Here is a 57,671-nt window from a genome sequence, read left to right as displayed (position 1 = left end):
CTGGCTGGAGTCACAACGACATCAGTTTTTACGCCACCTGTCTCATGAGCTGAAAACGCCTCTGGCGAGCATGCGCGAAGGTACCGAGCTGTTAGCCGATCAGGTCGTTGGGCCGTTAACGCCAGAGCAAAAAGAGGTGGTCGGTATTCTCGATGACAGTAGCCGCAACCTGCAAAAACTGATTGAGCAACTGCTCGATTACAACCGCAAGCTGGCGGATGACGAGGTTGAGCTTGAACGAGTGGAAATCGCGCCGCTGGTGGAAAGTGTCGTTTCTGCACATAGCCTGCCCGCTCGCGCCAAAATGATACATACTGATGTTGCGCTTGCGGTGAACGCCTGCCTGGCAGAACCGATGCTATTGATGAGCGTGCTGGACAATCTTTATTCCAATGCGGTGCACTATGGCGCTGAATCCGGTAACATTTGGATCCGCAGCAGTTTGCATGGCTCAATGGTATACATTGATGTAATGAATACCGGCACACCGATTCCAGAAGCAGAACAGACCATGATCTTCGAGCCTTTTTTCCAGGGTAGCCATCAGCGAAAAGGGGCGGTAAAAGGAAGCGGGTTGGGGCTGAGCATTGCCAGAGATTGCATCCGCCGTATGCGGGGCAAACTGTATCTGGTTGATGAGCATGCGCAAAACGTTTGTTTTCGCATAGAACTGCCGCTATCTGCAGCGAAAAATCACTAAAATAAACCTAAGTCTGGTGAGTATGCCATACGTTGTTGTCCGAATGCTTAAACGACATTTTTTCCGTCGCGTCATCCTCGCAAGCCTGCCGTGTCTGGCGCTGGTAGGCTGCGTCCCGAACGCGGTGAATCATATTATCGGCGACCCCTCGCAGGAGAAAATTCCGCCTCATCAACTGGCGGACTACCTTGCTACCGACTGTAGCGATATCTGGTCGCTGTCTGGTCAGCCCACAGAGACCAATCCGCTGTACTGGCTGCGGGCGATGGATTGCGCCAATCGCCTGATGCCGGTACAGGCGCGTAGTGAAGCCAGCACGATGATGCCTGATACCTGGCAGGGGGCTTTCAGGCGCGGGATCCTGCTTGATAACGCCAACATTACGCCGCCTGAAAGGCGGGAGACGGTTACGCGCCTCGACGCATTAAGCCCGCAAATTCCGCCACAGGTACGCCCGCTGTATCAGGTCTGGCGCAGCAGTCAGACGTTGCAGTTGCAACTGGCCGAAGAGCGTATGCGCTACAGCAAGCTTCAGCAGGCGTCAGACAGCGATCTTGATACGCTACGTCAGCAGCAGCAACATTTGCAGTCTCAGCTCGATCTCACGACCCGCAAGCTGGAGAATCTGACCGATATTGAACGCCAGCTTTCCACGCGCAAACCTGCCGGTAGTTACAACCCTGATGCGCCGCACGGGAACGATAAACTCACCCCACCTGATAACGAGGAAGGCGCAGCGCCGTCTGCCGATGAGGTCACGCCATGATAAGCCGTAAGCCCGCGCATCTGCTGCTGGTGGATGACGATCCCGGCCTGTTGAAATTACTTGGAATGCGCCTGACCAGCGAAGGCTACAGCGTCGTAACCGCAGAAAGCGGGCAGGAAGGGCTACGAGTGCTGAACCGTGAAAAAGTGGATCTGGTTATTAGCGATCTGCGCATGGATGAAATGGACGGCATGCAGCTGTTTACTGAAATCCAGAAAGTGCAGCCGGGAATGCCGGTTATTATCCTCACCGCTCACGGTTCCATCCCCGACGCCGTTGCGGCGACCCAGCAAGGGGTGTTCAGCTTTCTCACTAAGCCAGTCGATAAAGACGCGTTATACCATGCGATCGACGGGGCGTTGGAACAGTCTGCGCCTGCCGCTGATGACAGCTGGCGTGAGTCCATCGTCACCCGCAGCCCACTGATGCTGCGTCTGCTGGAACAGGCGCGCATGGTGGCACAATCGGACGTAAGCGTATTGATCAACGGCCAAAGCGGAACCGGGAAAGAAGTTTTTGCCCAGGCCATTCATAACGCCAGCCCGCGCAGCCACAAGCCTTTTATTGCCATTAACTGTGGCGCATTGCCGGAACAACTGCTGGAGTCTGAGCTGTTTGGTCATGCGCGCGGCGCCTTTACCGGCGCGGTGAGCAATCGTGAAGGGCTATTTCAGGCCGCGGAAGGCGGGACCCTGTTTCTCGATGAGATTGGCGATATGCCCGCGCCGTTGCAGGTTAAATTGCTACGTGTATTGCAGGAGCGAAAAGTCAGGCCGCTGGGCAGTAACCGCGATATCGATATTGATGTGCGGATCGTTTCTGCGACCCACCGTGATTTACCCAAAGCGATGGCTCGGGGGGAATTTCGCGAAGATTTGTACTATCGCCTCAACGTGGTGAGCCTGAAGATCCCGGCGCTGGCCGAGCGTACGGAAGATATTCCGCTGCTGGCAAACCATCTGCTGCGCCAGTCAGCTGAACGACACAAACCGTTCGTGCGCGCCTTTTCGACCGATGCCATGAAACGGTTAATGACCGCCAGTTGGCCTGGTAACGTGCGTCAGTTGGTTAACGTGATTGAGCAGTGCGTGGCGTTGACCTCTTCGCCGGTGATCAGCGACGCGCTGGTGGAGCAGGCGCTGGAAGGGGAGAACACCGCGCTGCCGACCTTTGTTGAAGCGCGTAACCAGTTTGAACTCAACTACCTGCGTAAGCTGTTGCAAATTACCAAGGGCAATGTGACCCATGCGGCGCGAATGGCGGGGCGCAACCGCACCGAATTCTACAAGTTGCTCTCTCGCCATGAGCTGGATGCAAACGATTTCAAAGAATAAATCTGCGGATTATGTTAGTTTTATTCGATCAAAAGACAGGCGACCTTTTCAAGGAATAGCATGAAAAAGATTGATGCGATTATTAAACCCTTCAAGCTGGACGACGTCCGCGAAGCGCTGGCTGAAGTCGGCATTACCGGTATGACTGTAACAGAAGTGAAAGGGTTTGGCCGTCAGAAAGGCCATACTGAGCTGTACCGTGGTGCGGAATATATGGTGGATTTTCTGCCGAAGGTAAAAATTGAAATTGTGGTCACCGACGACATCGTCGATACCTGCGTCGACACCATTATTCGTACTGCCCAGACAGGTAAAATCGGTGACGGTAAGATTTTTGTCTTCGACGTGGCACGCGTGATTCGTATTCGCACCGGTGAAGAAGACGACGCGGCAATCTAAGCCGCGCCGTGCTTGCCGGATGGCGGTGTAAACACCTTATCAGGCCTACAATATCCCGTAGGCCTGATAAGCGCAGCGCCATCCGGCATGAGTAATTACAAGACTTTATGCGGGCCGAAGCATTCGTAATGAATGTTCTCGTTTTTCACGCCCAGGCCGCTCAGCTGCTTCGCGGCAAACTGCATAAAGCCAACCGGACCGCACAGATAAAACTGCATCGCCGGATCGCTGATTGCGCCTTCCAGTTTGTTCAAATCCATCAGACCAACGCTATCAAACGCACCTTTCGCGCGATCGGCTTCGGTTGGCTCACGATACCAGGTGTGTGCGCTAAAGCGTGGCAGCGTTTTGCCCAGTTCATTCACTTCATCGGCAAAGGCATGTACATCGCCATTTTCTGCCGCGTGGAACCAGTTAACCTGCGCCGTATGATTCGCTTTTGCCAGCGTATCCAGCATCGCCAGCATCGGGGTTTGACCCACGCCTGCTGAAATCAGAGACACTGGGGTATCGGTCGCAACGTCCATAAAGAAATCGCCCGCAGGTGCAGCTAAGTGAACGACGTCGCCCACATTCGCATGGTTGTGCAGCCAGGTGGAAACCTGACCACCGTCTTCACGCTTCACGGCAATACGGTAGCCTTTGCCATCGGGTTTACGGGTCAGTGAGTACTGACGAATTTCCTGATGCGGGAAACCTTCCGGCTTCAGCCAGACGCCCAGGTATTGCCCCGGATGATATTCAGCCACTGCGCCACCGTCGACAGGTTCAAATTCAAAGCTGGTGATAAGTGCACTGCGTGGGGTTTTTGCCACGATGCGGAAAGGACGGGTACCTTCCCAGCCGCCATTTTTATTGGCATTTTCACTGTAGATCTGCGCTTCACGGTTGATGAAAACGTTCGCCAGCACGCCGTATGCTTTGCCCCAAGCATCCAGAACTTCCTGGCCTGGGCTGAACATTTCGTCCAGCGTTGCCAGCAAATGGCCACCTACGATGTTGTACTGCTCCGGTTTAATCTGGAAGCTGGTATGCTTCTGCGCGATTTTCTCGACGGCAGGCAACAGCGCCGCCAGGTTCTCGATATTGCTGGCATACGCGGCAATAGCGTTAAACAGCGCTTCCCGCTGATCGCCATTACGCTGGTTACTCATGTTGAAGATTTCTTTCAGCTCTGGGTTATGCGTAAACATGCGATCGTAGAAATGGGCGGTCAGCTTCGGGCCTGTTTCAACCAGCAGGGGAATGGTGGCTTTCACTGTAGCGATGGTTTGTGCGTCAAGCATACGGTCTTCCTTTATCTGAAATTTTAATGATGTATGTCAAATGCATCTTATAAAAAATACCCCTGCATTGTAAATGGTTCTTTGTCACTTTGCGTTGTAAAGGTTACATCGTGAAAAATCTGCATCACAAACCTGAAAAGAAATCCGTTGAAATTCAGCAGACCTTTGTTCTCCAAAGTCTTGCGTGCCGTGAAGGTAATCGTTTGCGTAAAATCCTTTGTCAAGACCTGTTATCGAAGAATGATTCGGTTATACTGTTCGCCGTCGTCCAACGGGACTGCCTTTTTAGGCCGAAATTCTATTGTTAGCTGAGTCAGGAGATGCGGATGTTAAAGCGTGAAATGAACATTGCCGATTATGATGCCGAACTGTGGCAGGCTATGGAGCAGGAAAAAGTACGTCAGGAAGAGCACATCGAACTGATCGCCTCCGAAAACTACACCAGCCCGCGTGTTATGCAGGCGCAGGGTTCTCAGCTGACCAACAAATACGCTGAAGGTTATCCGGGCAAGCGCTACTACGGCGGTTGCGAGTACGTTGATATCGTTGAGCAATTGGCTATCGATCGTGCAAAAGAGCTGTTTGGCGCTGACTACGCTAACGTACAGCCGCACTCCGGCTCCCAGGCTAACTTCGCTGTTTACACCGCTCTGCTGCAACCGGGTGATACCGTTCTGGGTATGAACCTGGCGCAAGGCGGCCACCTGACTCACGGTTCCCCGGTTAACTTCTCTGGCAAGCTGTACAACATCATTCCTTACGGTATTGATGAGTCCGGTAAAATTGACTACGAAGATATGGCTAAGCAGGCCAAAGAGCACAAGCCGAAGATGATCATCGGCGGCTTCTCGGCTTACTCCGGCGTTGTTGATTGGGCAAAAATGCGTGAAATCGCCGACAGCATTGGCGCATACCTGTTCGTTGACATGGCGCACGTTGCGGGCCTTATCGCCGCAGGCGTTTACCCGAACCCGGTTCCACACGCACACGTAGTGACCACCACCACCCACAAAACCCTGGCGGGTCCGCGCGGCGGCCTGATCCTGGCTAAAGGCGGTGACGAAGAGCTGTACAAAAAGCTGAACTCCGCGGTGTTCCCAAGCGCGCAGGGCGGCCCGCTGATGCACGTGATCGCGGCGAAAGCCGTGGCGCTGAAAGAAGCGATGGAGCCTGAGTTTAAGGTTTACCAGCAGCAGGTTGCCAAAAACGCCAAAGCGATGGTGGAAGTGTTCCTGAACCGTGGCTACAAAGTGGTTTCTGGCGGTACTGAAAACCACCTGTTCCTGCTGGATCTGGTTGATAAAAACCTGACCGGTAAAGAAGCTGACGCCGCACTGGGCCGCGCTAACATCACTGTTAACAAAAACAGCGTGCCGAACGATCCGAAGAGCCCGTTTGTGACTTCCGGTATCCGTATCGGTTCTCCGGCTGTAACTCGCCGTGGCTTTAAAGAAGCGGAAGTGAAAGAGCTGGCTGGCTGGATGTGTGACGTTCTGGACAACATCAATGACGAAGCCGTTATCGAGCGCGTCAAAGGTAAAGTTCTGGATATCTGCGCACGCTTCCCGGTTTACGCGTAATTCTGCTTAACGCAAAACGAAAGGCCGCTGATGCGGCCTTTTTTAATGCCTGATAGCGCTGCGCTTATCAGGCTGCTATCACAACGACTTCAGCGCTACGCCTTCATCGCACAGCGCTTCCTCGCTTACTACTCGTCCTGAATGAATTAACTTACGCAGTGCGCGCACTTCGCGTCCGTTGTTGAGCGCTACTGCGCCAATTAGCTTCCCATCACGCAGGTGGAACCAGATAGCCTTGCCGTCATCCGGATTGCCACGACATAGCCATGTTTGCCCTTGCATATCGCCAACAAATTGCAGATTGTCATTAAATTGGTCGGTCCAGAACCAGCCTGGCGTCTTCTCCGGCAACGGCAGGTTGAGCATTGCGGCAGCGGCAATCTGTGCCTGGTTATTGGCATTTTCCCAGCTTTCTACTCGTTCTAACGAACCGTCAGGCTGGCGCGTTATCGCCACATCACCGGCGGCGAAAATCGCGGGATCGGAGGTGATGCAGGCGGAGTCAACGATAATACCGTTAGCCGTCTCCAGCCCCGCTTCGCGAGCCTGCGCATCATTCGCCACGATGCCGATGCCATAAACCAGCGCATCGGCCTGTAGCGTCTCGCCGTTTTGCAGGGTAAGCGAGAGAAACTCTCCCGCTTCAGCGTGCTCAATGGCGCTGTTGAGCAGCACCCGCACCCCTGCCTGTCGGTGGCGGTTTAGCAGATAGTCGCGCACCGGAGCAGGGGCGTTGCGACCCATTACCGTTGAGGCCAGCTCCACTAACGTCACCCTACAGCCGCGTTGGATCGCGCTGGCCGCTAATTCCAGGCCAATGGTGCCCGCACCGACAATCACAATCGACTTGCCCGGCAGCAAGGCACCGCGCAGACGCTCGGCATCTGTGGCGTGACGCAGGGTAAAGCAACGTTCGCCCAGTTTATCCAGTAGCGACAGCGGTCTGGCGGCGGCCCCGGTCGCCAACAGCAACTGCGACCAGCGGTAGGACTGACCATCGGCGAGCATCAGCGTGCGCGAAGTGCGGTCAATCTGACGCAGCGTGACGCCAAGATGCAGCTGTACGTTGTTCTCCAGCCACCAGTCAGCGTTCAGGATCGGCTGTCGCTGTGGATTTTCGTCCAGCAGCATTGCTTTGGAGAGCGGAGGGCGTTCATAGGGCAGATACGGCTCATCGGAAAACAGATGCAATTCGCCGTTAAATCCTTGCTGACGCAGTGCGACGGCGGCCATTGCCGCAGCCTGACCACCGCCGACGATAGCGATAACTTTATGGCTCATAACGCCTCCTCAGAGATCCAGTCCGGCGGCAACGTGACGAATACCGCGAATGCCCAAACCGGCATCGGCATTGATCATCACGCCACTCAATGTGCGATTGTTGCGCTTTGACGCCAGCATCACATACGGGCCGGTAAAATCCGCTGGCTCAGGAAAAAACTGCAACGGCAAAATGGCGGCGATTTTTTCCGGCGTCAGCGACTGCATAATCGACGTATCGCCCTGGCCCAGCGCCTGTGGGCCGCGCAGATCGGTTGCCATACCGCACGGACCGACGCCGTTGACGCGCACCTTTGGCGCCAGCTCGTAGGCTAACTGGCGAATCAACCCGGTGGCGGCATGTTTAGAGGCGGTATACAACGGACCGCCGCCGCCGGGATACCACGCCGCGTTGGAAAGGGTAAAGATGATGTTGCCTTCGCTGGCGATAAGTGCAGGGGCGCAGGCTTTTGCACCCAGCAAATAGCCCAGCACGTTGACGTTAAACAGCTCATGAAAGCCGCTCTCCAGCGCGTCCGCTGGCGTATTGACCAGCGAGGCGTTGTGATCCCATATCCCGGCGTTGCCGATCAAACAATCCAGGGTGCCGTAGCGCGCCAGAATTTGATCCACCGCGCGCTGATAGTCGGCGTAGCAGGTGACGTTGCCTTCTACTGCCAGCACATGTTCGCCAAAACGTTGGCGCAGGCTGGCGACTTTGGCTGGCGAAAGTTCCAGCGTGGCGACCCGCGCGCCTTCCTCAATGAAACGCTCGACCAGCGCCAGGCCAAGACCGGAGCCGCCGCCGGTGATAAAGACCACGTTATCGCGTAAATCGCTCATCTCGCGTCCTCTGGAATATCAACGAACACATCACTACCTTCCACGTACACCGCGTAGGTGGTCAGCGGATCGGTGGCAGGTAAACACAACGCCTTACCGGTTTTCAGGCAGAAACTGGCGGCATGCAGCGGGCATTCCACCGTCGCGTCGTCTTCCAGATAACCTTCCGACATCGAGGCATTACCGTGGCTACAGCGATCGTTAATGGCATAAAACTCGCCGCCAACGTTGAACAGCGCGATGACGGGCGAGGTGTCGAGCCGGAGCGCTTCACCCTCCGGCAAATCCCCTACGGGGCAGGCATAAATACGACTCATCAGAACAATACACTCAGGTTATGGGAGGTGATCACCGCTTGATCCAGCACGATCTCACGCTCCAGTAAGCGCCACTCATCGCCCGGTAAACGGCGCACTTTGTCCATGCGCATGCCGACGTAAAAGGTTTCATCGCGCTCTTTTTGCGCGCGATACAGCAGATAGTTAAGGCGCACGGCGAATACATCCGGCACTTCGGTTTCACTGACCTGGCAGTTGCTGATCAGGTGTCGGGTACGCGACGGCGGCTCCTCTGCCCAGGCCATTCCGGTTTCCAGTCGCGCAATACGGCGTTCAAGCTGATCTTTATTGTCGTTAAAAATCCAGGTGGTTGGCGGCTGCACGCCTTTGCGACGATCGCGCGTCTGGGCATTGACCGTTGTGCGCATGGTATAGCGAATGTCGTCATCCAGCTGTGCCAGCCAGTCGCGAAACTGCCAGTCATCCAGCAGGCTGGCTTCATGGTAGAGAAACTGCGTAATGCGGTGATGCAGTTCCAGGGAAACTAAAGCACTCATTTCATCACCTCCTGCTGGTAAGCGGCGGTTTTTTCCTGCACTTCCTGCCAGCTTTCGCTGCTGAGTAAATCAGCCCAGCGCTGATACATGCCGCGGGCGGCGGTTTCTGAGAAGATGTAGTTGGTGATCCCCGGAATGCCGTCTTCACGACGTTTCTCCTGACCTAACCCCATTTCCAGGCACAGTTTGCTATTACGCGCCCGATGGCCCTTCAGAAGTTTTTGAATTTCACACCAGTTTTCCGAGTCGTCCTGTTCAAGGAATCCGGCGGGGCCAAAAGCGCGCGTAGCGCTGTTTTCAAATGCGGCTTTCACTTCATCAGAGGCGGCTTTATCGGTAATACAGAACGCCCACACTTCAACCTGATCAGGACCGCGCGGATGCCAGACGCGCAACGTAGCGGTACCATTGAGCCAGGAAAGCGTTGGAAAAATGTTGTTGTGACCGGCCAGACGCAGGGCACGAACCTTACCCAGACGCTGTTCAGCTTCCGCGTAGGTGTCGCGGTAGTAGCTGGAGACTTCGCCGTCGACCCACACGTTGGCATCCGGCTTTTCGGTAAAGAAGAAGCCGCTGCCGTGCCCGTCCTGGCCGAACTGTAGTGCATCTTTGGCGGTTTCCCACACCGGGCGAGCGGTTTGTCCGTCACCGAGGCGTTTATCGCTACCGTCGTCTTTTGCCCCCAACACCTGCACAGCGGAGGCATGACTGAACAATGCGTGATACTGATCGCTGGCAAACTGTTCGGCGGGGAATTTCCAGTTACAGTCGATGGTCCACTTCTGTACGCCGCCGACGATTTCTGTGCCGCCTTCGCGGCGGTCAAGCACGCCGTCGAGATACCACGCGATGTCACCGAGATAATCGCGCAGCGTGGGCGCGGTGGTGTCCCAGTTGCCGAAAATCAGCCCTTTATAGCTCTCTACGCCAGGAACTTCGTTCAGTCCCCAGTGCGATTTGCATAGCCCTTGCGGGTAAGCGCGAGGCTCCAGCGGGACGTCGATCAGCTCGCCATTGATACCGTACGACCAGCCGTGATACGGGCAGGTAAAGGCGCGAGTGTTCCCACAGTCGGCGTAGCTGACGCGCATCGCCCGGTGGCGGCACTGGTTGAGAAACGCTTTGATGCTGCCGTCTTTCTGGCGAACCACCACGACCGCATCCTCGCCCATGTAGGTGTTAAAAAAATCACCGGCTTTGGGGATTTGGCTTTCGTGGGCGAGAAATAGCCAGCAGCGCCCGAAGATGCGCTCCAGCTCCAGTTGGTAAATTTCTGGGTCAGTATAAATCCGTGGGGTTACACGACCGTTTTGCGTGTCGATCAGTTGGTAGATATCTAAATTTGAGGGTGTGGTCATATTTTTTAATCCTGAAAGATAAGATGTATTGACCTTCTATTTTTGTGCCATAAGGATGTTGCTGGTTAGTTATCAATCTGTGAAATAGTAAATTTCTACCAGTTGAGACATTTTTTCGATAACAAGGAGAAGGGCATGGAACTGAGGCACTTACGCTATTTTGTGGCGGTGGCGCAGGCGCTGAATTTCACCCGGGCGGCAGAAAAGCTGCATACCTCTCAGCCGTCGTTAAGCAGCCAGATCCGCGATCTGGAAACCTGCGTGGGCGTTCCGTTACTGGTGCGGGACAAGCGAAAAGTTGCGCTGACGGCGGCCGGGGAGTGCTTTTTACAGGATGCGCTGGCGATCCTTGAGCAGGCGGAAAATGCCAAAGTTCGCGCCCGTAAAACGGGGCAGGAAGATAATCATTTCGCTATTGGTTTTGTCCCTTCCGCTGAGGTGAATTTGCTACCGAAGGTGCTGCCCTTATTTCGTTTAAAACAACCGGATACACACATTGAGCTGGTAAGCCTGATAACCACCGAACAGGAAGAAAGGATCCTCAACGGAGAACTGGACGTGGGCTTAATGCGTCACCCGGTGTACAGCCCGGAGCTGGATTATCTGGAGCTGATTCATGAGCCGCTGGTCGTGGTGTTACCGGTGAATCATCCGTTAGCCAATGAGCAAGCTATCTCCGCAGAACAGCTGCATGGCGTAAATTTTGTCAGTACCGATCCCGCTTATTCCGGGGCGCTAGCGATGATTGTCAAAAACTGGTTTCAGCAGCAGGAAAGCCAGCCCAATATTGTGCAGGTAGCGACCAATATACTGGTGACCATGAATCTGGTCGGCATGGGGCTGGGGGTGACTTTGATACCCGGTTATATGAATAATTTTAATACCGGGCAGGTGGTTTTTCGGCCAATCGTCGGTGAAGCGCCAACGCTGGCATTGTTGATGGCATGGAAGAAGGGCGAGCTAAAGCCCGCCCTGCAGCAATTCATCGAACTGGCACAACGCCAGAGGATAGAGTAAAGCGCTATTTCACGAGAACGGTAATCGTGGCTGTACCGCTAAATTTACCTGGGGCTGGCGTTCCACCGAGGAGATTGATCGGCCATGCCTCCAGGCTGATGACCCCCCAGCCGGAAGGATGGATACCGATTAACCCATTTGTGAACGGGATATTGATGTGGGTGTCGTCGATACGAGCCATTCTCACGCCGATGTCCGGGGTATTATCGGCCTCCCGGCGGCGGGCGACTAACGTGTACTGATCAAGCAGATCATCGCCATCAATCCTCATTTCCATCTTATTGTTGATGCTTGATGTATCGCCACAGTCGTAGACAATATCAAAATTGACTGGTGTATAGCCGTCCGGCATCTCATTACGGGTAGTGAAACGGCTGGTGTTGATATAACCGAGATCGACCTGAATGACGTCGCCCTGGTTGATTTTACAGTCCTGAGGCACGGTAATGCTCCCCTGGATGCGCAGTTCGGCGATATCTCCCAGGCTGTTCATTGACGGAGGGGAGGTCGTCGTGCTCCATCCGGCCCGTACGGAGGCGATTAGGGTATCTGGAATCACCAGTTCACCTAAGAAGGGTTTGGTGACGTACAGCGTAAAACGGGTACGTGCGCCTATCGTCACCGGCGCGGCGCGATTCTCCGCCGGATCGTCGGTACACACGCTGCCTTTGGGGTTGTTTATTTCATACGAGCCATTTTCTCTCAATGGGTCACGGTTTGTCGGTAAGACGGCTGTGGCGCCGGGAATATCGTCAACTTCGGTTTTAATATCCAGATTATCATTCAGATGGTAAAAGCCGCTGAGTTGACCGATTCCGGGTAGCGCGCTGGTGACCGTATAGAACAGCGCCACTCTGCTACCCGCGCCACAGTCACAATCAATTTGATAGGCACCGCCCGAGAGCGGTGTCGGCAGCTCCAGCGAGGTTCCGGCGACGTTCTGGGCTTGTGTCCAGTCGCTGGAGACATCGGCGTTAAAGCGACCTGCTGCGGCGCAGGACCCGTTCGCCGCGTAGAGCGGGGCGATAGATAGCACCAGCAACGCGGCGGCAATCCCATTTTTCATCCACGAATTCTTTATTGACATAGTGCGTTCCCATTATGTATTGCGGCGCTGCGAGCGGCATCTTCCTGCAGGCTGAAGGTAAACTGGCACTGTTGATCAGGCTGATTGCCCCAGCGCACGGACCACCTCTGCGGCTGATTGTTCACGCCGGTGATATACAGCACGCCGCCTTCATCGACGATGCTTTGCTGCGTCTGGCTGCTGGCTACTGCGCCGAAGGGCAGCGCATTCCCTCGCGCATCGGTGAGTTTCAACAGCACGCGGTAGCCTGTCTGGGCAATAAAGTGCGCCGTTACGGCGGCACCGCGATTAGGCACCACGGTACGCACGGTTTCGGTCACATCGACATTATCCGGCATCATAGTGGTATCGAGAGAGATGGCGTTTTCCTGATACGCGGTCAGATAGGGGATAATGGCATAGCCAAAATAGTCGGTGGCGATGCCCGGATAGTTTTTCACCCGGATACCTGCCGCGCCGTTGGCGTCAATCAGCGCAAAGGCATTACCCAGCGGCTGCGACAGCGTCACGCCGTGGGGATGGGCGACAATACCGCCGGAGAGGCCGTAGCTCATCTGCTGGCTATCGCTGCTGTAGTCGTAGCCCGCATTCATGGTGCCATAGGCAGAGCGATAGCTGCCGTACAGGCTGCTGCTATCACCGCCGCCGCCTTCGCTTTGCCGCTGTTTGAGGCTATAGCTCAGTCGACGGTCTTCCAGCAGCGAGCCGTTGATACCCACTTCGTGCTGTGTGGCGCGATCGCGTTGATCGGTGGTGCGCCAGGTTGCCCGCGCATGCGACAGCCAGCGATCCAGTGGTACGCTCAGGCTGAGCGACAGCGTCCGATCGTTGTCGCTGTCCTGCGAATCGGTGAACTGGCCGCTGAGGTTATAGCTCACGCCCCATAGATTGCCGTTCAGGCCGATGGACAGGTTTTTATCCTGCCCCCCGCGATCCCAGTACTTCTGCTGCGAGCCGGAGGCGTAGAAGCTGATACCAGAAAACAGCGACTGGCTGACGGTGAACTGAGCTTCATCGCGCAGGCGGTCGTCGGCGCTGATGTCCTTCTGGTTGGCGTCGGAGAAGTTGAAATAACCGCTGCTGGTGTAGCGATAGTAGCTTACTGACACGCTGGTGCCGCTTTCCGGTAGATCTTTGATGTACTGGGTACGCCAGCTGTAGCCGTGATAGTTTTCATCGTTATCAAGCTGGGTATTCGCACGGCTGACATCCATCGATACCGCCCCAAGTTCGCCGAGCGTAGAGCCGAGACCCAGCGCCAGCGCCCGATAGTCCTGCGAGGCATTCAGGCCACCGTACAGGGTCAACACGTTGTTCAGGCCATAGCTGGCGGTGCTTTCAAGGAACTCCGGCTCGTTGCTGTCCTGCGAGCTGGCGGCGCGAAAGCGCCCGGCGGTGGCGCTGTATTTGAGATATCCCGGCCTCTGCATCTGCGGTAGCGCGGAGAACGGCTGGACGAAGTGCCGCACGCTACCGTCGGCCTCTTCGATAGTGACGTCTAAATCGCCGCTGAAGGAAGAGGGGTAGAGGTCGTTGATTTCAAAAGCGCCGGCCGGGACATTGCTTTGATACAGGGTGTAGCCGTTTTGCCGTACCGTGACGATAGCGCTGGAGTTGGCGATACCGCGAATGGTCGGCGCAAAGCCGCGCTGGCTGTTGGGCAGCATGGTTTCATCGGAGTACAGCCGCACGCCGGTAAACTGATAGCTGGTGAATACCGTGCCTTCCGTTGCACTCTCGCCCATTACCAACTGCGATTTCAGACTTTTGATATCCCGCTGCAACCAGCTATTAATGCTCTCCCAGCGTGTGTCGTTATCGTTGTGCGTCCAGGTGGAATAATTGCGCAGCCGCCAGGGGCCGATATTGGCGCCGTTTTGCATATTCAGATACTGGCGCTGGGTGTTATCGCTGTCGTATTGGTTCTGCGAGCCGCTAAAGGCGTAGTTGGTAAACAGCACCGGCATACCGTCGTCCCAGCGGGAGGGGTCAATATAGCCGCGGGCGTCGCGGTACAATGCAATCTGCGGCACGCTGAGATTCAGCCGGCTATAGTTGAAGTCGAACTGAGAGACGCTGCCGGGGATGGCCTGCGTCAGATCGGCAATTATCGTACGGTTGTCCTGCTCCGCAAGCTGCGGATAGTTGTCGATCTTAAAGCCTAACTCACGTAGCTGCCCAAGGGTGAACTGAGGAATCAGCTGGTGGTCTTTACCGGCGATGAACGGCAGCGTACGTTGTACCGTTTTCTTTTTATTAATATAAATATCAACAATATATTCACCAGGGAGCTGGGCGTTATTCTGAGAAAATACGTTGAGATCCACTGCCCGCTGGCCACTTTTCTCCGTTTCCAGCAGCGCCGGGTCAAAATAGAGATCGCTGGCCCAGGCCTGGCATGCGCTCAGGCATCCGCTGACAATCGCGCAATGTATCCAGAAAGAGAGCCGTTTCGTGGTTAATAAATGCGGTGTTAATTGCACCATTTCGCTTGTCATTCCTTGAGAGCTATTATCGTATGGTCAACATGGGGTACGGCTATTGCAGCGTTCGGGTTTCCGTTTTGGTGGCCCCGCCGTAGTCGTTAATGGCTGCCCACTGCACCGTTTTCCCTGCAGAAGCGGGAACCTCGATCTGTTTATGCTCGCCGGGAGCGATATAGTCGATTTTACTGGTGAGATCGGTTTTCCCGAGCGCAATACCGGCAAAGACGACGTGATAAGCCGATGGGTTATAGATGTCTAACTTATTATTGCTATATTTATATTGGAGAGATTTATAGGCATCGTAAGGTTTACCCGTTAAATTGGCTGGCCGATAGAACAGTTTGATACGCGTTTTAAATACCAGGGTCAGCATATTATTATCGCTGTCGGCAGACTGGCTTTTTGCCGGGATCGCGCGGACGTTAATAAAGAAAAGTGATTCTTTGTTATTAATGATGTTTTCAGATGATTTAATTATTCGTAGTGATGAATCGCTGCCCGAATCCAGACGAAATAGCGGTGGCGTAATAATAAAAGGACCACGCGCCGTTCCTTGCGCATTATCGACCCACGACTGTAATAAATAGGGCAGGTTTTCGCTGCGGTTAGCTACCGGCAGGGCGGCCTCTTTTTTCCCGGCATCGTAGATGACGCGAGTTCTCTCTAGCACAATTCCACCCGCGAGGCACTGGCTGACCCAGCCGCCAAGCAGCATCGATAATACGAGAATAGTGTGTTTTTTCATCACAGTCATCCTTAACCAGACGTCAGAAAACGTCTCTTTCCGTCCTTGCTGGAAGAAAAGAGACGACGTACGGGAATTAGCGGTAGTCTATGGTGACATCCACGTTGGCGTTGGCTTCCCCAGGGGTGATCAGTGATGAATCAACGGTGGAGACGTAATAGGCTTGCAGCCCTACGGTAGTGGTGCCATTGGCGTCCGGGGTAAAACTAACTTTCGGCGTGGTGAGCTTATTCAGTGACATTTGCTTGCCGTCGCTGGCTCTGTCGATACGGATACCCACGCCTGTTGCGGCGGTATCCAGGCCGCTAACGGCGACCAGAGCGTCGTGATCGGGCGCAGTCACGGTGCTGCCTGTGCGCGTTTCCAGCCACAGCTGGAACGAGTTGTCCGTTGTACCATCAACGTGTTTCCACGTGGTGGTTGGGCAATTTTTTAACGGAATATCAACCGGAATCGCCGGGGAGCGGTCGCCAATTTCTTTAAACTGCGCGGCGGCGTAGTGACCCAGTTCCACCTTGATGACGTCGCCATTAGAAAACTCACAGGTGCTGGTTAGAATTTCACCCGTAAATTCAATGGTGCCATCTGTCGCCCATGCGCTTCCCGCAGAAAGTGCTATCAGGCTAACTGCTATAGATTTTGTAATTTTGTTCATTAAATTCCCTCTTATCCGATAAACCTATTGACAATTAAATTTATGGAAACATACAGGTTAAAATTAATTGCGGGGCGATGGTATTCGATATTCGTGCATAAGCAAGTTAAGGCGTGATGTTTTCAGATTATATTTATTAAAAATAAGAAAATTAACTGTCATTGTATTAAATAATATTAAATTAGTGAGGGGTGAAATATTATAATAACGAATGTTTTTGCTAAGTATTATACTCGTGATGATATTAAGCCCTTGATATTTAGTTGCGTGTTTTTTAGCTAATTTTTCCCTTCCTTGCATTCCTGTTTACTCATCCCATTACATCTTCTGCTGTAAAATTGTACAGGTGTAAATGATTGTGGATTCGGATAGCCAACAGTGTTGGTTAAAAGTGATGTTTGTCACAATTATCTGGTAAATGTGAACAGTAGTACTCTTCAGAATGCGGCTTGTGTCATTAGACTAGGGCTTCTAAAACGGGAGGACCCATGGCTTTGCATTCCACGCGCTGGCTGGCGCTCGGTTATTTCACCTACTTCTTTAGCTACGGTATTTTTCTGCCTTTCTGGAGCGTCTGGCTCGAAGGGCTGGGGCTGACGCCGGAAACCATCGGTTTACTGCTGGGCGCGGGGCTGATTGCCCGTTTTCTCGGCAGTTTGCTGATTGCGCCGCGCGTAAGCGATCCCTCTCGTCTGATCTCCGCTTTACGTATTCTGGCGCTGTTGACGCTGGTGTTTGCGCTGGCCTTCTGGGCGGGCACCAACGTGGCGTGGCTGATGGTGGTGATGGTCGGCTTTAACCTGTTTTTCTCGCCGCTGGTGCCATTGACCGACGCGCTGGCCAACACCTGGCAAAAACAGATAACCATGGACTACGGTCGGGTAAGACTGTGGGGATCCGTTGCCTTTGTGATTGGCTCCGCGCTGACTGGCAAGCTGGTGAGCCTGTTTGACTATCGGGTGATCCTGGTCCTGCTGTCGCTTGGCGTCGCGTCGATGCTATTGGGGATGATGATCCGCCCGAGCGTGCAGCCAGCGGGGGAAAACCGTCAGCAGGAGAGCGCGGGATGGCCCGCCTGGCGTGCGTTGATAACCCAAAGCTGGCGTTTTCTTGCCTGCGTGAGTCTGTTGCAAGGTGCGCATGCCGCTTATTACGGGTTCAGCGCCATCTACTGGCAGTCTGCCGGATATTCCGCTTCGGCGGTGGGCTATTTGTGGTCATTAGGCGTGGTGGCGGAAGTAATTATTTTTGCGCTCAGTCACAAGCTGTTCCGCCGCTTTAGCGCGCGCGATTTGCTGCTGCTTTCCGCCGTTTGCGGCGTGGCGCGTTGGGGGTTGATGGGCTGGAGCACTGAGCTACCGTGGCTGATTGTGGTGCAAATCCTCCATTGCGGAACCTTTACCGTCTGCCACCTGGCGGCAATGCGCTATATCGCGACGCGCCAGGGCAGCGAAGTGATACGTTTGCAGGCGGTGTATTCTGCGGTGGCGATGGGCGGCAGCATCGCCATCATGACCGTATTCGCAGGCTACCTGTACCAGAATCTGGGCAACGGCGTATTCTGGGTGATGGCGCTGGTGGCGCTACCGGCAATCTTTCTGCGCCCGAAGGTGGTGGCGCAGCCTGCAATGTTATGATTCGAGGATTTTGCGGATCTGCTGCTGCTGATGCGGCGTAAGTGCCAGATCCGCATGAATCAACGGCGGAGAAAACAGCGGCAGCGGCGTGGTATACGGCGTAATAATCAGCGTGACTCCGCGCGGTGTACCCTGTTTTTGAAAGTCCTGCATCGGCATATGTTTTACGTTGAGCGGCAGCAGCGTCAGTTCGCGCAGCTGTTGCTCAATATGCGTTTCAAGTTGTTCATTGTTGCCGGTCAGCAGGATAATCTGCTTCTCGTGCAAATCCTTCTCCTGCATCAGCCAGGCACCGAAAATAACGGCGACCAGCCCGATCTCTTCTTCTGAAAACTGCACATCGTACTCCGCTTCGAAGCCATGTATCGCCTCGCGGGTAGTACGAACCAGACGGGGATAAAGTCGGCTGAACTCCTCCGGCAGCGTGTTATCTATGCCAATGGCAAACACGCTGCGGTTAAGCGCCTGGGCAAGGTGAATATACAGCTGATCGTTCAGTCCTTGCTCATCGCTGAAGCGTACATTGCCATACTCGCGAAAACGCAGCACCAGCCGTGCAATAGCAAGACGCAGGCGACGATCCTGCTGGTGGTTATCGCGCACAGGGTCGGGGATACGGAGCATTGAGAACAACAACGCCATAAACAGCGATTCGCCCGGCGGCGCACTCTGCATGACGTGGCGCTGCCAGTGGCGGCCAATTTCCTCCGCGAGCGGATACTCTGCGCAGGATTGCGCCCAGCGTTGCTGGAGCGGATTAAATTCCGGGGTGACTCCCGCGTGATGCTGTAGCAGACAATACTGTAAATACAGGCGCAGGAACTGGATGTCACGGTACTCAAACGGCTTCTGCAAGCGCCGGGAGCACAGATTAATGAGCGCATGCAGATTGGTGTCGTCATACAGCGTACGCGCGATACCTTGTTGTTTCAGCGCCATTTTTAATGCGGGTGTGAAATGCTGGGCGATGAAAGTCGGGCAGATCCGCAGACCGCGGCGCAGCCACTGCAACAGACACAGGCGCTGATTTAGCGGGGTCCCTTCGATCGTATAGCCGCCATTCAGCGCGGTGGTAATCGCGAGTCGGTGATAGCGCTGGATTTCGAGTCCTGCGCCAATAATATCTTCCTCAACAGTGGCATCATCAACGCCATTGAGGCGACTGAAGGTTTGAGCTGTAGCGATTTGCCCTGGCAGGAAAAGCGTCAGCAGCACCTGGCAACGGCGCTGGGGAGCGGAAAGTACAGATGGTGGAGCAAGCGTTGACATCATCTGTAGGATCTCCCGTAAGTATGTTTGATAAGAATAGCTAAAGTTTGCTCATAGATTTGGAGAATGGAATGCTTTCCACCAGGAATGCTGGAGAGCGTCACAGAATTTTTAACGTGCGGAACAGATAGCAGGAGTGGAACGCAGCGCGTTAACTGGCTTTTTCACTGTTTTATCTTCTATTGAGACATAAAAAAAACCCGCCTGAGGGTGACGGGTTGAGAAGACGAGTGGAAATGCGCGGTCTGGTGTTACTGCTCGCGGCTCAGCGTTAATCCCACATCACCGCCAGGATGTACAGACAATAGCGTCTCTTTTGAGTAACCGCTTTCGCTCATCAGACAGGCGCAGGCGGCGTCAAAGATAGCCAGGACCAGTAAAATTGAGGTGGTGGCCAACATGTTCAACGGGTCGGCCTCACGCTGGACGCCGGTGGAAATCACCAGCCTCGACGCTTTAGCAATGGCTGAGTCGGCGTTTTCAGTCACGCTCAGGATGGGCACATTTCTCGCAGCCAGTCCGGGCAGCAGTCGGGTGAGTTCATCCGAATTTCCCCGCGTGATAGCATAATGACCAGGTCGTCGGCGCGTAAAAAACCGAGATCGCCATGCGCCGCATCCGTCGCGTTGAGGTAAATCGCCGGACGTTCCACGCAGGCGAGCATGTGCGCAACTTTACGCGCCGCAATACCGGATGTACCGACGCCAGTGACGACGATTTTCCCCTGGCAACCGCGCAGCTCCGCCATTAGCGACTGCCAGACCGGTTCAGTCAGATGCTGTCCCAGACCTGCGAGGGCATCGCTATAGAGCTGAAATACGTCGGTGGCCTGAGACCAGGAGTCACTCATGCGTCCTCCTGCATCAGTTGGCGGTATTTCATATGATCCTGATACATCTCGTGGAATACCCGATATTTGCGATCGTAGTACTGCTTAATGCGATTGGTCTGCGGGGTGACCGTTTTACCAATCCGGCTCATTGCCGACATCGCTTCCGGGAAAGTGTCGAACACGCCTGCGGCGATAGTCCCCATCATGGCGCCGCCCAGCAGCATGGCTTCGCTCTCTTCAGGCAGCAGCATGGCGCAACCGGTGGCGTTGGCATGCTCCTGAACGAAGATCGGGTTTTTCGTCCCGCCGCCGCTGGCCATAATCGTATCGATGGTGTAGCCGCTTTGGTTCATCGTTTCAATGATATGGCGCGTTCCCAGCGCAATGGCCTGGATGGTTGCGAGGTACTGGAGCGCCATATCTTCCGGCGTGCGGGACAGCTTCAGTCCGGTGATTGCTCCCGTGAGCGTGGGGTTAGCGCGCGGCGAGCGGTTGCCGTGGAAATAGGGCAGGATGTGCATGTCACGGGTCAAAAAGGCGATATCTTCCGGCTCACCAGCCATTTTGCGCAGCAGCGCATTCAGCACTTCATAAATGGTTTGTCCCTGAGACTTAGCCTGCGTCAGCAGGGTTTCGTAACACGGGTGCGACTGAATAACGTGGTCGATTAACGCCCCGGTTGCTGATTGTCCGCCTTCATTAAGCCAGTATTCCGGCAGTACGGCTGAGTAGTAAGGGCCCCAGACGCCGCCGATAAAGCGCGGCTCTTTGGAGATCGCCATGTGTCCGGTGGAGGTGCCACCAATTAGCGCGACACGACGGTCAAAATCCGCCACCTCGCCGGAAACTCCGCTTGCGCCGAGCGTACCGAGTGTGCCGGCGTGGGCATCGATTATCGAAACGCTGACCGCGGTCCCCGGAATCAGTCCCATTTCGCTGGCGGCGCGCGCGGACAGCCCGTGACCGAGCGGTTCACCCATGGTTTTCACGTAGCGACCAATTTTGGCAGCATCATGTTCCAGCAGGTCTTCCAGCCCAATCTGGCGGAAATAGCTGGCATCCCATTTGTCTTCATGGCCCATATAGGTCCATTTACACACTGTCGAACACAATGAGCGTGTGTCATCGCCTGTTGCGCGCCAGGTCAGGAAATCGGGCAGATCAAAGTAGTAACCCGCATTGGCCCAGGTATTGGGCATATGCTGCTTCAGCCACAGCAGCTTGGGCGTTTGCATTTCCGGGGAGATAATGCCGCCAACGTAGTCCAGCACCCGATGATGCAGGGCGTTAATGCGTTCAGCCTGGGTAATGGCGCGGTGATCCATCCACACAATGATGTTCTGTTCGCTGCGCCCGGACGGGCTGATGGTCAGCGGTTTACCTTCTTTATCCAGCACCACCAGTGAGCAGGTAGCGTCAAAGCCCAGACCTTTCACCTGGATTGGGTTGATATCTGACTGGTTAATCGCATCGCGAACCGCGTTACACACCGCCTGCCAGATGTTATCGGAAGACTGCTCAACAAAATCGGCCTGCGGGCGGTAAATCTCGATAGCCCGACTGGCCTGGCCGACCATTCTGCCGTTGAGATCAAACACGCCGGCACGGGCGCTTCCGGTTCCGACATCCACACCAATAAAGTAACTTGCCATAATTTTTTCTCCTGAAATCAGGCTTTACGATTCTGTAATGCGATAAAGAGGATCAGCACCGCGCCCCACAGCGCCATCGTCAGATAGCTGCTGACCCCCAGCAAGTTAAGGCCGCTTTCCAGCATTTGCAGCACAATCAGCGCCAGTACCAGGCCGATAATGCGCCCGAAACCGCCATCCGGGTTGATGCCGCCGAGGACAGAGGCAAGGATGGTGACCAGCAGGTATGACTCACCGTATCCGGCTTTTGCCGAGTTGAATTTCGCCATCATCAGAATGGCGGCGACCCAGCCGAGCAGGGCAGAAATCACGTACACGGAAATTTGTACCCGGACGGTATTTACGCCGCTGTAGCGGGTAGCCTGTTCATTGGAACCCACGAGATACAGACTGCGCCCAAGCGTGGTGTGCTCCAGCAGTACCCACAGCAGGATTGCCACCAGGAAAAAGAGCAGCAGCGCTACCGGAATACCGGCAATCGTGGCGTTACCAAGATATTGAATGGCGGTCGGGAAACCGGAAATCACTGTCCCATTGGAAAGCAGAATATTCAGCCCGGAGATAAGCGTCATCGTGCCGAGCGTGGCGAGAATCGGCGAAACCCCGACCCAGGCAATCAGCGCGCCGTTGAGCGTACCGATTGCGACCGCCACGGCAGCGCCTGCCAGCAGCGCCAGCACCAGAAACAGCGGGTTATCCGGATGGGTGACGATAATCGCCGCCATTACCAGCGAGCAGGCATTCGCACCTGCAATTATCGACAGGTTTATGCCGCCGGTCAGCATGGTCATGCCCATCCCGAGGGCCAGCATGCCAAGGATCGGCAGTTGCGAGCCAATCGACTGGAAGTTAGCGACGCTGAAAAAACGGCTGCCGAGCAGGGCCGAGAAGACCAGGGCGACGACCACAATAATGACGCATTGCAGACGAATGATGGCATCACCGGGTAAAAATCTGGCGATTGTTTTCATCTCAAAGCTCCCTTGCCAGTTTGCGTTTTTCGTTCCAGGCCGTGGCGCTAATGCTGACCAGGATAATGGCGCCGCTGAACACGGTGTGCCAGTAAGAGGAGACGCTGAGCAGCGTCAGGCCATTTTGTAAGAAGGCCAGCAGGACCACGCCGAGCAGGGTTCCGGTTAATGTGCCGCGTCCGCCGCTCATGCTGGTTCCGCCGAGCACGACCGCCGCCAGCACCGTCAACTCAAAGCCGAGCAGCGAATTGGGCGCAACTGACTGGGTGATTTGCGCCTGAACCACGGCGGCAACGCCTGCCAGAATGCCCATGTAGCCATACACGTAGAAATGCAGCTTCAGCAGATTCAGCCCCAGGCGCGAGGCCGCATCACGATTACCGCCCATGGCGTAAACCTGACGGCCAAGACGGGTATAGTTCATCAGCACGGCGGTAAAGATGATCACAGCCGCAAGGCACAGCAGGGGCAGTGTCAAGCCGTAGTCGTAGCCATCCGCCGCGGTGAAGGAGAACCAATTGATGCCGTTCATAAACCAGTCCGGAAAGCCGTACAGCCAGGTGCCTTTGGTGGCGTACACCAGCAGACCGTAGTAAACGTTCAACGTGGCGATGGTAATGATGATGGCCGGAACGCGCAGCCAGTAGACCAGGAAGCCATTAATAAGTCCCAGCAGCAGACCCACCGCAATTGCGATGATTAATGCCAGCGCGAAGTTGCCGCCGTGGCCAATAACCCAACTGGCCATCGCATACTGGGCTATCGCGGTCATCGCCGGAAATGAGATGTCGATCCCGCCGGAAATCAGTACCACAAACAGCCCGCAGGCAAGGATGCCGAGAATCGCATAGCTGGTAGCCACATCCGTCAGGTTCCCCAAAGACAAGAACTCATCGGTGCTGATGCTCAGCCCAACGGCAAGGGCCACAACCAGCAGGCCCAGCCAAAACTCATGTTGCCCGATTAAACGGGAGAGATGCATCTTATTCATTGATTACCTCGACCACTTCAGCAATCTCCTCTTCACGGCACTGATGAGGATTAAATTCCGCCACCAGCTTGCCGCGACGCATCACCAGCACGCGGTGGCTGTTGTAATACGCTTCCGGGATTTCATCGCAAATCATCAGCACCGCCATACCCTGTTCCGCCAGATCGCGGGCTATCTGGTAAATACCCTCTTTGTTGGCGATATCTACGCCTACGGTAGGGGAGTCGAGGATCAGGATGCGGGGATTAGTCGCCACCCATTTGGCAATGGCGATACGCTGGGCATTACCGCCGGAAAGGGTTTTAACCGGCAGGTGTGGATCGGACACTTTGATATTCAGCTCGCGGATCAAATCGGCGACCAGCTTTTGCGCTTTACGGTGATCGAGCAGGCCGCTGCCAGTATGCAGTTGATCAAACACCGTGACGATGGTGTTGTCGTAGATCGACTGCTCCATGATCAGCCCCTGCGTCAGGCGATCTTCTGAGACGTAGCCGATCCCATGTTTGATGGCATCATGGTTATTGCGAAGAGTGACCGGCTGGCCGTTAATGCGAATCTCACCGCTTTCTGGGTGCGTCATGCCAAACAGGCTCAGACAAAGTTCGGTGCGTCCGGCGCCCAGCAGGCCCACAATGGAGACAATCTCGCCGCCGTGCAGCGACAGATTAATGTTTTGGTATTTGCCTCTGCGGCTGAGGTTGCGCAGCTCCAGCAGGGGCTCTTGCTCAATAGCGGGTCTTTCCGGCAGCGGGCTATAGTGGAAGCGTTGTCCGGTCATCAGGAAAGCCAGCTCGTGGCTGTCGAGTTCGCTGGCAGGATAAGTGCCCACCAGTTTGCCGTCGCGCATCACGCTGATGCGGTCAGCCACTTCCATCACTTCATCCAGACGGTGGCTGACAAACACTACACAAATTCCGGCAGCTTTTAGTTCGTTAACGACCCGTAGCAGGCCATTAACCTCCTGACGGGTTAGTGAGGCGGTGGGCTCGTCCATAATCACCAGACGCGCGTCGGCGGCAATCGCCCGGCAAATGGCGACCAGTTGTCGGTCGGCAATCGAGAGTTTTTCAACCTTTTTATCGGGATCGATGTTCACACCGATGCGCTTCATGGCTGCCAGCGCCTGCTGCTTCATGGCGCCACGACGTACCCAGATATCGCCACCGGGCAGATAGCGGTTGACCGCGATATTCTCCGCGACGCTAAAGTTAGGGAACAACGACAGGTCCTGATAAATAACCTGAATGCCATAATGGGAAGAGAGCTGCGGCGTCAGGTGATGGAACAATTTGCCATCGAGTAAAATCTGCGCGCCTTTTTCCGGATGATAAACTCCGGAGATCACTTTAATAATGGTACTTTTACCACAGCCGTTTTGACCCGCCAGACAGTGAACTTCGCCTTTTCTCAGCGTCAGATTCACGTTATCCAGCGCCAGCACGCCCGGGAATTGTTTGCTGATATTCTCAAGAGTGATAAATGCGGTGGTGTCTGCCATGGACAATACCCCTGCGAGCGCCCGGATGGACGCTGAGTGTTAGTTTGGTTGATAGCGCCGGCCAGACGGCCGGCGTTAAGGTTCCCTGGTGTTGGCTAAAGCCTTAGAAACCAAGTGATTGTGCGTTGTCTTTGGTGACTTCGAGGATCTTGTTAAAGCGGATCACTTTCTTCTCCGTGTCGATATCGGCTTTCCCTAAACCATCGATACTCAGGTCGGCGTTAACTTCTTTGCCCTGCAACAGCTGATCGGCAACCGTTACCAGCGCGTAGCCCGCGTCTTTTGGATCCCACAGCAGCGCTTTTTTGATATCACCACGCATCAGGTAAGGTGCAGCCTGTGCTGGCATTGCGATCCCGACGACGGCGATTTTATCTTTGGCGCGTTTTTTCTGCACAGCCTGACCCGCTCCGATTGGACCCAGCGAGCCGAAACCGATAATGCCCTTCATCTGTGGATAGGTTTTCATCAGGTCCAGCGTCGTGGCGTAGGATTTATCGATGCTTTCCGCGACCGGCAGACGTGAAGTGACCTCAAACATTTCCGGATATTTTTCTTTCTGGTACTTAATTGCATAATCCGCCCACGCGTTATGCAGCGGCACCGTCAGTGAACCGACATAGATGGCGTAACCCCCTTTGCCGCCCATGTTTTTTGCTAACTCATCGACGTTAGCCTGCGCGTATTTTTCACTATCGATGGTTTCGATATCCCATTGGCCAATTTGCTCATCCGGGGATTCGTGCGTCAGAACGACAATGCCTTTATCGCGCGCTTTTTTCAGTACTGGCTCAAGGACCTTGGCATCATTCGGTACCACGATGATGGCGTTGACGTTTTTGGCGATCAGATCCTCAATCACTTTGACCTGCTGTGCCGGATCCGGCGTGGAAGGCCCGGTCTGGTAAGCATTCACATCCAGTTTTTTTGCTGCTTCATTAACACCGGTTTCCATCCGGTTAAACCACGGAATCCCGGTGACTTTGGCAACCACAGCAATTTCATATTTTTCCGCCGCAAAGGACGTGCCGGACAACATGCATGCAGAAACCAGGGTTGCACTGAGTAATGCGAGTTTGAATTTCATAGTTGTACCTTTCGTAGGGGGCAGGACATGTCACGGCGTGAAGTTAACAACGAATGGAAGAGGGAATGAATCAGAAGTTTGGTGAATGTGATCTATGCCCATTATTGTAATTTTATGGAAAATAAATGGTTAAATATTGGTTAAATTTGCACGGAAATACACTCAGGGGTTTAAATTTATTGTTAACAAAACATTAAAATGAAACCATAAATTAACAAACTGTTATCATTTTACTTAAGTTGTGGCGACGAAAAGGTATTTGGGAGGATGTTGCTGAAGAAGAAATTGTTGAAATTGAGAACTGAATCGATACCGGAAAAGGAGGCTCAACATTTTTTCGTTCAATGGTATCCTCAGCACACTTTCGCCAAACACAGCATCATTATTTGTGGCGGTGTAGATTTTTCTCGTGGAGAACTCATGCAAGGCGTTAAACGTATCATTATGACGTTGTTTCTCGCGATCCTGTCCTTTGGCGCAGGTGCGCATCCCCACAGCTTTATCCATTTGAAAACCGAGATAATGAGCGAGAATGACCAGTTCGTCGCGCTAAAAATGCGCTGGACGATGGATGAAATCACCTCGGCAGATCTGCTTTACGATGCGGGAAATGCCAAGCTTGGTGATGAGATCTGGAAAAAACTGGCGGCAGAAGTGATGGCCAACGTCCTCGGGCAGCACTATTTCACCGAAGTGTGGCACGACGGGAAAAAGGTAAAGTTTAAAAACAGGCCGACGGAATATGGCATGGAGCGTGAAGAACATCAGGCAGTGCTGACGTTCGTGTTGCCGCTGGCGGAAGCTCAGCCGCTGAGCGGTCAAAAATATACCATTTCAACCTTCGACCCCACCTACTACGTTGATATGAGCTATGACAAAGACAGCGATGCCAGGCTGGCGCAGGCCATAAGTCAGCAATGCCGTATTTCAGTACATACGCCGACGCCGAATGAACAAATGCTGAGCTTTGCGCAGTCGCTGGATAAAGAAGACGCACCGCCGGAGGATATGGAATTGGGTAAACAGTTTGCACAGACGGTGACGCTGCAATGTCCGTAGTTTATCAACAACGCGCCGCCAGACGCCGCTGGCTCACGCTATGGCCGCTGGCGGTGTTTTTACTGCTGGCTGCAGTTGGCATACTGTGGCTATGGCAGGCCTGGCCGCAGGTGATGATGAAAAGTGTCGTCTGGCAGCGCGACGTTAACCAGCAGATGAGCGGTTTGCTGAAAGCCGTTGCCGCCAATCCGGCCCAGGCCGGGGGATCGCTGCTGCTGTTTAGTTTTCTCTATGGTGTGCTGCATGCGTTGGGACCAGGACATGGAAAAGTCGTCATTACCACCTGGCTGGCAACGCATCCCTCGAAGCTGAGGTCGAGTATTGGCCTGACGCTGGCCTCATCTTTATTACAGGGACTGGTCGCCATCGGGCTGGTGGTAGTGGTGCTCACCATTTTGCAGTTGCCTGCACGACAGCTACATATGAGTAGTTTCTGGCTGGAGAAAGGGAGTTACGCGCTGGTTGGCGTGTTGGGCGTTTTATTGTGCGTCCGTGCGCTGAAGAAATTGCGCCAGTTACTGCGTCGCCCGAAATTTATCGCCTTCACGCCGCACCATGTGCATCACGAGGGATGTGGCTGTGGGCATCAGCATTTGCCTGATCCTGAACAGCTGCAAAGCGGTGATGACTGGCGCGCCCGGCTGATGATCGTTTTGTCTATGGGAATGCGGCCATGCTCCGGGGCAATTATGATTTTACTGTTTAGCAAAGTGGTTGGCGTTTTTAGCTGGGGCATGGCGTCGGCGCTGGCGATGGCGGCAGGAACCTCTTTGACGATTACGTCACTGGCTTTGCTGGTACACAGTTTCCGCTCGCTGGCGGTGAGACTTAGCGGACATAAAGCGCCGGTGCTGTGGCGACAGATTGGCTGGACGACGCTGGCATTAGCCGGTGGTGCGGTGCTGATTGCTGCTGCGGTAGTGATGTGGGTGAGCGCGGTGCCGGTGGGGCGAGGGATTAGACCGTTTTAATCAAAGCCGGATGGCGGCTTCGCCTTGTCCGGCCTGTATCAACACGTAAGCCCGGTAAGCATGACACCACCGGGCTGTACTGAATTAACGCTTCAGCGCGTCGCTCAGTTCGTCACGCATGTTAGCCAGCATGGCTTTCACTACGCGCGGATTACCTGCAACGATGTTGCCAGTCGCCATATAGTTATGACCGCCGGTGAAGTCGCAAACCAGTGCGCCTGCTTCACGAGCAATCAGCTCACCTGCGGCGAAATCCCATGGTTTCAGACCGATTTCGAAGTAACCGTCAACACGTGCAGCGGCAACGTAAGCCAGATCCAGCGCAGCAGAACCTGTGCGGCGGAAGTCAGCGCACTCGGTAAACATCTTGCCAAGAATTTTCATGTAAGACGCGGCGTGCTGTTTCGCTTTGAACGGGAAACCGGTGGCGATGATTGTGCCGTCCAGATCGCGTGCGGTGCTGCCACGCAGACGGTAGCCGTTCAGCTGTGCGCCCTGGCCGCGGGTTGCGGTGAACAGTTCGTTACGCATTGGATCGTAAACAACGGCGACTTCAGTACGGCCTTTAATGCGTACTGCGATGGAAACCGCGAAGTGCGGCAGACGTTTTACGAAGTTGGTGGTGCCATCCAGTGGATCGATAACCCATTGAACATCCTGATCTTCACCAACATGCTCACCGCTTTCTTCGGTGATGATGGTGTGCTGTGGGTAAGATTTGCGAATTGTTTCGATAATAATCGCTTCGGCGGCTTTATCGACGTTAGTCACGAAATCATTGCTGCCTTTCTGGCTGGTTTCTACAGAGTCTGGCGTTTCGTAGTGTTTGGCAATTACATTACCCGCCTTGCGCGCTGCGCGCACGGCGATGGTCAGCATCGGATGCATCGGTCTCTCTCACTGGATGTTAAAGAACGGGAAAACGGCGCAGAGTATAGCAGCGAGTTCGGAATATGTCTTCGTTTTATGATAATATGCCCGAATAATCTTTAGCCGAAGAAATACAATGCTGCAAAATATTCGAATCGTGCTGGTGGAAACCTCTCACACTGGCAACATGGGCTCTGTGGCCCGCGCAATGAAAACCATGGGTTTAACTAATCTGTGGCTGGTAAATCCACTGGTTAAACCGGACTCCCAGGCCATCGCCCTGGCGGCTGGTGCCAGCGATGTGATCGGCAGCGCGCAGATCGTCGATACTCTCGATGAAGCGCTGGCGGGTTGCAGCCTGGTGGTGGGTACCAGCGCGCGCTCCCGTACGCTGCCGTGGCCGATGCTGGATCCGCGTGAATGCGGTTTAAAAAGCGTCTCTGAAGCAACGAACTCGCCGGTGGCGCTGGTGTTTGGACGTGAACGCGTTGGCCTGACCAACGAAGAGCTGCAGAAGTGCCATTATCACGTCGCCATTGCCGCAAACCCAGAATACAGCTCGCTCAACCTGGCGATGGCGGTGCAGGTCATCTCTTATGAAGTTCGCATGGCCTGGCTGGCAACGCAGGAAAGCGACAAGACCGCAGAATACGAAGAAGCTGAGTATCCGCTGGTTGATGATTTAGAGCGTTTTTACGGTCATCTGGAACAAACGCTGCTGTCGACCGGGTTTATCCGCGAAGGACATCCGGGGCAGGTGATGAACAAGCTGCGCCGTCTGTTCACTCGTGCGCGTCCTGAGAGCCAGGAGCTGAACATTTTGCGCGGAATTTTAGCTTCTATAGAGCAGCAGAATAAAGGCAAGTAAGCGTCTTGATGCCGGATGGCTGCACGATTTCCAGGCCGGATTAGCGAAGCGCCATCCGGTAAATGAAAAATGGCACTGAAGGTTAAATACCTGACTAAATTAGTCAAGTAAATAGTTGACTGATTTAGTCGGGAATGTCAGACTTGCCCCTGCTATGCAATACCCCCATTTTACAATAAAAAACCCCGGGCAGGGGCGAGTTTGAGGCTAAGTAAGACATGAGACTGACATCAAAAGGGCGTTATGCCGTGACCGCAATGTTGGACGTTGCGCTCAACTCCGAAACGGGCCCGGTACCGTTGGCTGATATTTCTGAACGTCAGGGAATTTCCCTGTCATATCTGGAGCAGCTGTTTTCCCGTTTGCGTAAAAACGGTCTGGTTTCCAGCGTACGTGGACCAGGCGGCGGGTATCTGCTGGGTAAAGATGCCGGCAGCATCGCAGTAGGTGAAGTGATTAGCGCTGTTGACGAGTCTGTAGACGCGACCCGTTGCCAGGGCAAAGGCGGTTGTCAGGGCGGCGATAAATGCCTGACCCACGCGCTGTGGCGCGATCTGAGCGATCGTCTGACCGGTTTCCTCAACAACATTACGTTGGGCGAACTGGTGAATAATCAGGAAGTCCTGGATGTGTCTGGTCGCCAGCACACACATGACGCTCCACGCAGCACTCGCACGCAAGACGCTATCGACGTCAAACTGCGTGCCTAATAAAAATTACGCAATATCTTCTGGTTGCATCAAGGCAGCCAGAAAGATGAAGCGTAAAAAGTATTTCAGAATCAGGCCGGGGTGCCAGACGCCCCGTTAACTCGGTCGTACATCCAGCCGGTTGCCTGGTTCCTTGCATTGAAGCGATGTACGGAGTTTATAGAGCAATGAAATTACCGATCTATCTCGACTACTCCGCAACCACGCCGGTGGACCCGCGTGTTGCCGAGAAAATGATGCAGTGTCTGACCCTGGACGGAAACTTTGGTAACCCAGCGTCTCGTTCACACCGTTTCGGCTGGCAGGCTGAAGAGGCGGTAGATATCGCCCGTAACCAGATTGCCGACCTCGTGGGCGCTGACCCGCGTGAAATCGTCTTTACTTCCGGTGCGACTGAATCCGATAACCTGGCGATTAAAGGTGCAGCCAACTTTTATCAGAAAAAAGGCAAGCACATCATCACCAGCAAAACCGAACACAAAGCCGTGCTGGACACCTGCCGTCAGCTGGAGCGCGAAGGGTTTGAAGTGACCTACCTCGCCCCGCAGCGTAACGGCATTATCGACCTGAAAGAACTTGAAGCGGCAATGCGTGACGACACCATTCTGGTCTCCATCATGCACGTTAACAACGAAATCGGCGTGGTACAGGATATCGCAACCATCGGCGAAATGTGCCGTGCCCGCGGCATCATCTATCACGTTGATGCGACCCAGAGCGTGGGCAAACTGCCTATCGATCTGAGCCAACTGAAAGTTGACCTGATGTCCTTCTCCGGCCACAAAATCTATGGTCCGAAAGGTATCGGCGCGCTGTACGTTCGTCGTAAACCGCGTATTCGTATTGAAGCGCAGATGCACGGCGGCGGTCACGAGCGCGGCATGCGTTCCGGTACGCTGCCTGTGCACCAGATAGTCGGGATGGGTGAAGCTTACCGTATCGCCAAAGAAGAGATGGAAACCGAGATGGCGCGCCTGCGCAGTCTGCGTAACCGTCTGTGGAACGGCGTGAAAGATATGGAAGAGGTGTACCTCAATGGTGACCTCGAGCAGGGCGCACCGAACATTCTCAACGTTAGCTTCAACTTTGTTGAAGGCGAGTCGCTGATTATGGCGCTGAAAGACCTGGCTGTATCCTCCGGTTCTGCATGTACCTCTGCAAGCCTGGAGCCATCCTACGTGCTGCGCGCGCTGGGGATGACCGACGAGCTGGCACATAGCTCAATTCGTTTCTCTTTAGGTCGTTTCACTACCGAAGAAGAGATTGACTACGCCATCAATCTGGTTCGCAACTCCATTGGCCGCCTGCGCGACCTTTCCCCGCTGTGGGAAATGTTCAAACAGGGCGTGGATTTGAACAGTATTGAATGGTCACATCACTAATCGGTACCGATAAGGAGAATTCATCATGGCTTATAGCGAAAAAGTAATCGATCATTACGAGAATCCACGTAACGTGGGCTCTTTTGACAACAGCGACGAGAACGTGGGCAGCGGCATGGTGGGTGCACCGGCCTGTGGCGACGTGATGAAGTTGCAGATCAAAGTCAACAATGAGGGTATCATTGAAGACGCGCGTTTCAAGACTTACGGCTGCGGTTCCGCTATTGCCTCCAGCTCTCTGGTTACCGAATGGGTAAAAGGGAAATCTCTGGACGAAGCACAGGCGATCAAAAATACCGATATCGCCGACGAGCTTGAACTGCCACCGGTGAAAATTCACTGCTCTATTCTGGCTGAAGACGCGATTAAAGCCGCGATTGCGGATTACAAAAGCAAACGTGAAGCAAAATAATTAAGAGTTGAGGTTTTATTATGTCGATTACCTTAAGCGACAGTGCAGCAGCGCGTGTAAATACCTTCCTGGCAAACCGCGGTAAAGGGTTTGGTCTGCGTCTGGGCGTGAGAACCTCCGGCTGCTCAGGTATGGCTTATGTACTGGAATTTGTTGACGAGCCGGCGGCTGAAGATACCGTGTTTGAAGACAAAGGCGTAAAAGTCGTGATCGACGGTAAGAGCCTGCAATTCCTCGACGGTACGCAGTTAGACTTCGTCAAAGAAGGTCTGAACGAAGGGTTTAAGTTCACTAACCCGAACGTGAAAGACGAATGTGGATGCGGCGAAAGCTTCCACGTGTAACGCGCTTACTGATAACCCCACCGTGGTCGCCTGCGCGTGGGGTTTGTTTTACCTGACTCTCTGGTTTTGCCTCATCGAACAACAGAGAATCGATGCCCTGAGAATGTTATGGACTACTTCACCCTCTTTGGCTTACCGGCCCGTTATCAGCTCGATACTCAGGCGCTGAGCCTACGTTTTCAGGATCTGCAACGTCAGTATCATCCTGATAAATTCGCCAGCGGTTCTCAGGCGGAACAACTTGCTGCGGTTTCGCAGTCCGCCACTATCAACCAGGCCTGGCAAACGCTGCGTCATCCTTTGATGCGCGCCGAATACTTGTTGTCTTTACACGGCTTTGATATCCGCAGCGAGCAGCACACGGTGCGCGATACCGCGTTTCTGATGGAACAGCTGGAGCTGCGCGAAGAGCTGGACGAGATTGAACAGGCAAAAGACAATCAACGGCTGGATGCGTTTATGCAACGCGTCAGCGAAATGTACAACGTTCGCCATCAACTGATGGTGGAACAGCTGGATAGCGAGACGTGGGACGCAGCGGCAGATACCGTGCGTAAGCTGCGTTTTCTCGATAAACTGCGAAGCAGTGCAGAACAACTCGAAGAAAAACTGCTCGATTTTTAATTTCCGGAAGCGAAAATGGCCTTATTACAAATTAGTGAGCCTGGTCTGAGCGCCGCGCCGCACCAGCGTCGTCTGGCGGTCGGTATCGATTTAGGCACCACCAACTCCCTGGTTGCGACCGTACGCAGCGGCCAGGCCGAAACGCTGGCAGATCATGAAGGTCGCCACCTGTTGCCGTCAGTGGTTCACTATCAGCAACAGGGCTACTCGGTCGGTTACGATGCCCGCGCCAATGCAGCGCAGGATACGGCAAACACCGTCAGCTCGGTAAAACGCATGATGGGCCGCTCTCTGGCGGATATCCAGGCGCGTTACCCACATCTGCCTTATTCATTCCAGGCGAGCGAAAACGGCCTGCCGATGATTGAAACCGCTGCCGGTTTGCTTAATCCGGTGCGCGTATCCGCTGACATTCTGAAAGCGCTGGCCGCGCGGGCAACCGAATCGTTGTCCGGCGAACTGGATGGCGTAGTGATCACCGTTCCGGCTTACTTTGACGATGCACAGCGTCAGGGGACGAAAGACGCCGCGCGTCTGGCGGGCCTGCACGTATTGCGTCTGCTGAACGAACCGACCGCTGCGGCGATCGCTTATGGCCTGGATTCCGGTCAGGAAGGCGTGATCGCGGTCTATGACCTTGGCGGCGGTACTTTTGATATTTCTATTCTGCGCCTGAGTCGCGGCGTGTTCGAAGTGTTGGCGACCGGTGGTGATTCCGCGCTCGGCGGCGACGATTTTGACCATCTGCTGGCCGATTACATTCGCGAGCAGGCGGGCGTTGCCGATCGCAGCGATAACCGCGTACAGCGCGAGCTGCTGGATGCCGCGATTGCAGCGAAAATCGCACTCAGCGACGCCGATTCTGTGACGGTTAACGTGGCGGGATGGCAGGGTGAAATCACCCGTGAAACCTTTAATGAACTCATTTCCGCACTGGTTAAACGTACGCTGCTGGCCTGCCGCCGTGCGCTGAAAGATGCGGGCGTTGAGCCGCAGGATGTGCTGGAAGTGGTAATGGTCGGTGGTTCAACGCGCGTGCCGCTGGTACGTGAACGCGTCGGTGAATTCTTTGGCCGTACGCCGCTGACCTCTATCGACCCGGACAAAGTGGTCGCTATCGGTGCGGCAATCCAGGCGGATATTCTGGTCGGGAATAAACCGGACAGCGAAATGCTGCTGCTGGACGTTATCCCGCTGTCTCTGGGACTGGAAACCATGGGCGGTCTGGTGGAGAAAGTGATCCCGCGTAACACCACTATCCCGGTGGCGCGCGCGCAGGACTTCACCACGTTTAAAGATGGCCAAACCGCGATGTCCATTCACGTGATGCAAGGCGAGCGTGAGTTGGTGCAGGACTGTCGTTCACTGGCGCGTTTTGCGCTGCGCGGTATCCCGGCGTTGCCGGCAGGCGGCGCGCATATCCGCGTGACCTTCCAGGTCGATGCTGATGGGCTGCTGAGCGTCACCGCTATGGAGAAATCCACCGGCGTTGAGTCCTCGATTCAGGTCAAACCGTCCTACGGTCTGACCGACAGTGAAATCGCCTCCATGATTCAGGATTCGATGAGTTTTGCCGAGCAGGACGTTAAAGCTCGTATGCTGGCAGAACAGAAAGTCGAAGCGGCACGCGTACTGGAGAGTTTATCCGGTGCGCTGAACGCTGATGCCGCGCTGTTAAGCGCCGCAGAACGTCAGGCTATCGACACCGCTGCTGCGCACTTGAGCGAGGTAGCACAGGGTGACGATGTTGACGCGATAGAACAAGCCATTAAAAACGTAGACAAACAAACCCAGGAATTCGCCGCTCGCCGTATGGACAAATCCGTCCGTAGCGCGCTGAAAGGCCATTCCGTGGACGAGGTTTAATATGCCAAAGATTGTTATTTTGCCTCATCAGGATCTCTGTCCCGATGGCGCAGTTCTGGAAGCTGAGACCGGCGAAACCATTCTCGACGTTGCCCTGCGTAACGGTATCGAGATTGAACACGCCTGTGAAAAATCCTGTGCCTGCACGACCTGCCACTGCATCGTACGTGAAGGTTTTGATTCTTTGCCGGAAAGCACAGAAGAAGAAGACGACATGCTGGATAAAGCCTGGGGACTGGAGCCGGAGAGCCGTTTAAGCTGTCAGGCACGGGTAACCGAGGACGATTTAGTGGTCGAAATCCCACGTTACACAATCAATCATGCACGTGAGCATTAACAGAGGGTAGTATGGGACTGAAGTGGACCGATAGCCGCGAAATCGGCGAGGCGCTGTACGACGCGTTCCCCGATCTCGATCCCAAGACCGTTCGTTTCACCGATCTGCATCAATGGATCTGTGACCTGGAAGAGTTCGATGATGATCCACAGGCATCGAACGAAAAAATCCTTGAGGCCATTTTACTGGTCTGGCTGGACGAAGCCGAATAAGTCAACGGGCTGCCCACGGGTGGCCCGTTTTCCTGTATGCGCGAAATAAGGATAAATAAAATGACAGAAGCCATGAAAATTACGCTTTCCACGCAACCCGCTGACGCTCGCTGGGGTGAAAAGGCGACATACAGCATTAATAATGACGGTATTACCCTGCACCTGAACGGAAAAGATGATCTCAGCCTTATCCAGCGCGCCGCGCGTAAAATTGACGGCCTGGGTATTAAACATGTCCAACTGGATGGTGAAGGCTGGGATACCGAACGTAGCTGGGCGTTCTGGCAGGGTTACAAAGGACCAAAAGGCACCCGCAAAGTTGAGTGGGCCGCTCTGGACGAGGCGCAGCGCAAAGAGCTGGATAACCGTCTGAAGATTATTGACTGGGTGCGCGATACCATTAACGCACCTGCAGAAGAGCTGGGCCCGGAACAGCTGGCGCAACGCGCGGTAGACCTGCTGTGCGGGGTGGCCTGCGACAACGTCTCGTACCGTATCACCAAAGGTGAAGATCTGCGCGAGCAGAACTACATGGGGCTGCATACCGTGGGTCGAGGCTCTGAACGCCCGCCGGTGCTGCTGGCGCTGGATTACAACCCGACTGGCGACAAAGAAGCTCCAGTTTATGCCTGCCTGGTTGGCAAGGGAATTACCTTTGACTCCGGCGGATACAGCATCAAGCAAAGCGCATTTATGGACTCAATGAAGTCCGATATGGGCGGTGCGGCAACGGTCACCGGTGCGCTGGCGTTTGCCATCACCCGTGGCCTGAACAAGCGTGTGAAGCTGTATCTGTGCTGCGCGGATAACCTGATCAGCGGCAACGCCTTTAAGCTTGGCGATATCATTCACTATCGCAACGGTAAAAAAGTTGAAGTGATGAATACCGATGCTGAAGGGCGTCTGGTACTGGCCGATGGCCTGATCGATGCCTGCGCGCAAAAACCTGAATTGATCATTGATGCTGCCACGCTGACCGGCGCGGCGAAAACCGCACTGGGCAACGATTACCACGCGCTGTTTAGCTTTGATGACCAACTGGCCGCGCGTTTGTTGGCAAGTGCGGCGCAAGAAAACGAGCCGTTCTGGCGTTTGCCATTGGCAGAGTTCCACCGTAGCCAACTGCCGTCAAATTTTGCCGAGCTGAACAATACCGGCAGTGCGGCCTACCCAGCGGGTGCAAGCACCGCGGCGGGCTTCCTGTCTCATTTCGTGGAAAATTACCAGCAAGGCTGGCTGCACATCGATTGCTCTGCAACCTATCGCAAAGCGCCGGTTGAGCAGTGGTCTGCGGGCGCAACCGGTCTGGGTGTGCGCACCATCGCGAATCTGCTGACCGCATAATTCATGACTGTATTGCCGGATGGCGCTACGCTTATCCGGCTTACATGTATTCATCCAATTTGTGATACTTATGTCCGAAACAAAAAATGAATTAGAAACGTTGCTGGAGCAAGCAGCGACAGAGCCTGCGCATCGTCCGGCATTTTTCCGTACATTACTGGAATCCACCGTCTGGGTGCCGGGTACTGCCGCAGAAGGCGAGGCGGTAGTAGAAGACAGTGCCCTCGACCTTCAACACTGGGAAAAAGAAGACGGCACGACCGTGATCCCGTTCTTCACCTCCCTGGAAGCCCTGCAACAGGCGGTTGAAGATGAGCAAGCATTTGTCGTTATGCCGGTGCGTACGCTATTTGAAATGACGCTTGGCGAAACGCTCTTTCTCAACGCTAAACTGCCGACCGGCAAAGAGTTTATGCCGCGTGAAATCAGCCTGCTGATGGGGGAAGAGGGTAATCCGCTAAGCACCCAGGAAGTACTGGAAGGTGGTGAATCGCTGATCCTTTCTGAAGTCGCCGAACCTCCGGCGCAGATGATTGACTCACTGACCACGCTGTTTAAAACCATTAAGCCGGTAAAACGCGCATTTCTCTGTTCAATCAAAGAAAGTGCGGAAGCCCAGCCGAATCTGCTGATTGGTATTGAAGCTGAAGGTGATATTGAAGAGATCATCCATGCTGCGGGTAGCGTCGCGACCGATACGTTGCCGGGTGATGAACCCATTGATATCTGCCAGGTGAAGAAAGGTGAGAAGGGCGTGAGTCACTTTATCACTGAGCACATCGCACCGTTCTACGAACGCCGCTGGGGCGGTTTCCTGCGCGATTTCAAACAGAACCGGATTATCTGAGTGAAGGAAAGCCGCCACGAAGGATAATACCTCGCGCACTGAATAATTTTGCCGCTAACTCAGTTGGCTTTTTCTCCCTCAAAAGGGAGTATTAGTTCGCTACGATGAGCCTGCGTTGCTAAAGCAGCACAGCCTGCTGGAAAGGCCGCGAACCGGATAGGCACAAAAAAACCGCTCATTGAGCGGTTTTTTTGTGGGTGAAAAAGATGAGTAAATCAGATTTTATTGAGTCTCAGCCGGTTCTACCGGTAAATCGTTGCGCGCGCCCCATTCGCTCCATGCGCCGTCATACAATGCGACGTTAGAAACGCCCAGCGTGGCTAGCGCCAGCACAACCACCGCCGCCGTAACGCCTGAGCCGCAGCTGGCGATAATGGGACGGTCAAAGCTTACGCCGTGGCTGAAGAAAATAGCATCCAGTTCGTCGGTAGTTTTCAGTTCACCGTCACGAACCAGCTCTGTCCACGGTACGTTAAGCGCACCAGGCACATGGCCACGCTTGAGGCCCGGACGCGGCTCGTCAACTTCGGCATTAAAACGCGCAGCCGGTCGGGCATCGACGATCTGCGCCGTTTTTTCATGACTGGCCAGCAGTACGTCGGTAACGCGCACAACCGCTTCAGGCGTAAATGCCACGTTAAATTCACCTTCCGGTAAATCCTCATTTCCTTCTTGGAGCATTAGCTCATCGCGCTGCCAGCCAGCCAGACCGCCCGCCAGAATGGAGACATTCTCGACACCAAATGTCCGCAGCATCCACCATGCGCGTGGCGCGGAAAACAGGTTGCCGTCATCGTAGACAACCAGGTGTTTATCCTGATGAACGCCCAATTCGCGCATCGCTACGGCAAAGGCTTCCGGTCGCGGCATCATATGCGGTAGCGGTGACGTATGGTCGGAAAGCGCTTCAATATCAAAAAAGACTGCGCCAGGAATATGGCCTGCACGATACTCCTCGCCAACATCGCGATCTTCCTGTCCTGGAGGTGCCATCCGGGCATCAAGAATTTGTATTTCCGGATCGTCAATGTGTTCGGCAAGCCAGTCGGCAGCGACAAAAAAGGCGGTGGTCATAGGCATCTCCATTTTTACCAGGTTTTGGCAAATTGTCGGATGTTTAGTGCAATGCGACAAGTAAAAGAGGCTGATTTGTCAGGCGAATCCACATTAATCACGAAAAAATAGGACAACGTAGAACAGTTACTGGCTTCCACAGCCGAAAATCTGACGCATAATAGTTGTTCTACGTAGCTAACGGGCCACTACGGCCAGGGATGAAAAATGAAACATTTACGCGTAGCGGCCTGTATGCTGATGCTGGCACTGGTTGGGTGCGATAATAATAACGAAAAATCACCGACGGCTGCGAAGCCTGATGCGCCTGCACCGCAGACTGCGCCAGCAAAAGATAAGGCCCAATTACAAAAGCTGATTCAGCAAAGCCAGGGCAAGTCGCTGACGTTGCTTGATGCCTCCGAGGTCCAGCTCGATGGCGCGGCAACGCTCGTTTTAACCTTTTCCATTCCCCTCGATCCGGAACAAGATTTTTCTCGCGTAGTGCACGTTGTTGATAAAAAAAGCGGCAAAGTGGATGGTGCCTGGGAGCTGGCGCCAAATCTAAAAGAGCTACGCTTACGCCATCTCGAACCTAATCGGGAACTGGTGGTTACCATTGAGCGTGATTTACTGGCGCTGAATAAAGCGACGTTCGCTATCGATTATGAAAAAAACATTACCACCCGCGACGTCCAGCCAAGCGTAGGGTTCGCTAGTCGCGGCTCGCTGCTGCCGGGAAAAGTGATTGAAGGGTTACCGGTGATGGCCCTTAACGTTAATAGCGTGGATGTGAACTTCTTTCGCGTAAAGCCTGGGTCGCTCGGTGCGTTTGTCAGCCAGTGGGAATACCGTAATTCGTTGTCAAACTGGGAGTCAGACAATCTGCTGAAAATGGCGGAGCTGGTTTATACCGGACGCTTTGACCTCAATCCTGAGCGTAACACCCGAGAGAAGCTGCTACTGCCACTGAGCGATATCAAGCCGTTGCAGCAAGCAGGCGTTTACATTGCGGTGATGAATCAGGCCGGACACTATAACTACAGCAATGCTGCTACGCTGTTTACGCTCAGTGACATTGGTGTCTCTGCGCACCGTTACCACAATCAACTGGATGTCTTTACGCAAAGTCTGGAAAACGGCGCTGCGCAGCAGGGTATTGAGGTCACGTTACTCAACGAAAAAGGGCAGACGCTGGCGCAGGCTACCAGCGACGCGCAGGGTCACGTCAAGCTGGAAACCGATAAAGACGCGGCCTTATTGCTGGCCCGCAAAGACGGGCAAACCACGCTGCTGGATCTGAAGCTCCCGGCGTTGGATCTGGCTGAATTTGATATTGCCGGCGCGCCGGGATACAGCAAGCAGTTCTTTATGTTTGGCCCCCGTGACCTCTATCGCCCTGGCGAAACGGTGATCCTCAACGGATTACTGCGAGATAGCGACGGCAAAACGCTGCCTGACCAGCCGGTGAAGCTGGAGGTCGTTAAGCCCGACGGACAGGTGTTACGCTCGGTAGTGAGCCAGCCGGAAAACGGTCTGTATCGCTTTAGCTGGCCGCTGGACAGCAGCGCGCCAACCGGCATGTGGCATATTCGTGCCAATACTGGCGACAACCAGTCGCGGATGTGGGATTTCCACGTCGAAGATTTCATGCCTGAGCGGATGGCGCTCAATCTCACCGCCAATAAGATGCCGCTGGCTCCAACTGATGGAGTGAAGTTCTCGGTGGTGGGCTACTACCTGTACGGCGCGCCCGCCAACGGCAATGCTCTGCAAGGGCAGCTTTTCCTGCGCCCGTTGCGGGAAGCGGTGCAGGCATTACCGGGGTTCCAGTTTGGTAATATTGCCGAAGAAAATCTTTCTCGCAGCCTCGATGAGGTTCAGTTGACGCTGGATGACCACGGTCGCGGCGAAGTGACTACCAACAGCCAATGGCAGGAGACGCATTCTCCGTTACAGGTGATTCTGCAAGCCAGCCTGCTGGAGTCGGGTGGCCGTCCGGTGACGCGTCGGGTTGAACAAGCCATCTGGCCTGCGGATACGCTGCCAGGTATTCGTCCGCAGTTTGCGGCGAGAGCCGTTTATGACTACCGCACCGATACTACCGTCAATCAGCCTGGCGTTGATGAAAACAGCAATGCCGCTTTTGATATTGTGTATGCCGATGCGCAAGGTGAGAAAAAAGCGGTGTCCGGTTTACAGGTGCGTTTGATTCGTGAACGCCGTGATTATTACTGGAACTGGTCTGAAGGCGAGGGCTGGCAATCGCAGTTCGATCAAAAAGATCTGGTTGAGGGTGAGCAGACCCTGGATCTTAAGGCCGATGAGACCGGTAAAGTCAGCTTCCCTGTCGAGTGGGGTGCCTATCGCCTGGAAGTGAAAGCTCCGAATGATGCGGTGAGCAGCGTGCGCTTCTGGGCTGGTTATAGCTGGCAGGATAACAGCGACGGCAGCGGGACAGTACGTCCCGATCGCGTGACCCTGAAACTGGATAAACCCGGCTATCGTCCCGGCGATACCATGAAGCTACACATTGCCGCACCCGCGGTTGGCAAAGGTTACGCGATGGTGGAGTCCAGCGAAGGCCCGCTGTGGTGGCAAGAGATAGACGTACCGACGGATGGTCTTGATATCTCCATCCCGGTCGATAAAACCTGGAATCGCCATGACTTGTATCTCAGCGCGCTGGTGGTTCGTCCTGGCGACAAGTCTCGTTCGGCAACGCCAAAGCGGGCAGTCGGCTTACTGCATTTGCCGTTAGGCGATGAAAACCGTCGTCTGGCGCTGGAGCTGGAAAGCCCGGCGAAAATGCGTCCAAATCAGCCGTTGACCGTCAAGATTAAAGCCAGCGTTAAAAATGGCGACGTGCCAAAACAGGTTAACGTGCTGGTCTCAGCCGTTGACAGCGGGGTGTTGAACATTACCGATTACGCCACGCCGGATCCGTGGCAGGCGTTTTTCGGGCAAAAACGCTATGGCGCGGATATTTATGATATTTACGGCCAGGTGATCGAAGGGCAAGGACGTCTGGCGGCGCTGCGCTTTGGTGGTGATGGCGATGAGTTAAAACGCGGCGGCAAGCCACCGGTTAATCACGTCAATATCGTGGCGCAACAGGCGCTGCCGGTGACGCTTAACGAGCAGGGCGAAGGTACGGTGACGTTACCAATTGGTGATTTCAACGGCGAGCTGCGGGTAATGGCGCAAGCCTGGACGGCGGATGATTTTGGCAGTAGCGAAAGCAAAGTGATTGTCGCCGCGCCGGTAATTTCTGAACTGAACATGCCGCGCTTTCTGGCGGGGGGCGATACCTCGCGCCTGACGCTGGACGTGACCAACCTGACTGACAAACCGCAAACGCTGATTATTAATCTCGCGGCCAGCGGTTTACTGGAGCTGATGGGGCAAGATCCCGCCCCGGTGAATCTGGCGCCAGGCGTACGGACTACGCTGTTTATTCCGGTGCGTGCGCGGGAGGGCTTTGGCGATGGCGAAATTCAGGCGCAAATTAGCGGTCTGAATCTACCGGGTGAAACGCTGCCTGTTCAGCATAAACAGTGGAAAATTGGCGTGCGACCGGCGTTCCCGGCGCAAACTGTTAATTACGGCGTCGCACTTCAGCCGGGCGCAACCTGGCAGCTTCCGGGCGAAGAACTGACGAATTTCTCTCCTGTGACGATGCAGGGACAACTGCTGTTCAGCGGTAAACCACCGCTGAATCTGGCGCGCTATATCCGTGAACTGAAAGCTTACCCTTACGGTTGCCTCGAGCAAACGGCGAGCGGGTTGTTCCCATCCTTATACACCAATGCCGCGCAGTTGAAGGCGTTAGGTATCGCGGGCGACAGCGATGAAAAACGCCGTGCGGCAGTAGAGATTGGCATCTCTCGTTTACTGCAAATGCAGCGTGATAACGGCGGTTTTGCGCTGTGGGATAAGAACGGGTCGGAAGAGTACTGGCTGACCGCGTATGTGATGGATTTCCTCGTTCGCGCGAATGAACAGGGCTATAGCGTTCCGGCAGAGGTGATTAACCGGGGTAACGAGCGGCTGCTGCGCTATTTGCAGGATCCGGGCATGATGTCGATTCGCTATACCGACGACGCATCAGCAAGCCGGTTTGCCGTACAGGCCTACGCCGCGCTGGTGCTGGCTCGTCAGCAGAAAGCCCCGCTCGGCGCGCTGCGTGAGATCTGGGAGCGTCGTGCACAGGCGGCTTCCGGTTTACCGCTGTTGCAACTGGGGATAGCGCTGAAAAACATGGGCGACGCCAACCGCAGTGAACAAGCGTTGACGCTGGCGCTGAATACGCCACGCCGTGATGCGCAGCAGTGGATGGCGGATTACGGCAGTCAGCTACGTGACAACGCGCTGATGCTGGCATTGTTGGAAGAGAACAAGCTTAAACCTGACGTGCAGAATACGCTGCTGAACACTTTGTCAGAACAGGCCTTTGGGCAGCGCTGGCTCTCTACTCAGGAAAACAATGCGCTGTTCCTTGCCGCGCGTACGTTGCAGGACTTGCCTGGCTCGTGGCAGGCGCAAACGTCACTCTCTGAACAGGCGTTAGCCGGGGAGAAATCACAAACGCGTAATCTGGATGCTGACGCGCTGTCTACTCTGAACGTCACCAATACCGGTAATCTGCCGCTGTGGCTGCGTCTGGATGTGAGTGGTTACCCGCAAACCTCGCCGACGCCTGCCAGCAACGTCCTGCACATTGAGCGTCAGATCCTGGGGCTCGACGGGAACAGCAAAGCGCTGGATTCTCTGCGCAGCGGCGAGCTGGTACTGGTCTGGCTGGAGGTGAAAGCCAGCCAGAACGTGCCGGATGCGCTGGTGGTTGACTTACTGCCAGCCGGCCTGGAGCTGGAAAACCAGAATCTGGCCAACGGCAGCGCCAGTCTGCAGGACAGCGGCAGCGAGGTAGCGAATTTGCTCAATCAGATGCAGCAGGCGGATATCCAGCACGTTGAGTTCCGTGACGATCGCTTTGTCGCCGCGGTAGCGGTCAACGAAGGGCAGCCGGTGACGCTGGTCTATCTGGCGCGGGCGGTAACGCCGGGGACCTATCAGGTTCCTGTGCCGCAGGTGGAGTCAATGTATGTTCCGCAGTGGCGCGCGACCGGTGCGACAGAGGGGCTTTTGATTGTCAGACCGTAAATGATGCGCGGGTTGGGGAAACGCGGCTGCTGGCTCTGGCTGGCAGCCGTTGCGCTATTGCTGGTAGCGGTGGTTTGGGCGGCAGATAAAATCTGGCCGCTGCCGCTTCACGAAGTCGATCCGGCACGTGTCGTGGTGGCTTACGATGGTACGCCGCTATGGCGCTTCGCCGACGCGGACGGTATCTGGCGTTATCCGGTGACTATTGATGAGGTGTCCCCCCGTTACCTTGAGGCGTTAATCAACTACGAAGACCGCTGGTTCTGGAAACATCCCGGCGTCAATCCGTTTTCAGTGCTGCGCGCGGCATGGCAGGACCTCTCCTCAGGTCGCGTCGTTTCAGGCGGCAGTACGCTCACCATGCAGGTCGCACGATTACTCGATCCCCACCCGCGAACTTTCGGCGGCAAGTTCCGCCAGCTCTGGCGCGCATTGCAGCTGGAATGGCATCTTTCTAAGCGCGACATCCTGACGCTATATCTTAACCGCGCGCCGTTTGGCGGCACGCTGCAGGGCGTGGGGGCGGCGAGCTGGGCCTACCTTGGTAAATCACCCGCACAGTTGAGTTATTCCGATGCCGCGTTGCTGGCCGTGTTGCCGCAGGCACCGAGCCGTCTGCGCCCGGACCGCTGGCCGGACCGCGCTGAAGCGGCGCGCAATAAAGTGCTTGAGCGCATGGCGACGCAGGGCGTTTGGCCTGCCAGACAGGTGCAGGAGTCACGCGAAGAACCGGTCTGGCTGGCGCCCAGACAAATGCCGCAGCTAGCGCCGTTATTCTCGCGCATGATGCTGGGAAAAAGCCGGAGCGATAAAATCGTGACCACCCTTGACGCCGGATTGCAGCGCCAACTGGAAGAGCTGGCGCAAAACTGGAAGGGCCGCTTACCTGCGCGCAGTTCGCTGGCGATGATTGTGGTCGATCACACTGATATGAGCGTGCGTGGCTGGGTGGGGTCGGTAGATATGAATGACGACTCCCGCTTTGGCCATGTGGATATGGTGAATGCGATCCGCTCGCCGGGCTCGGTGCTGAAGCCGTTTATCTATGGTCTGGCGCTGGATGACGGATTAATTCATCCTGCTTCATTGTTGCAGGATGTACCGCGTCGAACCGGAGATTATCGACCAGGGAATTTTGACAGTGGTTTTCATGGCCCGGTCAGTATGAGCGAAGCGCTGGTGCGCTCGCTGAATTTACCCGCCGTGCAGGTACTTGAAGCCTATGGCCCGAAGCGTTTTGCCGCATCGTTACGTAACATTGGCTTACCGCTGTATCTGCCCGCAGGTGCCGCACCGAATCTGTCGCTGATTTTGGGCGGGGCAGGGGCCAGACTGGAAGACATGGCGGCGGCGTACAGTGCCTTTGCCCGTCAGGGAAAAGCGGGGAAACTGCGCCTGCAGCCAGACGATCCACTGCTGGAACGTCCGTTGATGTCGATAGGCGCGGCGTGGATTATTCGCCGCATTATGGCTGACGAAGCCCAACCGCTGCCGGATAACGCGCTGAGCAGAGTGGTTCCGCTGGCGTGGAAAACGGGTACCAGTTATGGCTATCGCGATGCGTGGGCGATTGGCGTTAACGCCCGTTATGTGATGGGTATCTGGACCGGCAGACCCGACGGTACGCCGGTGGTGGGCCAGTTTGGTTTTGCCAGCGCCGTGCCGTTGCTCAATCAGGTCAACAATCTTTTGCTCTCTCGCGGGGCAAATCAGCCGGAGGATCCGCGCCCTGAATCCGTTAGCCGCGGCGTAGTGTGCTGGCCGGGCGGGCAGTCACTTGCGCCGGGAGACAGCAACTGTCGACGCCGTCTGGCAACCTGGCTGCTGGAGGGCAGCCAGCCGCCTACGTTGTTATTGCCCGAACAGGAGGGCGTGAGTGGTATTCGTTTCCCCGTCTGGCTGGATGATGAAGGCAAACGTGTGGCGGCGGATTGTCCGCAAGCGCGCGAACAAACGTTAATCGTCTGGCCTTTACCGCTGGAGCCATGGCTGCCGGAGTCAGAGCGCCGTGGGGCGAGATTACCGACGGTTTCTGCCACGTGTCCGCCGCTGGGGCAGGATGCTTCGCTGCCGTTGCAGTTGACAGGGGTTCGTGATGGCGCGATTGTGAAGCGTTTACCCGGCTCTGCGCTGGCCTCATTGCCGGTACAAACCAGCGGTGGGACTGGCGATCGCTGGTGGTTTCTTAACGGTGAACGGCTGGATGAACGCGGACGCCGTCTTACGCTACGGCTGGCGACCAAAGGGGATTATCAACTGCTGGTGATGGATGACGCCGGACAGGTGGCGACGGTGAGATTTTCGTTGCAGTAGACTACCAGGTGATTTTTGTTGCTAAAATTCATCTTATTTTAAAGAAATGTTATCTTCGTCAATAGTCAATTGCCGGGATGCTCTTTATAATCCGCGCCAGGTAAACAACAACAAAACATCTTTTTCAGAGGTAATCATGGCTATTGAACGTACTTTTTCCATCATCAAACCAAACGCGGTGGCAAAAAACGTTATTGGGAGCATCTTTGCGCGCTTTGAAGCAGCAGGGTTCAAAATTGTCGGTACTAAAATGCTGCACCTGACCGTTGAGCAGGCGCGTGGCTTCTATGCTGAGCATGATGGTAAGCCGTTCTTTGACGGTCTGGTTGAATTCATGACCTCCGGTCCTATCGTTGTTTCTGTTCTGGAAAGCGAAAATGCCGTGCAGCGTCACCGTGATCTGCTGGGTGCAACCAACCCGGCGAATGCGCTGGCGGGTACTCTGCGTGCAGACTACGCTGATAGCTTCACTGAGAACGGTACTCACGGTTCCGACTCCGTTGAATCTGCCGCGCGTGAAATCGCCTATTTCTTCGGTGAAGGCGAGGTTTGCCCGCGCACGCGCTAATCTCCTGCGTCTTTCACATCGCATAGTTTTCTATGCTTTCGGGGAGGCTCGAACGTGCCGCTTTCCTGCGATGCGAAATCCTTTGGAGAGGAATTAGCGATTTACATATTATTTTCGCTAATGCTTCGTGCAAACGTGGCATCCCTGCGCCAGACTTTGTACAATGCAACGCCCCGGAAGAGCAGAACGCTTGCCGGGGCGTTTCTTTTTAACCCTCCACGGGCCACAACGTGTAACAACGAGGCCGGAAAAAATTATGTCTGAATTAGTTAACACCTCTGAAGTCGTCATTCCTGCGGTTCCAAATAAAAATGGAAAAATCAACCTGCTGGATCTGAACCGTCAGCAAATGCGCGAATTCTTCAAAGATATGGGTGAAAAACCGTTTCGTGCCGATCAGGTCATGAAGTGGATGTACCACTATTGCAGCGACAACTTTGATGACATGACTGACATCAATAAGGTGCTGCGTAACAAGCTGAAAGAAGTGGCTGAAATTCGCGCCCCGGAAGTGGTGGAAGAGCAGCGTTCCTCTGACGGTACGATCAAATGGGCCATCGCGGTTGGCGATCAGCGCGTAGAAACCGTGTATATCCCGGAAGACGATCGCGCGACCCTGTGTGTTTCTTCACAGGTCGGTTGTGCATTAGAGTGTAAATTCTGCTCTACGGCGCAACAGGGCTTTAACCGTAACCTGCGGGTGTCGGAAATCATTGGTCAGGTCTGGCGTGCGGCGAAAATCGTCGGCGCGGTGAAAGCAACGGGCGTGCGTCCTATCACCAACGTGGTGATGATGGGGATGGGCGAGCCGCTGCTCAACCTGACCAACGTGGTGCCAGCGATGGAAATCATGCTGGATGACTTCGGTTTTGGGCTGTCCAAGCGTCGCGTCACGCTCTCCACATCAGGCGTTGTCCCTGCGCTGGATAAGCTGGGCGATATGATTGATGTCGCGCTGGCGATTTCTCTGCATGCGCCGAACGATGAAATTCGTGACGAAATTGTACCTATCAACAAAAAGTACAATATTGAAACATTCCTTGGCGCGGTTCGTCGTTATCTGGAGAAGTCCAACGCTAACCAGGGTCGTGTGACCATTGAGTATGTGATGTTAGATCACATCAATGATGGTACTGAACACGCGCATCAGTTGGCAGAGCTGCTGAAAGATACGCCGTGTAAGATTAACCTGATCCCGTGGAACCCGTTCCCAGGCGCGCCATATGGCCGTAGCTCTAACAGCCGTATCGATCGTTTCTCCAAAGTGTTGATGAGCTATGGTTTCACTACCATCGTGCGTAAAACACGTGGCGATGACATCGATGCAGCCTGCGGTCAGCTGGCGGGTGACGTTATCGACCGTACCAAGCGTACTCTGCGTAAGCGTATGCAGGGCGACGCTATCGATATCAAGACCGTTTGATGTTGGGTGCACTACGGTATAATTCATGTACCGTAGTGCAACGTAAGCCAAATGAGGTTCTTTGTTGTTGTTGTCAGGTCAATAATAACGGTGCGTTTTTGTCGACTTTAAGGCAGTATGTAACGGCGCAACAAGCCTTTAGCCCTCAGGTTTACGTTGTTTTGTCTTTGATAGTCTGACCGTTTTATACTGTCTGACGAAGGTTAACTGACCAGATGTTTCGCGGTGTGGGTGAGCATTGTGGCTCGCCGGCATCAGAACCCAAATTTACGCAGCTGTAGCGAATGAATACTGAAGCCACGCACGACAAAAATGAAGCACTATCCACCGGCGTTCGTCTGCGCAATGCCCGTGAACAACTCGGATTCAGCCAGCAGGCAGTCGCGGAGCGACTTTGCCTGAAGGTCTCCACGGTACGTGATATTGAAGAAGATAAGGCACCAGCCGATCTCGCTTCAACATTCCTGCGCGGGTATATCCGTTCTTATGCGCGTCTGGTGCATATTCCTGAAGAAGAACTGTTGCCAGGGCTGGAAAAACAGGCTCCGATTCGCCCAGCCAAAGTCGCACCGATGCAGAGCTTCTCGCTCGGTAAGCGTCGTAAAAAACGCGACGGCTGGTTAATGACCTTTACCTGGCTGGTGCTGTTTGTCGTTGTCGGACTGACGGGAGCCTGGTGGTGGCAGAACCATAAAGCGCAGCAGGAAGAGATTACCACCATGGCCGATCAATCCTCCGCTGAGCTGAATGCCGGTAAAGATGGTGCGCAGAACGTACCGTTAGATACCAGCGCCGCAGCGGGCCAGGATACTACCCCGGCTCCAGACGATGGCGCGGTGGCGGACGCAGCGCCTACGCCAGATGTTGCTGCAACCCCGGCACCTGCCGCTGATGCGCAGCAGAATGCCGTTGTGGCACCTTCTCAGGCTAACGTCGATACCGCAACTGCTGCGCCAGCGACCGCGGCGCCGCTGCCGACTGACCAGGCGGGTGTCACTACCCCAGCCGCCGATCCTAACGCACTGGTAATGAACTTTACCGCCGATTGCTGGCTGGAAGTGACCGATGCGACCGGAAAAAAACTGTTCAGTGGTATGCAGCGTAAGGACGGCAATCTGAATCTGACGGGTCAGGCGCCGTACAAACTGAAAATTGGCGCTCCGGCGGCAGTGCAGATTCAGTTCCAGGGTAAACCTGTCGATCTGAGTCGTTTTATCAGAACTAACCAGGTTGCGCGTCTGACCGTTAATGCCGAACAATCACCGGCTCAGTAACAGACGGCAATGCGGGAGATTTTTTAATGCATAACCAGGCTCCAATTCAACGTAGAAAATCAACACGCATTTACGTTGGGAACGTGCCGATCGGCGATGGCGCGCCCATCGCCGTACAGTCTATGACCAATACGCGTACCACAGATGTGGAAGCGACGGTTAATCAGATCAAAGCGCTGGAACGCGTCGGCGCAGATATTGTTCGTGTCTCCGTACCGACAATGGATGCCGCAGAAGCGTTCAAGCTTATCAAACAGCAGGTTAATGTCCCGCTGGTTGCCGATATTCACTTCGACTATCGTATCGCGCTGAAGGTGGCGGAATACGGCGTCGATTGCCTGCGTATCAACCCAGGCAATATCGGTAATGAAGAGCGTATTCGCATGGTAGTGGACTGCGCTCGTGATAAAAATATTCCTATCCGTATCGGCGTCAACGCCGGATCGCTGGAAAAAGATCTGCAGGAAAAATACGGTGAACCGACGCCGCAGGCGCTGCTGGAATCCGCTATGCGCCATGTGGATCACCTCGATCGTCTGAACTTCGATCAATTCAAAGTCAGCGTTAAAGCGTCTGACGTTTTCCTCGCTGTTGAATCCTATCGCCTGCTGGCGAAACAGATCGATCAACCGCTGCATTTGGGGATCACCGAAGCCGGTGGCGCACGCAGTGGGGCGGTAAAATCAGCGATCGGTTTAGGATTGCTGTTGTCCGAAGGGATCGGCGATACGCTGCGTGTCTCTCTGGCGGCGGATCCGGTGGAAGAGATCAAAGTTGGCTTCGATATCCTGAAATCGCTGCGCATTCGTGCGCGCGGGATCAACTTTATCGCCTGCCCAACCTGCTCGCGTCAGGAGTTCGACGTTATCGGTACGGTGAACGCGCTGGAACAACGTCTGGAAGATATCATTACGCCAATGGATGTTTCGATCATCGGCTGCGTGGTGAACGGTCCTGGCGAAGCGCTGGTTTCTACGCTGGGCGTGACGGGTGGTAACAAGAAAAGCGGTCTGTATGAAGACGGCGTGCGTAAAGATCGACTCGATAACGACGATATGATTACGCAGCTTGAAGCCCGCATTCGCGCCAAAGCGAGTATCCTGGACGAAGCGCGTCGTATTGACGTGCAGCAGCTTGAAAAATAACAACGTGATGGGAAGCGGCATGCTTCCCGTGTATGATTGAACCCGCATGGCGCCCACATTGTTCGGGTTAGCGCTGAGGGTTCATTTTTATATTCATAAAGAGAATAAACGTGGCAAAAAACATTCAAGCCATTCGCGGCATGAACGATTATCTGCCTGGCGAAACCGCCATCTGGCAGCGCATTGAAGGCACTCTCAAAAACGTGCTCGGCAGCTACGGTTACAGTGAAATCCGCTTGCCGATTGTAGAGCAGACCCCGTTATTCAAACGCGCGATCGGTGAAGTCACCGACGTGGTTGAAAAAGAGATGTATACCTTTGAGGACCGGAATGGCGACAGCCTGACGTTGCGTCCTGAAGGGACTGCGGGCTGCGTACGCGCCGGCATCGAACATGGTCTCCTGTACAATCAGGAACAGCGTCTGTGGTATATCGGGCCGATGTTCCGCCACGAACGTCCGCAAAAAGGGCGCTATCGTCAATTCCATCAGCTGGGTGTCGAAGTGTTTGGCCTGCAAGGCCCGGACATCGATGCTGAACTGATTATGCTGACGGCTCGCTGGTGGCGCGCGCTGGGTATTTCTCAGCATGTCAGCCTTGAGCTGAACTCAATTGGTTCGCTTGAAGCCCGCGCTAACTACCGTGATGCGCTGGTTGCCTACCTGGAACAGCACAAAGAGAAACTGGACGAAGACTGCAAGCGCCGTATGTACACTAACCCGCTGCGCGTTCTCGACTCCAAAAACCCGGAAGTACAGGCGCTGCTCAACGACGCACCTGCGCTGGGCGACTATCTTGATGACGACTCTCGCGAGCACTTTGCGGGCCTGTGCAAACTGCTGGAGTCCGCAGGTATTGCCTATACCGTCAATCAGCGTCTGGTTCGTGGTCTTGATTATTACAACCGCACCGTATTTGAGTGGGTTACCAGCAGCCTGGGCTCTCAGGGTACCGTGTGTGCCGGTGGGCGTTACGACGGTCTGGTAGAGCAACTTGGCGGTCGCGCAACGCCGGCCGTGGGCTTTGCCATGGGTCTGGAACGACTTGTTTTGTTAGTTCAGGCAGTTAATCCGGAATTTAACGCAGATCCTGTTGTCGATATATACCTGGTCGCTTCGGGGGCGGATACGCAGTCGGTTGCAATGCGGCTTGCAGAACGTCTGCGCGATGAAGTTCCTGGTGTGAAACTGATGACAAACCACGGTGGCGGCAACTTTAAGAAACAGTTCGCCCGCGCCGACAAGTGGGGCGCCCGCGTTGCACTGGTACTGGGCGAGTCCGAAGTGGCTGACGGTACTGTTGTAGTGAAGGATTTGCGCTCTGGTGAGCAAACGGCAGTAGCGCAGGATAGCGTTGCCGCGCATTTGCGCACTCTACTGGGCTAAGGAGAAGGACAGCGTGGAAATTTACGAGAACGAAAACGACCAGATTGATGCAGTAAAACGCTTCTTTGCTGAAAACGGCAAAGCGCTGGCTGTTGGGGTCATTTTAGGGGTGGCGCGCTGGTTGGCTGGCGTTACTGGACCAGCCATCAGACGGAGTCCGCACGCTCTGCTTCTCTGGCATATCAAAATACGGTGACTGCGGTTAGCGCGGGTAAACCGGATAGCCTTCCTGCTGCAGAGAAATTTGCCGCAGAAAACAAAAATACCTACGGCGCGTTAGCTTCACTGGAACTGGCGCAGCAGTTTGTTGACCAAAATGAACTTGAGAAAGCCGCAAGCCAGCTGCAACAAGGCTTAGCAGCGACCAGTGATGAGAATCTCAAAGCGGTGATTAACCTGCGTCTGGCTCGTGTTCAGGTTCAGCTTAAACAGGCTGATACCGCGCTGAAAACACTCGACACCATTAAAGGTGAAGGGTGGACGGCCATTGTTGCCGACCTGCGCGGTGAAGCATTGCTGAGCAAAGGCGATAAACAAGGTGCGCGTAGCGCATGGGAAGCGGGCGTGAAAAGCGATGCCTCTCCTGCTCTGAGCGAAATGATGCAGATGAAAATCAATAATTTGTCCATCTGAGAGGGACCCGATGCAATTGCGTAAATTACTTCTGCCAGGGCTGCTTTCCGTTACCCTATTGAGCGGCTGTTCACTGTTTAGTGGCGAAGAAGATGTCGTTAAGATGTCCCCATTACCGGTGGTTGAAAACCAGTTTACTCCGTCTACGGACTGGAGCACCTCTGTAGGTAACGGTATTGGTGATTTCTATTCCAATCTTCATCCTGCGCTGGCGGATAACGTTGTCTATGCAGCCGATCGCGCCGGCGTCGTTAAGGCGTTGAATGCGGACGACGGCAAAGAAGTCTGGTCTGTTAATCTGGGTGAGAAAGACGGCTGGTTCTCCCGCGCATCTGCACAGCTTTCTGGCGGTGTAACCGTGTCCGGTGGCCATGTTTACATTGGCAGCGAAAAAGCGCAGGTTTATGCGCTGAACACCAGCGATGGTACCACCGCATGGCAGACGAAAGTTGCCGGTGAAGCGCTGTCTCGTCCTGTTGTGAGCGATGGCGTGGTATTAATCCACACCAGTAACGGTCAGTTGCAGGCCCTGAACGAAGCTGACGGCGCTATCAAATGGACCGTTAACCTCGACATGCCTTCTCTGTCTCTGCGCGGCGAATCTGCCCCAGCGACCGCCTTTGGCGCAGCTATCGTTGGCGGTGATAACGGCCGCGTAAGCGCCGTGCTGATGCAGCAGGGCCAGATGATTTGGCAGCAGCGTATTTCTCAGGCGACAGGTCCAACGGAAATCGATCGTCTGAGCGACGTTGATACCACGCCGGTTATCGTCAATGGCGTTGTCTACGCGCTGGCTTATAATGGTAACCTGACGGCGCTGGATCTGCGCAGCGGTCAGATCATGTGGAAACGTGAACTGGGCTCAGTGAATGATTTCATCGTCGACGGTAACCGTATCTACCTGGTAGACCAGAACGATCGTGTACTGGCGCTGACCACCGACGGCGGTGTGACGCTGTGGACGCAAAGCGATCTGCTGCACCGTCTGCTGACGTCCCCGGTATTGTATAACGGCAATCTGGTCGTGGGTGATAGCGAAGGCTACCTGCACTGGATTAACGTTGACGATGGCCGCTTTGTCGCCCAGCAGAAAGTTGACAGCTCTGGTTTCCTGACCGAGCCGGTCTCTGCTGATGGTAAACTGCTGATCCAGGCGAAAGACGGTACGCTGTACTCTATTACGCGTTAATCGTCCCGGCCGCTCGCTTTGAAAAACGGCTCCTGGTGCAGGGGCCGTTTTACTGTTTTTAACAACGGCGCAAAAAATGTGCCCGTTGTCTGATGATTTATTAAATGAGGCTTTAAACATGGTACCTGTGGTCGCGCTTGTCGGGCGCCCTAACGTTGGCAAATCCACGTTATTTAACCGTCTAACTCGCACCCGAGATGCGCTGGTTGCGGATTTCCCGGGTCTGACTCGTGACCGTAAGTACGGTCGTGCGGAAATTGAAGGCCGCGAGTTTATCTGTATTGATACCGGCGGTATTGATGGCACCGAAGACGGTGTAGAAACCCGCATGGCGGAACAGTCGCTGTTGGCGATCGAAGAAGCGGACGTTGTGCTGTTCATGGTAGATGCACGTGCTGGCCTGATGCCTGCGGATGAAGCCATTGCGAAACATCTGCGTTCGCGCCAGAAACCGACGTTCCTGGTAGCCAACAAAACTGACGGACTCGATCCTGATCAGGCGGTCGTCGATTTCTACTCGCTGGGTCTGGGTGAAATTTATCCGATCGCGGCATCCCATGGTCGTGGTGTTCTCAGCCTGCTGGAGCATGTTCTGCTGCCGTGGATGGATGACGTTGCTCCTCAGGAAGAAGTGGATGAAGATGCAGAATATTGGGCGCAACTGGAAGCCGAAGAGAACGGCGAAGAAGAGCCTGAAGATGACTTCAACCCGCAGGACCTGCCGATCAAACTGGCGATTGTTGGTCGCCCGAACGTAGGTAAGTCCACGCTTACTAACCGTATTCTCGGCGAAGACCGCGTAGTGGTTTACGACATGCCGGGGACCACGCGTGACAGTATTTATATCCCGATGCAACGCGATGAGCGCGAATATGTGCTCATCGATACCGCGGGCGTGCGTAAGCGCGGCAAAATTACCGAAGCAGTAGAAAAATTCTCAGTTATCAAAACGCTGCAGGCGATTGAAGATGCCAACGTGGTGATGCTGGTGATTGACGCGCGCGAAGGTATTTCCGATCAGGACCTGTCGCTGCTGGGCTTTATCCTCAATAGTGGGCGTTCACTTGTTATTGTGGTCAACAAGTGGGATGGCCTGACGCAGGAAGTGAAAGAGCAGGTCAAAGAGACCTTGGACTTCCGTCTGGGCTTTATTGATTTTGCGCGTGTACACTTCATCTCTGCGCTGCACGGCAGCGGCGTGGGTAATCTGTTTGAATCGGTCCGCGAAGCGTATGACAGCTCCACCCGTCGCGTCAGCACCGCGATGCTGACGCGCATTATGACTATGGCGGCAGAAGATCATCAGCCGCCGCTGGTGCGTGGTCGTCGTGTGAAGCTGAAATATGCCCACGCTGGTGGTTATAACCCACCAATCGTGGTGATTCACGGCAACCAGGTCAAAGACCTGCCGGATTCCTACAAGCGTTATCTGATGAACTATTTCCGTAAGTCTTTGGATGTGATGGGGACGCCGATCCGCATTCAGTTCAAAGAAGGGGAAAACCCGTTTGCGAACAAACGCAATACGCTGACGCCGACGCAGATGCGCAAACGTAAGCGTTTGATAAAACACATCAAAAAAAGCAAGTAACTGTTGCTGATTCTGATAAAAACCCGTGCTTGTCGCGGGTTTTTTTTCGACGTTCCATCGCCAGCCTCAGCCCGTGCGATGTCAATCACTATTCATTTTTTACCAAGTTTAAATCTAAGAAAGTAGACATTTGTCGAGTTTTCGTCTTAAAGTCCGGGGGCTGGTACTAGACAAAACTAGCCTTAGGTTATCAAATGGTTAAATAAATTTTCGCCGCATGTAAAAAATCGGTCAGATACGTAACTGGCTGGCGTACATCGCGGTGTTTACACACACGACGACATAACTTTCGGGAGAATTATGCAATCCTCTGTTAATCAAAAAGAAAGCCGAACTTTCTTCGGCCATCCTTATCCGCTCGGCTCGCTGTTCTTCACAGAGATGTGGGAGCGCTTCTCGTTTTATGGCATTCGCCCGTTACTGATCCTGTTTATGGCTGCTACCGTTTATGACGGCGGCATGGGGCTGGCACGTGAAAATGCCTCGGCGATTGTGGGTATCTTTGCCGGTACGATGTACCTCGCTGCGCTGCCGGGGGGCTGGCTGGCTGATAACTGGCTCGGCCAACAGAAAGCGGTGTGGTACGGTTCCATCCTGATTGCCCTCGGCCATCTGTCAATTGCGCTCTCCGCCATTATGGGGAACAACCTGTTCTTTATTGGTCTGATGTTTATCGTGCTCGGCTCCGGTCTGTTTAAGACCTGTATTTCGGTCATGGTTGGTACGCTGTACAAAAAAGGCGATGCGCGTCGCGACGGCGGCTTCTCGCTGTTCTACATGGGCATCAACATGGGGTCGTTTATCGCGCCGCTGATTTCCGGCTGGCTGATTAAAACCCACGGCTGGCACTGGGGCTTTGGCATCGGTGGTATCGGGATGTTGGTGGCGTTGATCATTTTCCGTGTATTTGCTGTTCCATCGATGAAACGCTACGACAGCGAAGTGGGGCTCGACTCCACCTGGAATAGCCCGGTAGTGAAACGTAACGGCGTGGGCGCGTGGCTGCTGGCGCTGGCCGTCGGTGCGGCGGTTATCGTTACGCTGATAGCGCAGGGCGTGATTGTAATTAATCCGGTCGCGGTTGCCAGCATGCTGGTGTACGTGATTGCAGCCTCCGTTGCGCTCTACTTTATCTACCTGTTCATCTTTGCCGGTCTGAACCGTAAAGAGCGCGCCAGACTGCTGGTCTGCTTTATCCTGCTGGTTTCCGCCGCGTTCTTCTGGTCCGCGTTTGAGCAGAAGCCAACTTCGTTCAACCTGTTCGCCAACGACTACACTAACCGTATGATCGGTGATTTTGAAATCCCGGCGGTCTGGTTCCAGTCGATAAACGCGCTGTTTATTATCCTGCTGGCACCGGTATTCAGTTGGGCATGGCCGAAGCTGGCAAGCATGAATATTCGCCCGAGTAGCATCACCAAGTTTGTTATCGGTATCCTCTTTGCGGCGGCAGGCTTCGGTCTGATGATGCTGGCGGCGCAAAACGTTCTCAGTAACGGCGGGGCAGGCGTTTCTCCATTCTGGCTGGTGGGCAGTATCCTGATGCTGACGCTTGGCGAGCTGTGCCTGAGTCCGATCGGTCTGGCGACAATGACGCTGCTGGCGCCGGAAAGAATGCGCGGGCAGATGATGGGCCTGTGGTTCTGCGCCAGTGCGCTGGGCAACCTGGCCGCAGGTTTGATTGGCGGTCATGTGAAGGCTGACCAACTGGATATGCTGCCGGATCTCTTCGCACGCTGCTCGATTGCGCTGCTGATCTGTGCTGCGGTACTGATCATCCTCATTGTTCCGATTCGT

The 57,671-nt window shown here is 54.6% G+C and carries 48 protein-coding genes and 3 pseudogenes (2 of these 51 cut by a window edge); 31 read left to right on the top strand and 20 right to left on the bottom strand.

Going from position 1 to position 57,671, the window contains the following annotated elements; translation table 11 throughout:
- The 4 genes in view from qseE to glnB are tightly spaced (at most 60 nt apart) and all read left to right on the top strand, a layout consistent with a single transcriptional unit that may run on beyond the window.
- Positions 1–700, top strand: partial view of a two component system sensor histidine kinase QseE/GlrK gene (qseE, locus tag B9P82_RS07195; protein ID WP_049282310.1) — the 3' portion only. The gene continues 731 nt to the left of window position 1, outside the view; only the last 700 of its 1,431 coding nucleotides appear in the window; the start codon falls outside the window, past its left edge; it ends in the stop codon at positions 698–700.
- Between the two features lie 22 nt (positions 701–722).
- On the top strand, positions 723–1,466 hold the full coding sequence (gene qseG / locus B9P82_RS07190; RefSeq protein ID WP_049041523.1) for a two-component system QseEF-associated lipoprotein QseG: 744 nt from the start codon (positions 723–725) through the stop codon (positions 1,464–1,466).
- Entirely contained in the window at positions 1,466–2,800 is a 1,335-nt protein-coding gene (gene glrR / locus B9P82_RS07185) for a two-component system response regulator GlrR (RefSeq protein WP_304412487.1), read from the top strand. The genes qseG and glrR overlap by 1 nt, the downstream gene beginning before the upstream one ends.
- Positions 2,801–2,860: 60 nt before the next feature.
- Positions 2,861–3,199: a nitrogen regulatory protein P-II gene (gene glnB, locus B9P82_RS07180; protein ID WP_002914032.1), complete on the top strand. Its 339-nt coding sequence runs from the start codon at positions 2,861–2,863 to the stop codon at positions 3,197–3,199.
- Here glnB and B9P82_RS29380 read toward each other — a convergent pair.
- Positions 3,196–3,291, bottom strand: a pseudogene (locus B9P82_RS29380) (hypothetical protein); the annotation flags it as partial. The gene glnB and the pseudogene B9P82_RS29380 overlap by 4 nt on opposite strands.
- Positions 3,292–3,294: 3 nt before the next feature.
- A complete protein-coding gene (gene hmpA, locus B9P82_RS07175; protein ID WP_101700137.1) occupies positions 3,295–4,485 on the bottom strand; it encodes an NO-inducible flavohemoprotein in 1,191 nt (396 codons plus the stop codon).
- A 326-nt stretch (positions 4,486–4,811) separates the two neighbouring features.
- On the opposite strand from hmpA, the gene glyA reads away from it, so the two are divergent.
- Entirely contained in the window at positions 4,812–6,065 is a 1,254-nt protein-coding gene (gene glyA / locus B9P82_RS07165) for a serine hydroxymethyltransferase (protein WP_003835277.1), read from the top strand.
- A 78-nt stretch (positions 6,066–6,143) separates the two neighbouring features.
- Here the strand turns inward: glyA and hcaD are convergent, their stop codons facing one another.
- Genes hcaD through hcaE form a run of 5 tightly spaced genes read right to left on the bottom strand, consistent with a single transcriptional unit; the run spans position 6,144 to position 10,361 of the window.
- Entirely contained in the window at positions 6,144–7,346 is a 1,203-nt protein-coding gene (gene hcaD, locus B9P82_RS07160; RefSeq protein ID WP_101700136.1) for a phenylpropionate dioxygenase ferredoxin reductase subunit, read from the bottom strand.
- 9 nt (positions 7,347–7,355) lie between these two features.
- Complete coding sequence (gene hcaB / locus B9P82_RS07155) at positions 7,356–8,168, bottom strand: 3-phenylpropionate-dihydrodiol/cinnamic acid-dihydrodiol dehydrogenase (RefSeq protein WP_019077395.1); 813 nt, start codon at positions 8,166–8,168, stop codon at positions 7,356–7,358.
- On the bottom strand, positions 8,165–8,485 hold the full coding sequence (gene hcaC / locus B9P82_RS07150; protein WP_016154025.1) for a 3-phenylpropionate/cinnamic acid dioxygenase ferredoxin subunit: 321 nt from the start codon (positions 8,483–8,485) through the stop codon (positions 8,165–8,167). Before hcaC ends, hcaB begins: the two co-directional genes overlap by 4 nt.
- Positions 8,485–9,003, bottom strand: a complete 519-nt coding sequence (hcaF, locus tag B9P82_RS07145; protein WP_016154024.1) for a 3-phenylpropionate/cinnamic acid dioxygenase subunit beta — start codon at positions 9,001–9,003, stop codon at positions 8,485–8,487. The genes hcaC and hcaF overlap by 1 nt, the downstream gene beginning before the upstream one ends.
- Positions 9,000–10,361: a 3-phenylpropionate/cinnamic acid dioxygenase subunit alpha gene (hcaE, locus tag B9P82_RS07140; RefSeq protein ID WP_047358252.1), complete on the bottom strand. Its 1,362-nt coding sequence runs from the start codon at positions 10,359–10,361 to the stop codon at positions 9,000–9,002. The genes hcaF and hcaE overlap by 4 nt, the downstream gene beginning before the upstream one ends.
- 135 nt (positions 10,362–10,496) lie before the next feature.
- On the opposite strand from hcaE, the gene hcaR reads away from it, so the two are divergent.
- A complete protein-coding gene (hcaR, locus tag B9P82_RS07135) occupies positions 10,497–11,378 on the top strand; it encodes a DNA-binding transcriptional regulator HcaR (RefSeq protein ID WP_019077393.1) in 882 nt (293 codons plus the stop codon).
- Positions 11,379–11,382: 4 nt separating this feature from the next.
- Here the strand turns inward: hcaR and B9P82_RS07130 are convergent, their stop codons facing one another.
- The 4 genes from B9P82_RS07130 to B9P82_RS07115 all read right to left on the bottom strand — a co-directional run bounded on the left by B9P82_RS07130 (position 11,383) and on the right by B9P82_RS07115 (position 16,351).
- Positions 11,383–12,465, bottom strand: coding sequence for a fimbrial protein (locus B9P82_RS07130; RefSeq protein ID WP_101700135.1), 1,083 nt, complete (start codon positions 12,463–12,465; stop codon positions 11,383–11,385).
- Complete coding sequence (locus B9P82_RS07125) at positions 12,456–14,951, bottom strand: fimbria/pilus outer membrane usher protein (RefSeq protein WP_101700134.1); 2,496 nt, start codon at positions 14,949–14,951, stop codon at positions 12,456–12,458. Before B9P82_RS07125 ends, B9P82_RS07130 begins: the two co-directional genes overlap by 10 nt.
- Before the next feature lie 52 nt (positions 14,952–15,003).
- Complete coding sequence (locus B9P82_RS07120) at positions 15,004–15,696, bottom strand: fimbrial biogenesis chaperone (protein WP_049041542.1); 693 nt, start codon at positions 15,694–15,696, stop codon at positions 15,004–15,006.
- 76 nt (positions 15,697–15,772) lie between these two features.
- Positions 15,773–16,351, bottom strand: a complete 579-nt coding sequence (locus B9P82_RS07115; protein WP_049270012.1) for a fimbrial protein — start codon at positions 16,349–16,351, stop codon at positions 15,773–15,775.
- A 488-nt stretch (positions 16,352–16,839) separates the two neighbouring features.
- On the opposite strand from B9P82_RS07115, the gene B9P82_RS07110 reads away from it, so the two are divergent.
- Positions 16,840–17,988, top strand: a complete 1,149-nt coding sequence (locus tag B9P82_RS07110) for a 3-phenylpropionate MFS transporter (RefSeq protein WP_101700133.1) — start codon at positions 16,840–16,842, stop codon at positions 17,986–17,988.
- Here B9P82_RS07110 and csiE read toward each other — a convergent pair.
- From csiE to B9P82_RS07075, 7 genes and pseudogenes are all read right to left on the bottom strand, one after another.
- Positions 17,983–19,260: a stationary phase inducible protein CsiE gene (gene csiE, locus B9P82_RS07105; RefSeq protein ID WP_101700132.1), complete on the bottom strand. Its 1,278-nt coding sequence runs from the start codon at positions 19,258–19,260 to the stop codon at positions 17,983–17,985. The genes B9P82_RS07110 and csiE overlap by 6 nt on opposite strands.
- Before the next feature lie 248 nt (positions 19,261–19,508).
- Positions 19,509–20,107 (bottom strand): annotated as a pseudogene (locus tag B9P82_RS07100) (SIS domain-containing protein).
- Positions 20,104–21,741: an FGGY-family carbohydrate kinase gene (locus B9P82_RS07095; protein WP_003847100.1), complete on the bottom strand. Its 1,638-nt coding sequence runs from the start codon at positions 21,739–21,741 to the stop codon at positions 20,104–20,106. The pseudogene B9P82_RS07100 and the gene B9P82_RS07095 overlap by 4 nt, the downstream one beginning before the upstream one ends.
- 17 nt (positions 21,742–21,758) lie before the next feature.
- A complete protein-coding gene (locus tag B9P82_RS07090) occupies positions 21,759–22,712 on the bottom strand; it encodes an ABC transporter permease (RefSeq protein ID WP_003037658.1) in 954 nt (317 codons plus the stop codon).
- Between the two features lies 1 nt (position 22,713).
- Entirely contained in the window at positions 22,714–23,703 is a 990-nt protein-coding gene (locus tag B9P82_RS07085) for an ABC transporter permease (RefSeq protein ID WP_008785467.1), read from the bottom strand.
- Entirely contained in the window at positions 23,696–25,204 is a 1,509-nt protein-coding gene (locus B9P82_RS07080) for a sugar ABC transporter ATP-binding protein (protein ID WP_047358245.1), read from the bottom strand. The genes B9P82_RS07085 and B9P82_RS07080 overlap by 8 nt, the downstream gene beginning before the upstream one ends.
- Positions 25,205–25,307: 103 nt before the next feature.
- A complete protein-coding gene (locus B9P82_RS07075; RefSeq protein ID WP_003037665.1) occupies positions 25,308–26,291 on the bottom strand; it encodes an autoinducer 2 ABC transporter substrate-binding protein in 984 nt (327 codons plus the stop codon).
- A 420-nt stretch (positions 26,292–26,711) separates the two neighbouring features.
- On the opposite strand from B9P82_RS07075, the gene B9P82_RS07070 reads away from it, so the two are divergent.
- Positions 26,712–27,350 carry a DUF1007 family protein gene (locus B9P82_RS07070; protein ID WP_101700131.1) on the top strand — a complete coding sequence of 213 codons (639 nt, stop codon included), beginning with the start codon at positions 26,712–26,714 and terminating at the stop codon, positions 27,348–27,350.
- Positions 27,341–28,321 carry a nickel/cobalt transporter gene (locus B9P82_RS07065; protein WP_101700130.1) on the top strand — a complete coding sequence of 327 codons (981 nt, stop codon included), beginning with the start codon at positions 27,341–27,343 and terminating at the stop codon, positions 28,319–28,321. The genes B9P82_RS07070 and B9P82_RS07065 overlap by 10 nt, the downstream gene beginning before the upstream one ends.
- An 84-nt stretch (positions 28,322–28,405) precedes the next feature.
- Here B9P82_RS07065 and suhB read toward each other — a convergent pair whose 3' ends face one another.
- Positions 28,406–29,209 (bottom strand): inositol-1-monophosphatase, encoded by an 804-nt coding sequence (gene suhB / locus B9P82_RS07060; RefSeq protein WP_046275219.1) that lies wholly within the window; start codon positions 29,207–29,209, stop codon positions 28,406–28,408.
- Positions 29,210–29,327: 118 nt separating this feature from the next.
- Here suhB and trmJ point away from each other — a divergent pair, with 118 nt between their 5' ends.
- From trmJ to sseB, 11 genes are all read left to right on the top strand, one after another.
- The gene (gene trmJ / locus B9P82_RS07055) at positions 29,328–30,059 is read left to right on the top strand and encodes a tRNA (cytosine(32)/uridine(32)-2'-O)-methyltransferase TrmJ (RefSeq protein WP_016157139.1); all 732 of its coding nucleotides are present in this window, start codon (positions 29,328–29,330) and stop codon (positions 30,057–30,059) included.
- A gap of 218 nt (positions 30,060–30,277) precedes the next feature.
- The gene (gene iscR, locus B9P82_RS07050; protein WP_005120405.1) at positions 30,278–30,769 is read left to right on the top strand and encodes a Fe-S cluster assembly transcriptional regulator IscR; all 492 of its coding nucleotides are present in this window, start codon (positions 30,278–30,280) and stop codon (positions 30,767–30,769) included.
- Between the two features lie 167 nt (positions 30,770–30,936).
- Positions 30,937–32,151 (top strand): cysteine desulfurase, encoded by a 1,215-nt coding sequence (gene iscS, locus B9P82_RS07045; protein ID WP_003835233.1) that lies wholly within the window; start codon positions 30,937–30,939, stop codon positions 32,149–32,151.
- Between the two features lie 25 nt (positions 32,152–32,176).
- Positions 32,177–32,563, top strand: coding sequence for a Fe-S cluster assembly scaffold IscU (iscU, locus tag B9P82_RS07040; RefSeq protein ID WP_002913991.1), 387 nt, complete (start codon positions 32,177–32,179; stop codon positions 32,561–32,563).
- 20 nt (positions 32,564–32,583) lie between these two features.
- Positions 32,584–32,907 (top strand): iron-sulfur cluster assembly protein IscA, encoded by a 324-nt coding sequence (iscA, locus tag B9P82_RS07035; RefSeq protein WP_003835203.1) that lies wholly within the window; start codon positions 32,584–32,586, stop codon positions 32,905–32,907.
- A gap of 108 nt (positions 32,908–33,015) precedes the next feature.
- Entirely contained in the window at positions 33,016–33,531 is a 516-nt protein-coding gene (gene hscB / locus B9P82_RS07025) for a co-chaperone HscB (protein WP_016154008.1), read from the top strand.
- A 15-nt stretch (positions 33,532–33,546) separates the two neighbouring features.
- On the top strand, positions 33,547–35,397 hold the full coding sequence (gene hscA, locus B9P82_RS07020) for a Fe-S protein assembly chaperone HscA (RefSeq protein WP_047416438.1): 1,851 nt from the start codon (positions 33,547–33,549) through the stop codon (positions 35,395–35,397).
- 1 nt (position 35,398) lies between these two features.
- Positions 35,399–35,734, top strand: a complete 336-nt coding sequence (gene fdx / locus B9P82_RS07015) for an ISC system 2Fe-2S type ferredoxin (protein ID WP_003037690.1) — start codon at positions 35,399–35,401, stop codon at positions 35,732–35,734.
- A gap of 11 nt (positions 35,735–35,745) precedes the next feature.
- On the top strand, positions 35,746–35,946 hold the full coding sequence (gene iscX / locus B9P82_RS07010; protein WP_003037694.1) for a Fe-S cluster assembly protein IscX: 201 nt from the start codon (positions 35,746–35,748) through the stop codon (positions 35,944–35,946).
- Positions 35,947–36,006: 60 nt separating this feature from the next.
- Positions 36,007–37,290, top strand: a complete 1,284-nt coding sequence (gene pepB, locus B9P82_RS07005) for an aminopeptidase PepB (protein WP_101700129.1) — start codon at positions 36,007–36,009, stop codon at positions 37,288–37,290.
- A gap of 70 nt (positions 37,291–37,360) precedes the next feature.
- Positions 37,361–38,137, top strand: a complete 777-nt coding sequence (gene sseB, locus B9P82_RS07000; protein WP_016157136.1) for an enhanced serine sensitivity protein SseB — start codon at positions 37,361–37,363, stop codon at positions 38,135–38,137.
- A 222-nt stretch (positions 38,138–38,359) separates the two neighbouring features.
- On the opposite strand, the gene sseA is transcribed toward sseB, so the two are convergent.
- Positions 38,360–39,211 (bottom strand): 3-mercaptopyruvate sulfurtransferase, encoded by an 852-nt coding sequence (gene sseA, locus B9P82_RS06995; RefSeq protein WP_047358240.1) that lies wholly within the window; start codon positions 39,209–39,211, stop codon positions 38,360–38,362.
- Between the two features lie 207 nt (positions 39,212–39,418).
- On the opposite strand from sseA, the gene B9P82_RS06990 reads away from it, so the two are divergent.
- From B9P82_RS06990 to B9P82_RS06935, 11 genes and pseudogenes are all read left to right on the top strand, one after another.
- Positions 39,419–44,353, top strand: coding sequence for an alpha-2-macroglobulin family protein (locus B9P82_RS06990; RefSeq protein WP_101700128.1), 4,935 nt, complete (start codon positions 39,419–39,421; stop codon positions 44,351–44,353).
- Positions 44,354–46,666: a peptidoglycan glycosyltransferase PbpC gene (gene pbpC / locus B9P82_RS06985; protein ID WP_101700127.1), complete on the top strand. Its 2,313-nt coding sequence runs from the start codon at positions 44,354–44,356 to the stop codon at positions 46,664–46,666.
- Between the two features lie 136 nt (positions 46,667–46,802).
- Positions 46,803–47,234 (top strand): nucleoside-diphosphate kinase, encoded by a 432-nt coding sequence (ndk, locus tag B9P82_RS06980; protein ID WP_003037710.1) that lies wholly within the window; start codon positions 46,803–46,805, stop codon positions 47,232–47,234.
- Positions 47,235–47,490: 256 nt separating this feature from the next.
- Entirely contained in the window at positions 47,491–48,657 is a 1,167-nt protein-coding gene (locus B9P82_RS06975; protein WP_016154002.1) for a dual-specificity RNA methyltransferase RlmN, read from the top strand.
- Between the two features lie 284 nt (positions 48,658–48,941).
- Positions 48,942–49,931 carry a cytoskeleton protein RodZ gene (gene rodZ, locus B9P82_RS06965; protein WP_016154001.1) on the top strand — a complete coding sequence of 330 codons (990 nt, stop codon included), beginning with the start codon at positions 48,942–48,944 and terminating at the stop codon, positions 49,929–49,931.
- 26 nt (positions 49,932–49,957) lie between these two features.
- Complete coding sequence (gene ispG / locus B9P82_RS06960) at positions 49,958–51,076, top strand: flavodoxin-dependent (E)-4-hydroxy-3-methylbut-2-enyl-diphosphate synthase (protein WP_016154000.1); 1,119 nt, start codon at positions 49,958–49,960, stop codon at positions 51,074–51,076.
- Between the two features lie 110 nt (positions 51,077–51,186).
- On the top strand, positions 51,187–52,461 hold the full coding sequence (hisS, locus tag B9P82_RS06955) for a histidine--tRNA ligase (protein WP_016153999.1): 1,275 nt from the start codon (positions 51,187–51,189) through the stop codon (positions 52,459–52,461).
- Between the two features lie 13 nt (positions 52,462–52,474).
- Positions 52,475–53,094, top strand: a pseudogene (locus B9P82_RS06950) (YfgM family protein).
- 10 nt (positions 53,095–53,104) lie between these two features.
- Positions 53,105–54,283 carry an outer membrane protein assembly factor BamB gene (gene bamB, locus B9P82_RS06945; protein ID WP_016153997.1) on the top strand — a complete coding sequence of 393 codons (1,179 nt, stop codon included), beginning with the start codon at positions 53,105–53,107 and terminating at the stop codon, positions 54,281–54,283.
- Between the two features lie 118 nt (positions 54,284–54,401).
- Positions 54,402–55,874, top strand: a complete 1,473-nt coding sequence (gene der / locus B9P82_RS06940; protein WP_016153996.1) for a ribosome biogenesis GTPase Der — start codon at positions 54,402–54,404, stop codon at positions 55,872–55,874.
- A 300-nt stretch (positions 55,875–56,174) separates the two neighbouring features.
- A protein-coding gene (locus B9P82_RS06935) for a peptide MFS transporter (RefSeq protein WP_016157127.1) crosses the window boundary here: on the top strand, positions 56,175–57,671 show its 5' portion. The gene runs 45 nt beyond the window's last position; only the first 1,497 of its 1,542 coding nucleotides appear in the window; its start codon is at positions 56,175–56,177; its stop codon lies off the right edge, out of view.

Origin of the sequence: Citrobacter sp. L55 (assembly GCF_002850715.1) — a bacterium.
Lineage (GTDB): Bacteria > Pseudomonadota > Gammaproteobacteria > Enterobacterales > Enterobacteriaceae > Citrobacter > Citrobacter braakii.
The sequence above is the reverse complement of the archived record's forward strand: the minus strand, read 5'-3'. Positions and strand labels throughout refer to the sequence as shown.

Coding starts and splice junctions, on each gene's coding strand:
- pepB (WP_101700129.1), top strand. CDS start 36,007: ATGACAGAAGCCATGAAAATTACGCTTTCCACGCAACCCGCTGACGCT.
- B9P82_RS07075 (WP_003037665.1), bottom strand. CDS start 26,291: ATGAAATTCAAACTCGCATTACTCAGTGCAACCCTGGTTTCTGCATGC.
- qseG (WP_049041523.1), top strand. CDS start 723: ATGCCATACGTTGTTGTCCGAATGCTTAAACGACATTTTTTCCGTCGC.
- B9P82_RS07085 (WP_008785467.1), bottom strand. CDS start 23,703: ATGAATAAGATGCATCTCTCCCGTTTAATCGGGCAACATGAGTTTTGG.
- B9P82_RS07065 (WP_101700130.1), top strand. CDS start 27,341: ATGTCCGTAGTTTATCAACAACGCGCCGCCAGACGCCGCTGGCTCACG.
- trmJ (WP_016157139.1), top strand. CDS start 29,328: ATGCTGCAAAATATTCGAATCGTGCTGGTGGAAACCTCTCACACTGGC.
- B9P82_RS07090 (WP_003037658.1), bottom strand. CDS start 22,712: ATGAAAACAATCGCCAGATTTTTACCCGGTGATGCCATCATTCGTCTG.
- B9P82_RS07080 (WP_047358245.1), bottom strand. CDS start 25,204: ATGGCAGACACCACCGCATTTATCACTCTTGAGAATATCAGCAAACAA.
- B9P82_RS07130 (WP_101700135.1), bottom strand. CDS start 12,465: ATGTCAATAAAGAATTCGTGGATGAAAAATGGGATTGCCGCCGCGTTG.
- hscB (WP_016154008.1), top strand. CDS start 33,016: ATGGACTACTTCACCCTCTTTGGCTTACCGGCCCGTTATCAGCTCGAT.
- B9P82_RS07110 (WP_101700133.1), top strand. CDS start 16,840: ATGGCTTTGCATTCCACGCGCTGGCTGGCGCTCGGTTATTTCACCTAC.
- iscX (WP_003037694.1), top strand. CDS start 35,746: ATGGGACTGAAGTGGACCGATAGCCGCGAAATCGGCGAGGCGCTGTAC.
- hcaF (WP_016154024.1), bottom strand. CDS start 9,003: ATGAGTGCTTTAGTTTCCCTGGAACTGCATCACCGCATTACGCAGTTT.
- hcaR (WP_019077393.1), top strand. CDS start 10,497: ATGGAACTGAGGCACTTACGCTATTTTGTGGCGGTGGCGCAGGCGCTG.
- glnB (WP_002914032.1), top strand. CDS start 2,861: ATGAAAAAGATTGATGCGATTATTAAACCCTTCAAGCTGGACGACGTC.
- B9P82_RS06975 (WP_016154002.1), top strand. CDS start 47,491: ATGTCTGAATTAGTTAACACCTCTGAAGTCGTCATTCCTGCGGTTCCA.
- iscA (WP_003835203.1), top strand. CDS start 32,584: ATGTCGATTACCTTAAGCGACAGTGCAGCAGCGCGTGTAAATACCTTC.
- der (WP_016153996.1), top strand. CDS start 54,402: ATGGTACCTGTGGTCGCGCTTGTCGGGCGCCCTAACGTTGGCAAATCC.
- fdx (WP_003037690.1), top strand. CDS start 35,399: ATGCCAAAGATTGTTATTTTGCCTCATCAGGATCTCTGTCCCGATGGC.
- B9P82_RS07095 (WP_003847100.1), bottom strand. CDS start 21,741: ATGGCAAGTTACTTTATTGGTGTGGATGTCGGAACCGGAAGCGCCCGT.
- sseB (WP_016157136.1), top strand. CDS start 37,361: ATGTCCGAAACAAAAAATGAATTAGAAACGTTGCTGGAGCAAGCAGCG.
- hcaC (WP_016154025.1), bottom strand. CDS start 8,485: ATGAGTCGTATTTATGCCTGCCCCGTAGGGGATTTGCCGGAGGGTGAA.
- B9P82_RS07125 (WP_101700134.1), bottom strand. CDS start 14,951: ATGGTGCAATTAACACCGCATTTATTAACCACGAAACGGCTCTCTTTC.
- sseA (WP_047358240.1), bottom strand. CDS start 39,211: ATGACCACCGCCTTTTTTGTCGCTGCCGACTGGCTTGCCGAACACATT.
- iscS (WP_003835233.1), top strand. CDS start 30,937: ATGAAATTACCGATCTATCTCGACTACTCCGCAACCACGCCGGTGGAC.
- rodZ (WP_016154001.1), top strand. CDS start 48,942: ATGAATACTGAAGCCACGCACGACAAAAATGAAGCACTATCCACCGGC.
- iscR (WP_005120405.1), top strand. CDS start 30,278: ATGAGACTGACATCAAAAGGGCGTTATGCCGTGACCGCAATGTTGGAC.
- pbpC (WP_101700127.1), top strand. CDS start 44,354: ATGATGCGCGGGTTGGGGAAACGCGGCTGCTGGCTCTGGCTGGCAGCC.
- B9P82_RS07070 (WP_101700131.1), top strand. CDS start 26,712: ATGCAAGGCGTTAAACGTATCATTATGACGTTGTTTCTCGCGATCCTG.
- hcaE (WP_047358252.1), bottom strand. CDS start 10,361: ATGACCACACCCTCAAATTTAGATATCTACCAACTGATCGACACGCAA.
- hmpA (WP_101700137.1), bottom strand. CDS start 4,485: ATGCTTGACGCACAAACCATCGCTACAGTGAAAGCCACCATTCCCCTG.
- glyA (WP_003835277.1), top strand. CDS start 4,812: ATGTTAAAGCGTGAAATGAACATTGCCGATTATGATGCCGAACTGTGG.
- iscU (WP_002913991.1), top strand. CDS start 32,177: ATGGCTTATAGCGAAAAAGTAATCGATCATTACGAGAATCCACGTAAC.
- B9P82_RS06990 (WP_101700128.1), top strand. CDS start 39,419: ATGAAACATTTACGCGTAGCGGCCTGTATGCTGATGCTGGCACTGGTT.
- hcaD (WP_101700136.1), bottom strand. CDS start 7,346: ATGAGCCATAAAGTTATCGCTATCGTCGGCGGTGGTCAGGCTGCGGCA.
- ispG (WP_016154000.1), top strand. CDS start 49,958: ATGCATAACCAGGCTCCAATTCAACGTAGAAAATCAACACGCATTTAC.
- B9P82_RS07115 (WP_049270012.1), bottom strand. CDS start 16,351: ATGAACAAAATTACAAAATCTATAGCAGTTAGCCTGATAGCACTTTCT.
- suhB (WP_046275219.1), bottom strand. CDS start 29,209: ATGCATCCGATGCTGACCATCGCCGTGCGCGCAGCGCGCAAGGCGGGT.
- csiE (WP_101700132.1), bottom strand. CDS start 19,260: ATGATGTCAACGCTTGCTCCACCATCTGTACTTTCCGCTCCCCAGCGC.
- B9P82_RS07120 (WP_049041542.1), bottom strand. CDS start 15,696: ATGAAAAAACACACTATTCTCGTATTATCGATGCTGCTTGGCGGCTGG.
- ndk (WP_003037710.1), top strand. CDS start 46,803: ATGGCTATTGAACGTACTTTTTCCATCATCAAACCAAACGCGGTGGCA.
- hcaB (WP_019077395.1), bottom strand. CDS start 8,168: ATGAGCGATTTACGCGATAACGTGGTCTTTATCACCGGCGGCGGCTCC.
- hscA (WP_047416438.1), top strand. CDS start 33,547: ATGGCCTTATTACAAATTAGTGAGCCTGGTCTGAGCGCCGCGCCGCAC.
- bamB (WP_016153997.1), top strand. CDS start 53,105: ATGCAATTGCGTAAATTACTTCTGCCAGGGCTGCTTTCCGTTACCCTA.